At 61.9% G+C, this 56,644-nt stretch carries 55 protein-coding genes, 1 pseudogene and 1 riboswitch (2 of these 57 only partly in view); of the genes and pseudogenes, 28 read left to right on the forward strand and 28 right to left on the reverse strand.

The features are described from left to right. The 4 genes from SOP95_RS06620 to SOP95_RS06635 form a co-directional block, all read left to right on the forward strand. On the forward strand, positions 1-984 hold the 3' portion of the coding sequence (locus SOP95_RS06620) for an ArsR/SmtB family transcription factor (RefSeq protein ID WP_274075607.1). It extends 12 nt beyond the left edge of the window; 984 of the gene's 996 nt are visible here — the last part of the coding sequence; its start codon lies off the left edge, out of view; its stop codon occupies positions 982-984. Positions 985-1,002: 18 nt separating this feature from the next. Continuing rightward, a complete protein-coding gene (gene metK, locus SOP95_RS06625) occupies positions 1,003-2,193 on the forward strand; it encodes a methionine adenosyltransferase (protein WP_274075608.1) in 1,191 nt (396 codons plus the stop codon). Positions 2,194-2,327: 134 nt separating this feature from the next. Then, positions 2,328-4,001, forward strand: a complete 1,674-nt coding sequence (gene ligB, locus SOP95_RS06630; RefSeq protein ID WP_323606597.1) for an NAD-dependent DNA ligase LigB — start codon at positions 2,328-2,330, stop codon at positions 3,999-4,001. 103 nt (positions 4,002-4,104) lie between these two features. Further along, on the forward strand, positions 4,105-4,500 hold the full coding sequence (locus SOP95_RS06635; RefSeq protein WP_274075610.1) for a DUF1090 domain-containing protein: 396 nt from the start codon (positions 4,105-4,107) through the stop codon (positions 4,498-4,500). A 49-nt stretch (positions 4,501-4,549) separates the two neighbouring features. Here SOP95_RS06635 and SOP95_RS06640 read toward each other — a convergent pair whose 3' ends face one another. Beyond that, a complete protein-coding gene (locus SOP95_RS06640) occupies positions 4,550-4,999 on the reverse strand; it encodes a c-type cytochrome (RefSeq protein ID WP_274075611.1) in 450 nt (149 codons plus the stop codon). Between the two features lie 128 nt (positions 5,000-5,127). Between SOP95_RS06640 and mltA the strand changes: the two genes are divergently transcribed. Then, entirely contained in the window at positions 5,128-6,312 is a 1,185-nt protein-coding gene (mltA, locus tag SOP95_RS06645; protein WP_274075612.1) for a murein transglycosylase A, read from the forward strand. Positions 6,313-6,453: 141 nt separating this feature from the next. On the opposite strand, the gene SOP95_RS06650 is transcribed toward mltA, so the two are convergent. After that, positions 6,454-6,837 (reverse strand): MAPEG family protein, encoded by a 384-nt coding sequence (locus SOP95_RS06650; protein WP_274075613.1) that lies wholly within the window; start codon positions 6,835-6,837, stop codon positions 6,454-6,456. Positions 6,838-6,868: 31 nt separating this feature from the next. After that, the gene (locus SOP95_RS06655; protein WP_274075614.1) at positions 6,869-7,702 is read right to left on the reverse strand and encodes an EamA family transporter; all 834 of its coding nucleotides are present in this window, start codon (positions 7,700-7,702) and stop codon (positions 6,869-6,871) included. A gap of 268 nt (positions 7,703-7,970) precedes the next feature. Here SOP95_RS06655 and SOP95_RS06660 point away from each other — a divergent pair, with 268 nt between their 5' ends. After that, a complete protein-coding gene (locus SOP95_RS06660) occupies positions 7,971-9,140 on the forward strand; it encodes an MFS transporter (protein WP_274075615.1) in 1,170 nt (389 codons plus the stop codon). On the opposite strand, the gene SOP95_RS06665 is transcribed toward SOP95_RS06660, so the two are convergent. Next, a complete protein-coding gene (locus SOP95_RS06665; RefSeq protein WP_274075616.1) occupies positions 9,141-10,028 on the reverse strand; it encodes a formate/nitrite transporter family protein in 888 nt (295 codons plus the stop codon). A 71-nt stretch (positions 10,029-10,099) separates the two neighbouring features. After that, positions 10,100-10,504 (reverse strand): acyl-CoA thioesterase, encoded by a 405-nt coding sequence (locus SOP95_RS06670; RefSeq protein ID WP_008057039.1) that lies wholly within the window; start codon positions 10,502-10,504, stop codon positions 10,100-10,102. Positions 10,505-10,702: 198 nt separating this feature from the next. Then, positions 10,703-10,805: riboswitch (S-adenosyl-L-homocysteine riboswitch) on the forward strand. A gap of 23 nt (positions 10,806-10,828) precedes the next feature. On the opposite strand from SOP95_RS06670, the gene ahcY reads away from it, so the two are divergent. The 4 genes from ahcY (at position 10,829) to SOP95_RS06690 (ending at position 16,352) form a co-directional block, all read left to right on the forward strand. Then, positions 10,829-12,238 (forward strand): adenosylhomocysteinase, encoded by a 1,410-nt coding sequence (ahcY, locus tag SOP95_RS06675; protein WP_274075617.1) that lies wholly within the window; start codon positions 10,829-10,831, stop codon positions 12,236-12,238. Positions 12,239-12,400: 162 nt separating this feature from the next. Continuing rightward, positions 12,401-13,246, forward strand: a complete 846-nt coding sequence (gene metF / locus SOP95_RS06680) for a methylenetetrahydrofolate reductase [NAD(P)H] (RefSeq protein ID WP_274075618.1) — start codon at positions 12,401-12,403, stop codon at positions 13,244-13,246. A gap of 190 nt (positions 13,247-13,436) precedes the next feature. After that, positions 13,437-14,252, forward strand: coding sequence for a substrate-binding periplasmic protein (locus SOP95_RS06685; protein WP_323606598.1), 816 nt, complete (start codon positions 13,437-13,439; stop codon positions 14,250-14,252). 225 nt (positions 14,253-14,477) lie between these two features. Further along, positions 14,478-16,352 carry a DEAD/DEAH box helicase gene (locus SOP95_RS06690; protein WP_274075620.1) on the forward strand — a complete coding sequence of 625 codons (1,875 nt, stop codon included), beginning with the start codon at positions 14,478-14,480 and terminating at the stop codon, positions 16,350-16,352. A gap of 228 nt (positions 16,353-16,580) precedes the next feature. Here SOP95_RS06690 and SOP95_RS06695 read toward each other — a convergent pair whose 3' ends face one another. The 3 genes from SOP95_RS06695 to SOP95_RS06705 all read right to left on the reverse strand — a co-directional run bounded on the left by SOP95_RS06695 (position 16,581) and on the right by SOP95_RS06705 (position 20,125). Next, positions 16,581-17,168: a YceI family protein gene (locus tag SOP95_RS06695; protein ID WP_154947410.1), complete on the reverse strand. Its 588-nt coding sequence runs from the start codon at positions 17,166-17,168 to the stop codon at positions 16,581-16,583. Between the two features lie 32 nt (positions 17,169-17,200). Beyond that, positions 17,201-17,752, reverse strand: a complete 552-nt coding sequence (locus SOP95_RS06700) for a cytochrome b (RefSeq protein WP_274075621.1) — start codon at positions 17,750-17,752, stop codon at positions 17,201-17,203. Positions 17,753-18,391: 639 nt separating this feature from the next. Then, a complete protein-coding gene (locus SOP95_RS06705) occupies positions 18,392-20,125 on the reverse strand; it encodes a flavin monoamine oxidase family protein (RefSeq protein WP_274075622.1) in 1,734 nt (577 codons plus the stop codon). A gap of 221 nt (positions 20,126-20,346) precedes the next feature. Between SOP95_RS06705 and SOP95_RS06710 the strand changes: the two genes are divergently transcribed. Together SOP95_RS06710 and SOP95_RS06715 are read left to right on the forward strand one after the other, a co-directional pair. Continuing rightward, positions 20,347-21,753 carry an adenosylmethionine--8-amino-7-oxononanoate transaminase gene (locus SOP95_RS06710; protein WP_323606599.1) on the forward strand — a complete coding sequence of 469 codons (1,407 nt, stop codon included), beginning with the start codon at positions 20,347-20,349 and terminating at the stop codon, positions 21,751-21,753. Between the two features lie 179 nt (positions 21,754-21,932). After that, positions 21,933-22,652, forward strand: coding sequence for a 16S rRNA (uracil(1498)-N(3))-methyltransferase (locus SOP95_RS06715; protein WP_323606600.1), 720 nt, complete (start codon positions 21,933-21,935; stop codon positions 22,650-22,652). Between the two features lie 112 nt (positions 22,653-22,764). Here SOP95_RS06715 and trhA read toward each other — a convergent pair whose 3' ends face one another. Beyond that, entirely contained in the window at positions 22,765-23,382 is a 618-nt protein-coding gene (trhA, locus tag SOP95_RS06720) for a PAQR family membrane homeostasis protein TrhA (RefSeq protein ID WP_274075625.1), read from the reverse strand. A 92-nt stretch (positions 23,383-23,474) separates the two neighbouring features. On the opposite strand from trhA, the gene SOP95_RS06725 reads away from it, so the two are divergent. Beyond that, the gene (locus SOP95_RS06725; protein WP_323606601.1) at positions 23,475-24,389 is read left to right on the forward strand and encodes a LysR family transcriptional regulator; all 915 of its coding nucleotides are present in this window, start codon (positions 23,475-23,477) and stop codon (positions 24,387-24,389) included. A gap of 119 nt (positions 24,390-24,508) precedes the next feature. Here the strand turns inward: SOP95_RS06725 and madM are convergent, their stop codons facing one another. The 17 genes from madM to pilG all read right to left on the reverse strand — a co-directional run bounded on the left by madM (position 24,509) and on the right by pilG (position 43,531). Beyond that, complete coding sequence (gene madM, locus SOP95_RS06730; RefSeq protein WP_020797401.1) at positions 24,509-25,273, reverse strand: malonate transporter subunit MadM; 765 nt, start codon at positions 25,271-25,273, stop codon at positions 24,509-24,511. A 1-nt stretch (position 25,274) separates the two neighbouring features. Then, positions 25,275-25,691, reverse strand: coding sequence for a malonate transporter subunit MadL (madL, locus tag SOP95_RS06735; protein WP_323606602.1), 417 nt, complete (start codon positions 25,689-25,691; stop codon positions 25,275-25,277). A gap of 61 nt (positions 25,692-25,752) precedes the next feature. Next, positions 25,753-26,664: a malonate decarboxylase subunit epsilon gene (mdcH, locus tag SOP95_RS06740; protein WP_323606603.1), complete on the reverse strand. Its 912-nt coding sequence runs from the start codon at positions 26,662-26,664 to the stop codon at positions 25,753-25,755. Continuing rightward, positions 26,661-27,281 (reverse strand): malonate decarboxylase holo-ACP synthase, encoded by a 621-nt coding sequence (locus tag SOP95_RS06745; protein WP_323606604.1) that lies wholly within the window; start codon positions 27,279-27,281, stop codon positions 26,661-26,663. Before SOP95_RS06745 ends, mdcH begins: the two co-directional genes overlap by 4 nt. After that, complete coding sequence (gene mdcE / locus SOP95_RS06750) at positions 27,275-28,078, reverse strand: biotin-independent malonate decarboxylase subunit gamma (RefSeq protein WP_323606605.1); 804 nt, start codon at positions 28,076-28,078, stop codon at positions 27,275-27,277. Before mdcE ends, SOP95_RS06745 begins: the two co-directional genes overlap by 7 nt. Further along, positions 28,075-28,926, reverse strand: a complete 852-nt coding sequence (locus SOP95_RS06755; protein ID WP_323606606.1) for a biotin-independent malonate decarboxylase subunit beta — start codon at positions 28,924-28,926, stop codon at positions 28,075-28,077. Before SOP95_RS06755 ends, mdcE begins: the two co-directional genes overlap by 4 nt. Next, complete coding sequence (locus SOP95_RS06760; protein WP_323606607.1) at positions 28,919-29,218, reverse strand: malonate decarboxylase subunit delta; 300 nt, start codon at positions 29,216-29,218, stop codon at positions 28,919-28,921. Before SOP95_RS06760 ends, SOP95_RS06755 begins: the two co-directional genes overlap by 8 nt. A 14-nt stretch (positions 29,219-29,232) precedes the next feature. Then, the gene (locus SOP95_RS06765; protein ID WP_323606608.1) at positions 29,233-30,108 is read right to left on the reverse strand and encodes a triphosphoribosyl-dephospho-CoA synthase; all 876 of its coding nucleotides are present in this window, start codon (positions 30,106-30,108) and stop codon (positions 29,233-29,235) included. Next, entirely contained in the window at positions 30,108-31,778 is a 1,671-nt protein-coding gene (mdcA, locus tag SOP95_RS06770; RefSeq protein ID WP_323606609.1) for a malonate decarboxylase subunit alpha, read from the reverse strand. Before mdcA ends, SOP95_RS06765 begins: the two co-directional genes overlap by 1 nt. A gap of 273 nt (positions 31,779-32,051) precedes the next feature. Beyond that, positions 32,052-32,255: a hypothetical protein gene (locus SOP95_RS06775; protein ID WP_323606610.1), complete on the reverse strand. Its 204-nt coding sequence runs from the start codon at positions 32,253-32,255 to the stop codon at positions 32,052-32,054. Next, positions 32,218-32,847, reverse strand: a complete 630-nt coding sequence (locus SOP95_RS06780; protein ID WP_323606611.1) for a transcriptional regulator — start codon at positions 32,845-32,847, stop codon at positions 32,218-32,220. Before SOP95_RS06780 ends, SOP95_RS06775 begins: the two co-directional genes overlap by 38 nt. Positions 32,848-33,429: 582 nt before the next feature. Then, positions 33,430-33,897 carry a chemotaxis protein CheW gene (locus SOP95_RS06785; RefSeq protein ID WP_274075637.1) on the reverse strand — a complete coding sequence of 156 codons (468 nt, stop codon included), beginning with the start codon at positions 33,895-33,897 and terminating at the stop codon, positions 33,430-33,432. Beyond that, complete coding sequence (locus SOP95_RS06790) at positions 33,890-39,895, reverse strand: Hpt domain-containing protein (protein ID WP_323606612.1); 6,006 nt, start codon at positions 39,893-39,895, stop codon at positions 33,890-33,892. Before SOP95_RS06790 ends, SOP95_RS06785 begins: the two co-directional genes overlap by 8 nt. A 49-nt stretch (positions 39,896-39,944) precedes the next feature. Next, a complete protein-coding gene (locus tag SOP95_RS06795) occupies positions 39,945-42,005 on the reverse strand; it encodes a methyl-accepting chemotaxis protein (RefSeq protein ID WP_406591758.1) in 2,061 nt (686 codons plus the stop codon). Between the two features lie 154 nt (positions 42,006-42,159). Beyond that, a complete protein-coding gene (locus SOP95_RS06800) occupies positions 42,160-42,693 on the reverse strand; it encodes a chemotaxis protein CheW (RefSeq protein WP_323606613.1) in 534 nt (177 codons plus the stop codon). A 10-nt stretch (positions 42,694-42,703) separates the two neighbouring features. Further along, positions 42,704-43,069, reverse strand: coding sequence for a twitching motility response regulator PilH (gene pilH / locus SOP95_RS06805; protein WP_085716385.1), 366 nt, complete (start codon positions 43,067-43,069; stop codon positions 42,704-42,706). 57 nt (positions 43,070-43,126) lie between these two features. Beyond that, positions 43,127-43,531, reverse strand: a complete 405-nt coding sequence (pilG, locus tag SOP95_RS06810) for a twitching motility response regulator PilG (RefSeq protein WP_046818327.1) — start codon at positions 43,529-43,531, stop codon at positions 43,127-43,129. 232 nt (positions 43,532-43,763) lie between these two features. Here pilG and SOP95_RS06815 point away from each other — a divergent pair. The 8 genes and pseudogenes from SOP95_RS06815 to SOP95_RS06850 form a co-directional block, all read left to right on the forward strand. After that, positions 43,764-43,841 (forward strand): annotated as a pseudogene (locus SOP95_RS06815) (outer membrane lipoprotein carrier protein LolA); the annotation flags it as partial. 37 nt (positions 43,842-43,878) lie between these two features. Then, complete coding sequence (gene gshB, locus SOP95_RS06820; protein WP_323606614.1) at positions 43,879-44,832, forward strand: glutathione synthase; 954 nt, start codon at positions 43,879-43,881, stop codon at positions 44,830-44,832. 64 nt (positions 44,833-44,896) lie between these two features. Further along, positions 44,897-45,796: an energy transducer TonB gene (locus SOP95_RS06825; RefSeq protein ID WP_274075641.1), complete on the forward strand. Its 900-nt coding sequence runs from the start codon at positions 44,897-44,899 to the stop codon at positions 45,794-45,796. Positions 45,797-45,931: 135 nt separating this feature from the next. After that, the gene (locus SOP95_RS06830; protein WP_274075642.1) at positions 45,932-46,504 is read left to right on the forward strand and encodes a YqgE/AlgH family protein; all 573 of its coding nucleotides are present in this window, start codon (positions 45,932-45,934) and stop codon (positions 46,502-46,504) included. Next, positions 46,504-46,941, forward strand: coding sequence for a Holliday junction resolvase RuvX (gene ruvX / locus SOP95_RS06835; RefSeq protein ID WP_323606615.1), 438 nt, complete (start codon positions 46,504-46,506; stop codon positions 46,939-46,941). Before SOP95_RS06830 ends, ruvX begins: the two co-directional genes overlap by 1 nt. Before the next feature lie 86 nt (positions 46,942-47,027). After that, a complete protein-coding gene (gene pyrR, locus SOP95_RS06840; protein WP_274075643.1) occupies positions 47,028-47,531 on the forward strand; it encodes a bifunctional pyr operon transcriptional regulator/uracil phosphoribosyltransferase PyrR in 504 nt (167 codons plus the stop codon). A gap of 27 nt (positions 47,532-47,558) precedes the next feature. Next, positions 47,559-48,563 carry an aspartate carbamoyltransferase catalytic subunit gene (locus SOP95_RS06845; RefSeq protein ID WP_046818333.1) on the forward strand — a complete coding sequence of 335 codons (1,005 nt, stop codon included), beginning with the start codon at positions 47,559-47,561 and terminating at the stop codon, positions 48,561-48,563. Further along, positions 48,560-49,831 carry a dihydroorotase gene (locus tag SOP95_RS06850; protein WP_323606616.1) on the forward strand — a complete coding sequence of 424 codons (1,272 nt, stop codon included), beginning with the start codon at positions 48,560-48,562 and terminating at the stop codon, positions 49,829-49,831. The genes SOP95_RS06845 and SOP95_RS06850 overlap by 4 nt, the downstream gene beginning before the upstream one ends. Positions 49,832-49,925: 94 nt before the next feature. Here SOP95_RS06850 and SOP95_RS06855 read toward each other — a convergent pair whose 3' ends face one another. Continuing rightward, positions 49,926-50,357 carry an NINE protein gene (locus tag SOP95_RS06855; RefSeq protein WP_274075645.1) on the reverse strand — a complete coding sequence of 144 codons (432 nt, stop codon included), beginning with the start codon at positions 50,355-50,357 and terminating at the stop codon, positions 49,926-49,928. Between the two features lie 249 nt (positions 50,358-50,606). On the opposite strand from SOP95_RS06855, the gene SOP95_RS06860 reads away from it, so the two are divergent. Beyond that, positions 50,607-51,224 carry a C40 family peptidase gene (locus SOP95_RS06860; protein WP_274075646.1) on the forward strand — a complete coding sequence of 206 codons (618 nt, stop codon included), beginning with the start codon at positions 50,607-50,609 and terminating at the stop codon, positions 51,222-51,224. Between the two features lie 105 nt (positions 51,225-51,329). On the opposite strand, the gene SOP95_RS06865 is transcribed toward SOP95_RS06860, so the two are convergent. Continuing rightward, complete coding sequence (locus tag SOP95_RS06865; protein ID WP_323606617.1) at positions 51,330-52,364, reverse strand: type IV pilus twitching motility protein PilT; 1,035 nt, start codon at positions 52,362-52,364, stop codon at positions 51,330-51,332. Between the two features lie 56 nt (positions 52,365-52,420). On the opposite strand from SOP95_RS06865, the gene SOP95_RS06870 reads away from it, so the two are divergent. The 6 genes from SOP95_RS06870 to SOP95_RS06895 all read left to right on the forward strand — a co-directional run. After that, positions 52,421-53,107, forward strand: a complete 687-nt coding sequence (locus SOP95_RS06870) for a YggS family pyridoxal phosphate-dependent enzyme (RefSeq protein WP_323606618.1) — start codon at positions 52,421-52,423, stop codon at positions 53,105-53,107. 22 nt (positions 53,108-53,129) lie between these two features. Continuing rightward, positions 53,130-53,948: a pyrroline-5-carboxylate reductase gene (gene proC, locus SOP95_RS06875; RefSeq protein ID WP_323606619.1), complete on the forward strand. Its 819-nt coding sequence runs from the start codon at positions 53,130-53,132 to the stop codon at positions 53,946-53,948. A 24-nt stretch (positions 53,949-53,972) separates the two neighbouring features. Beyond that, complete coding sequence (locus SOP95_RS06880) at positions 53,973-54,560, forward strand: YggT family protein (protein ID WP_274075651.1); 588 nt, start codon at positions 53,973-53,975, stop codon at positions 54,558-54,560. Positions 54,561-54,743: 183 nt separating this feature from the next. Next, positions 54,744-55,883, forward strand: a complete 1,140-nt coding sequence (gene metX / locus SOP95_RS06885; protein ID WP_323606620.1) for a homoserine O-succinyltransferase MetX — start codon at positions 54,744-54,746, stop codon at positions 55,881-55,883. Between the two features lie 7 nt (positions 55,884-55,890). Next, positions 55,891-56,511, forward strand: coding sequence for a methionine biosynthesis protein MetW (metW, locus tag SOP95_RS06890; RefSeq protein WP_274075653.1), 621 nt, complete (start codon positions 55,891-55,893; stop codon positions 56,509-56,511). Positions 56,512-56,537: 26 nt separating this feature from the next. Next, a protein-coding gene (locus SOP95_RS06895) for a DUF4426 domain-containing protein (protein ID WP_274075654.1) crosses the window boundary here: on the forward strand, positions 56,538-56,644 show its beginning. Its footprint extends 328 nt past the window's final position; only the first 107 of its 435 coding nucleotides appear in the window; it begins with the start codon at positions 56,538-56,540; the stop codon falls past the right edge of the window.

Below are 56,644 nucleotides of genomic sequence, written 5' to 3' on the forward strand. Positions count from 1 at the left end.
GCGCCCTCCATTCGCCAGGACGATTGTGATGAGCTGGCGGCCTTGTGCAAGGCCGGCGGTGATCCCCTGCGCCTGAATGTCTTGCGCGCGCTGACCAACGATTCGTTCGGCGTACTGGAACTGGCGCAGATCTTCGGCATCGGCCAATCGGGCATGAGTCATCACCTCAAGGTGCTGGCCCAGGCTGACCTGGTCGCCACCCGCCGTGAAGGCAATGCGATTTTCTACCGTCGCGCCCTGCCCCACACCGAGTTGCCGGGGGGCAAGCTGCATGCGGCCCTGCTCGAAGAAGTGGACAACCTGACCTTGCCTGCCGACGTGCAGATGCGCATCACTCAAGTGCACAAGCAACGCGAGGCGGCCAGCCAGGACTTTTTCTCACGGGTCGCCGAGAAATTTCGCGCCCAGCAAGACCTGATCGCCGGCCTGGCGCAGTACCGCGAAAGCGTGGTGGCCCTGCTCGACAAACTGAGCTTTGGCAGCGCGGCCACGGCAATCGAAGTCGGCCCCGGCGACGGCGCCTTCCTGCCGGAACTGGCACGTCGTTTCACCCAGGTCACGGCACTGGACAATAGCCAGGCCATGCTCGAACTGGCGCGCCAGGTGTGCGAACGCGATTCGCTGACTAACGTTAGCCTGCAACTGGCCGATGCCTTGAACGGCGTCAGCCTCAAGGCCGATTGCGTGGTACTGAACATGGTGCTGCATCACTTTGCCGCGCCGGCCGATGCGCTCAAGCACATGGCCAATTTGCTGCAACCAGGCGGCAGCCTGCTGGTGACAGATTTATGCAGCCACAACCAGAGTTGGGCCAAGGAGGCCTGCGGTGATCTCTGGCTGGGGTTTGAACAGGACGATCTGGCCCGTTGGGCCACCGCTGCGGGACTCGTCCCCGGAGAAAGCCTCTATGTAGGCTTACGTAATGGTTTCCAGATCCAGGTCCGCCATTTTCAGCGGTCGGCTGGCGACACTCACCATCGGTAATTTCAGGAAAACATCGAGATGAGCGAATACTCCCTTTTCACCTCCGAGTCCGTGTCTGAAGGGCATCCGGACAAAATCGCCGACCAGATTTCTGATGCGGTGCTGGACGCCATCATCGCTGAAGACAAGTTCGCCCGCGTGGCGTGCGAGACTCTGGTGAAAACCGGCGTGGCGATCATCGCCGGCGAAGTCACCACCTCGGCCTGGGTTGACCTGGAGCAGATCGTTCGTGACGTCATCACCGACATCGGCTACACCAGCTCCGACGTCGGCTTCGACGGCGCGACCTGCGGCGTGATGAACATCATCGGCAAGCAGTCCCCTGACATCAACCAGGGTGTCGACCGCGCCAAGCCCGAAGATCAGGGCGCTGGCGACCAGGGCCTGATGTTCGGCTACGCCAGCAACGAAACCGACGTGCTGATGCCAGCCCCGATCACGTTCTCGCACCAGCTTGTACAAAGGCAAGCCGAAGCCCGCAAGTCCGGCCTGCTGCCGTGGCTGCGTCCGGACGCCAAGTCCCAGGTCACCTGCCGTTACGAAGGCGGCAAGGTCGTGGGTATCGACGCCGTTGTGCTGTCGACCCAGCACAACCCGGACGTGTCGTACAAAGACCTGCGCGAAGGCGTGATGGAGCTGATCGTCAAGCACGTCCTGCCTGCCGAACTGCTGAGCAAAGACACGCAGTTCCACATCAACCCGACCGGCCAGTTCATCATCGGTGGCCCGGTGGGCGACTGCGGCCTGACCGGCCGCAAGATCATCGTCGACAGCTACGGCGGCATGGCCCGCCACGGCGGTGGCGCGTTCTCCGGCAAGGATCCATCCAAGGTTGACCGCTCGGCCGCCTATGCCGGTCGTTACGTGGCCAAGAACATCGTCGCTGCCGGCCTGGCCGAGCGTTGCGAAATCCAGGTGTCCTACGCCATCGGTGTCGCCCAGCCGACCTCGATCTCGCTGAACACCTTCGGCACTGGCAAGATCAGCGATGACAAGATCGTCAAACTGGTCCGCGAAGTGTTCGACCTGCGTCCTTACGCAATCACCACCATGCTCGACCTGCTGCACCCGATGTACCAGGAAACCGCAGCGTACGGCCACTTCGGTCGCACCCCGGCAACCAAGACGGTTGGCGAAGACACCTTCACCACCTTCACCTGGGAAAAAACCGACCGCGCCGAGCACCTGCGCACCGCAGCCGGCCTGTAAGTCTTCCGGGTGGTACCCGAAACCCCGCACGGTTCGCCGTGCGGGGTTTTTTCATGCCTGGAAACAATCCCGCATTACCACCCGCCCACTGCTGACTAACCTTCAGGCACCTCCATCGAGCAAGGACGCTCACGATGCTGCCCCGCCTGCTGACCGCTTTACTCCTGACTTTCGTTTGCCTGGACACTACTGCTGACGAATGCCCCGCCTGGCCCCCCGCACGTGCCGCGCAGGAAATCGCCGCGCTGCAAAAACAGATCGAGCGTTGGGATGACAGCTATCACCGTGAAGGTCGTTCGTTGATCGCCGACGAACTTTACGATCAGTCCCTGACACGCCTGGCCGAATGGCGCCAATGCTTCAGCCTCGGTGTGGCCACCGATCCATTGCGCACCGCGACCGGACCGCTGGTCCACCCGGTGCCTCATACCGGCCTGGAAAAACTGCGTGACGGTCGCGCCGTCGAACACTGGCTGCGTGATCGCGCGGATGTCTGGGCGCAGCCCAAGGTCGACGGCGTGGCGGTGACGCTGGTGTACCGCCAAGGCCTGCTGGCACAGGCGATCAGTCGCGGCGACGGTGTGCAGGGCCAGGACTGGACCGCGTCGGCGCGCCAGATCGCCGACATTCCGCAACGCCTGTCAGAGCCACGGGACCTGGTGGTGCAAGGTGAGCTCTACTGGCGCCTGACGGACCACGTGCAAGCCACCGACGGCAGCCTCAACGCCCGCGGCACAGTAGCCGGCTTGATGGCGCGCAAGACGTTGAGCGTCGGGCAGGCCGAGGGGATCGGCCTGTTTGCCTGGGAATGGCCCCACGGCCCGACGAACTTGCCGGCCCGTATCGCGGAGCTGGAAAAACTGGGTTTCGCCGGTACCGCGCAGTACACCCAGGCCATCACTTCAGTGGACGATGTCGAACGCTGGCGTGATCACTGGTATCGCTCGCCCCTGCCGTTCGCCAGCGACGGGATTGTCCTGCGCCAGGCGCAGCGCCCACCTGCCAATCGCTGGCAGGCAAAGGCGCCGTACTGGATCGCTGCCTGGAAGTATCCCTTCGCCCAGACACTGGCCGAGGTGCGCAAGGTTCACTTCCAGATTGGCCGCACGGGGCGGATCACCCCCGTGCTGGAGTTGACCCCGGTAACCCTCGATGACCAGCAGATCAAGCGCGTCAGCGTCAGCTCCCTGCAACGTTGGCAAACCCTGGATATTCGACCGGGCGACCAGGTGGCCATCAGCCTCGCCGGGCTGACCATTCCCAGGCTCGATGGCGTGGTGCTGCGCAGTACCGAACGCGTGGAAATGAACGTGCCGCTGGCAGCCGACTTCCATCCCTTGAGCTGTTGGCAGCCAACCCCGGGATGCGAAAGCCAGTTCCTCGCGCGCCTGACCTGGCTCAGCGGCAAGCACGGACTGGCCCTGCCCCATGTCGGCCCCGGCACTTGGGAAAAACTTCTTGAAACAGGTCGCCTGAACAGCCTGTTGGATTGGTTGACCCTCGATGCTCAAGAGCTTGCTAACATTGACGGTTTCGGCGAGCGCAGCGCTGCCCGGTTGGCCACCAGTTTCGAGAGTGCCCGGCAACGCCCGTTCGCCCGCTGGCTCAAGGCCCTGGGCATGCCTCCGACCGGCCGGGCGTACCTCGGCGATTCATGGCATGAGCTGGCGCAACGAGACATCGAGCAATGGCAGGCCCAGCCCGACATCGGACCAGGACGCGCGACACAGTTGAGCGCATTTTTCCGCGATCCGCAGGTCCTGGCCCTGAGTGAAACGCTGCGCCGGGCCGGCATGGACGGTTTTTAGTCTTGACCCGGTGACGTCCGTGCGCCCGGGAACCCAATAGTCCCGATGGGCTCAAACATGCCATCGCTGCATCGACACGAATGCCTTTTCACCTGGAGCTTTTATGAAATTTCTTCCACCGCTGGTCCTTTTGACCCTTTGCAGCGTAATGGCCACGCCCCTGATGGCTGTCGAAGACGCCCCGGGCCTGACCGGTTGCGCGGCCAAGAAACAAGGCATCATCAATCAGATCGAATTGGCCAAATCCCGCGGCAATACCGACCAGCAGGCCGGTCTGGAGAAGGCTTTGAGCGAAATCAGCGCCAATTGCACCGATGCCTCGCTGAAGAAAGAACGGGAAAACAAGGTGCTGGACGCCAAGCACGAAGTCAGCAAGCGCCAGGCCGACCTCGACAAAGCCATGAAACAAGGCGACGCCGAGAAGATCAACAAGCGCAAGGACAAACTCGCCGAGTCCCGCAAGGAATTGCAGGAAGCGGTGGACGAACTGGACAGGTAGGAGCTGGCTTGCCAGCGATCCTCTTGGCGGCCTCAAGCCCTCCTAAAGGTCAATGATCCCGAAACTCCTTATGGCACGCACTGCAGGCATCTTCGACCTTCTGTACCGCCGGCCCCAGGTTACTGGCCTTGTAGGGTTGAACCTGACTGGCGATCACCAGTTCGCCGGTGGCAGTTTCCAGGCTGCGAGCCATCTGCTCAAAGCGTGCCTGCTTCTCCCAGACATCACTCTTGGCGCTGGTGTGATCTTCTTCACGCACCTGCGGAAAATGTTTCCACGGCTCATGGGACAGCGCATCGAGTTTCACCGCGCCCTCAGCGAATCTGGGGCCATCGAATGCAATACGGCCACGCAGCATCCCGCCCAGGTCTTCACCGGTCTTGAGCATCTGTTTGAAAATGGCCTTGCGCTGGCCGAGGGGCGAATTGGGGTCGACGCCGCCACAAGCGGACAGCGTGAGGCAGGCCAGCAATACAACAGAAAGTCTTTTAAGAGTCATGGTGGCTTCAGGTCGCGGAAAACGTCGGCCAGTATCCTCGCGTCACCGGTAAACACCAATACCCCTATTATCAATACGGGTTGCATGAGCGCACTCGACACTCAGGCAACCGGCAAAGGAATTATCCAATGAACAGCCGTTTCAAGGCCTGGTGTCACCCCCTGGCCTGGACGCTTCCGATCGTAGCCGTGCTCGCAGGCTGCACCGGCGGTGAAGACAAACAACCGAAGACCCACGCCCTGGCCACCTACTCGAGTGCCACCTGGGAAGCATTGCCGGCAGTCTCCGACAGCGACCTCGTCGCCGGTTTCGGTTCCTGGCGCAGCGCCTGCACCCGACTCAAGGCCGACCCGGTCTGGGGCGGCACCTGCGCAGCGGCGGCCAACGTGCCGCAGAGCGCCAATGACATTCGCGGCTTCCTCAAGCAGAACCTGGATGTCTACGGCCTGCGCGCCGCCAACGACAACCCCAACGGCCTGATCACTGGCTACTACGAACCGGTCTACCCGGGCAGCCTTACCCAGACCACAACGGCGAACATCCCGGTGTACGGCGTGCCCGAAGACATGATCATCGTCTCGCTGGACAGCATCTACCCGGAACTCAAAGGCAAACGCCTGCGCGGTCGACTTGAGGGCCGCGTGCTCAAGCCGTACGACGATGCCGCAACCATCGAGAGCAAAGGAGTCAAGGCGCCAGTGGTGGCCTGGTTGACCGACCCGATGAACCTGCAATTCCTGCAGATCCAGGGTTCAGGCCGTATCCAGCTCGACAGCGGCCGGCAACTGCGCATCGCCTACGCCGACCAGAATGGCCACCCGTACCGGCCCATCGGGCGCTGGCTGGTGGAGCAAGGCGAGCTGAAAAAAGAAGACGTGACCATGGGCGCCATCAGCAACTGGGCCAAGGCCAATCCTTCGCGCATTCCGGAACTGCTCGGCAGCAACCCGAGCTATGTGTTTTTCACTCGTAACCCGGATAGCAACGAAGGGCCGCGCGGTTCGCTGAACGTGCCATTGACGGCCGGTTACAGCGCAGCGGTGGATCGCAAGGTGATTCCGCTGGGCAGCCTGTTGTGGTTGTCCACCACCAAACCGGACGGCACTGCCCTGGTACGCCCGGTGGCGGCCCAGGACACCGGCGGCGCGATTGCCGGCGAGGTTCGTGCGGATCTGTTCTGGGGCACCGGCGAGGCGGCCGGGCAACTGGCGGGAGACATGAAGCAGCAAGGACAGATCTGGATGCTTTGGCCCAAAGGCGCGGCGCTGCCACAAGTGCCGCAGGTGGCGGATGCGGCTAAACCAAATCCCTGAGATTTGCGCTGCCTGGTCAATCGCCTTCGCGAGCAAGCCCGCTCCGACATCGGATCTTCAGTGGACACAGACTTTGTGTTGAAGGTTATCCAGTGTGGGAGCGGGCTTGCTCGCGAAGAGGCCCTTTATGGCGGTGAAAATTCAGACCGACACAACGAAAAACGCAGCAATCAACCCCATCCCCACAAACCACGCCAACGACCGCAAAATCGCCAAGTCGGCCAGATAGAAAATGATGTACAGCAGCCGACTGGTGATGAACAACACCGACAGCACATTGATCGTCACCAGCTCCGCATTGCCCACCAGATGCGCCACGATCACTGCCGCCGCGAACGCCGGGGTCACTTCGAAGCTGTTCAGTTGCGCCGCATGCGCGCGCCTGGCCAAACCATTGAGCGACTCGAGAAAGTCACGGGGATCATGGTTGTCACTCAGACGAAACCCGCCACTGGCCTTGGCGATGCCTGTACAGACATAAGGCAGAAAAATCGCGATCAAAATGCACCACAGAGCAACCGTCATAAAGCAGTCCCTTCTTCACGTTTCAGAACAGTCAGAATTTCATCACCAGCATGCCGACCAACACCAGCCCACAGGCTAAGAGCCTTGGGCCGCCGAAAGGTTCTTTCAGGTAACGCATGCCGAACAGCACCACCAGAATCACACTGATCTCGCGCAAGGCAGCCGCTTCGGCAATCGAGCCCAGCTGCATGGCCCACAGCACCAGAGCGTAGCTGAACAACACGCAGAATCCGACCGCCAGACCCAGGCGCCACTGCTCGCGCCAAAACAACTTGAACGCCGGCCGTTTGCGTACCCAGGCCAGCAATGGAAACGGCCAGGCACTGAGCAACGTCACCCAGACCAGGTAATCCAGAGGATGCGACCAGCGCCGCAGCGCCTGGCCGTCGATGAAGGTGTAGCAACCGATGCACAAGCCGATCAGCGCCACCACCGGCAGCATCGACCACGGCAAGCGTGCACCGCCTCCCCCCTGCCAGAGCAGGCAAAGCATGCCGAGCGGGATCAGCAGGATTCCGAAAATCTGCTGGTTAGTCAGCACCTCCCCGGCAAAAATCAGCGTCAGCGCCAACACCACCAGCGGCGATAAACCGCGCATCAACGGATAGACCAACCCGAGGTCGCCGACCCGATAGGCCTGGATCAGCAAATAGCGGTAGAGCAACTCGAACGCAGCCGAGGCAAGAATCCATGGCCAGATTTCCAGCGGCGGCAGCTGCACGAACGGCAGCATCAGCGCGACGAATAGCAACGCCACGCTGTCCATGCAGGCCACCACCAGCAAACGCTCGGCACTGAATTTGATCAGGGTATTCCACGCCGCATGCAGCAGCGCCGCCACCAACACCAACGCCGTCGCAAGCACGGCCTACTCCTTTTCTTGTGGATCGCCCCCTTGTAGGAGCCGGCTTGCTGGCGATGGCGATTTCAGGGACGCCATCGCCAGCAAGCCGGCTCCTACAAGAACTGATTCGCCATATGTCAGCAGCTGTTTATACTGCAACCGACCACGCCGCACTCAGTTGCGCACACCTAATTCCAATAAAAATGCCTCCGACCGCTCTCATCGAGACCGGTCCTTGGCATGCGTATGCCTGATCAAAGCGTCAAGACTACCGACAGAGACCTTGCGCATGCCACTCGCCTTGCTTGCCCTTGCTGTTGCCGCGTTCGGCATCGGCACCACTGAATTCGTCATCATGGGCTTGTTGCCCGATGTTGCCCGCGACCTCGCGGTGAGCATTCCCGACGCCGGACTGCTGATCACCGGCTACGCCCTGGGCGTGGTGTTCGGCGCACCGATCCTCGCGGTCGGCACCGCCAACATGCCGCGCAAGGCGACACTGCTGGGCATGACGCTGATGTTCATCCTCGGCAACATGCTCTGCGCCATGGCCCCCAATTACGCCACGCTGATGGCCGCGCGGGTGATCACCGCGCTGTGTCATGGCGCGTTCTTCGGTATCGGCTCGGTGGTCGCCGCCGGCCTGGTGGCGCCGAACAAACGGGCCCAGGCCATTGCCATGATGTTCACCGGCCTGACCCTGGCCAACGTGCTTGGGGTGCCACTGGGCACCGCGCTTGGGCAGTACGCCGGCTGGCGTTCGACGTTCTGGGCGGTATCGGTGATCGGTGTGATCGCGGCCATTGCGCAATGGGTCTGGTTGCCAAAGCACATCGCGATGGACAAAGCCAACCTGGCCAGCGAGTTCAAAGTGCTGGGCAAGGCCAACGTGCTGCTGGCGTTGGGCATGAGCGTGCTGGCCTCGACCAGTTTGTTCAGCGTATTCACCTACATCGCGCCGATCCTGCAGGACATCACCGGCGTCAGCCCCCATGGCGTGACCATCATGCTGTTGCTGTTCGGCGTGGGTCTGACGGCGGGCAGCATGCTCGGCGGACGATTGGCCGACAGCCGCCTGCTGCCTTCACTGGTCGGCATGGCGCTGGCCGTGGTGGTGGTATTGGCCGCGTTCAGCCAGACCAGCCACTCGCTGATTCCGGCCGCGATCACCCTGGTGCTGTGGGGCATTTTTGCCTTCGCCCTGTGCCCGATCCTGCAACTGCTGATCATCGACCAGGCCCATGAAGCGCCCAATCTGGGCTCAACGCTCAACCAGAGCGCATTCAACCTCGGCAACGCGGCAGGTGCCTGGATAGGCGGGCTGGTGGTCGCCAGCGGTGCCGACCTCGCGGACCTGCCGTGGACCGGTGCAGCGGTCAGTGGCCTGACCGTGCTGGCCGCGCTGTATTTCATCTACCTGCAACGGCGCGCTGGCGCTGCGGTGAATGTGCCGGGCTGATCATTTCCTGATCTCCTGCGGATCGGGTTTTCCAGCCTGATCCGCTGGTTCTTTTGGCGGCCCACTCTCGCTGCGAATCTGCGCATGGCTGATCAAGGCGAAGATGAAGCTGCCTCCCACGATGTTGCCCACCAGCGTCGGCCCGGCGAACACCAGCCAGAAATCCTTCCACGGCAGCTCGCCGGCAAACACCAGATAACCGACCTCCAGCGAACCGACCACGATGTGGGTGAAATCCCCCAGCGCCATGAGGTAGGTGATGAGGATGATGATCCACATCTTGGCGCTCTCCATGGACGGAATCATCCAGACCATGGTGGCGATCATCCAGCCCGAGATGATGCCCTTGGCGAACATCTGGTCGACGTCGTTTTCCATGACCTTGCGGCCGATGTCGAGGAAGGCCACGTCGGTCTTGCTGTCGAAAATCGGCAGCTCCAGCATGACGTAGGCTACCAGCAAGGTGCCGCAGAGGTTGCCCACCAGCACCACCGACCACAGCCGCAACAACCGGCCGAAGTTGCCGAGCGTGGGTTTGCTCATGATCGGCAGCACGGCGGTCAGGGTGTTTTCGGTGAACAGTTGCTGGCGGGCGAGGATCACCGCGAGGAAACCGGCGCAGTAGCCGAAACTGGCGATGACCTTGAATCCTTCGCCGTCCGGTAGCCGGGAATTGAGCAAGCCCATGCCCATCAGCGACAGGCCCATGGTCAGGCCTGCGGCCAGCGCCGACCACCACAGGGCGGCAACGCTGCGTTCCAGCTCCTGATTGCCCTGGGTGCGGATGATTTCGTGCAGAACCGCCGCGCGTGGCGGCTGGTTTTTTTCGACTTCGTGCTGTTCTTTTGCCGAGAGGTCGGGGGTCTTGCCGTCTTTTCGAGTGTCCATGGAACTCCTGAACCGCTGGCTGCGATGTAGTTACGACCCGCGCGGTTCAGATTCCGTTCGTCATCCTCAAATTATTCGACGGCGCCTTCATCCTTGAACTGGTCTTTGACGTATTTGATCTCGGTGCGGCCGTGTGGCGCCGGCAACCCGTCTTCGCCCAGGTTGACGAAAACGATCTTCTCCACCGTCAGGATGCTTTTGCGGGTGATCTTGTTGCGCACTTCGCACTTGAGGGTGATCGAGGTGCGACCGAACTCGGTAGCGGTGATACCCAGCTCGATGATGTCGCCCTGGCGCGAGGCGCTGACGAAGTTGATTTCGGAAATGTACTTGGTGACCACGCGCTGGTTGCCCAGCTGGACGATCGCGTAGATCGCCGCTTCTTCGTCGAGCCAACGCAGCAGGCTGCCGCCGAACAGCGTGCCGTTGGGGTTGAGGTCTTCGGGTTTAACCCATTTGCGGGTGTGGAAATTCATGTTCACTCCTGAGCGTCTTGCCGAATGATGGGCACTATCTTGGCAGACCCCGAGCCAGAGCTCTATTGAGCATCGACTATGGTCTCGATTACCGTTCGGACATTGACCAACAGAAACCCTTTGGAAGATCAGCATAGCCCGCTATAATCGCCCCCGTTTCAAAACGGTAATCTTCACTTGCTACCGTTTTCCCGCCACCTGTCCGAGGGGCGCTGCAGCAGGTTCAACCTGTCAGGCTCGGATGGGGCGTTGCTTGGCTGTCATCAGCCAGACACTAAACGCACAACGGCGCCCATTCGCATACATTACGAATGGAGGCTCTTCATGAGCGCTGTTATCACGCCTGCAGATTTTAACGATTACAAAGTCGCCGACATGTCCCTGGCTGCCTGGGGCCGTCGCGAAACCATCATCGCCGAATCGGAAATGCCGGCCTTGATGGGTCTGCGTCGCAAGTACTCCGAAGAGCAACCGCTCAAGGGCGCGAAGATCCTCGGCTGCATCCACATGACCATTCAGACCGCCGTGCTGATCGAAACCCTGGTTGCCCTGGGTGCCGAAGTACGCTGGTCGTCCTGCAACATTTTCTCGACTCAGGACCAGGCTGCTGCGTCCATCGCCGCTGCCGGCATCCCGGTTTTCGCCTGGAAAGGTGAAACCGAGCAAGAGTACGAGTGGTGCCTGGAGCAGACCATCCTCAAGGATGGCCAGCCATGGGACGCCAACATGATCCTCGACGACGGCGGCGACCTGACCGAGCTGCTGCACAAGAAGTACCCACAGGTACTGGACCGCGTTCACGGCGTGACCGAAGAAACCACCACCGGCGTGCACCGCCTGCTGGACATGCTGGCCAAGGGCGAGCTGAAGATCCCGGCCATCAACGTCAACGACTCGGTGACCAAGAGCAAGAACGACAACAAGTACGGCTGCCGTCACAGCCTGAACGATGCCATCAAGCGTGGTACCGACCACCTGCTGTCCGGCAAGCAAGCGCTGGTCATCGGCTACGGTGACGTGGGCAAGGGCTCGGCCCAGTCCCTGCGTCAGGAAGGCATGATCGTTAAAGTCTCCGAAGTCGACCCGATCTGCGCCATGCAAGCCTGCATGGACGGTTTCGAGCTGGTTTCGCCGTTCATCGACGGTATCAACACCGGTACCGAAGACAGCATCGACAAAGCGCTGCTGGGCAAGATCGACCTGATCGTGACCACCACCGGTAACGTCAATGTTTGCGACGCGAACATGCTCAAAGCCCTGAAGAAGCGTGCTGTTGTCTGCAACATCGGCCACTTCGACAACGAAATCGACACCGCTTTCATGCGCAAGAACTGGGCATGGGAAGAAGTGAAGCCGCAGGTTCACAAGATCCACCGTACCGGCGCTGGCGATTTCGACCCGCAGAACGACGACTACCTGATCCTGCTGGCTGAAGGCCGTCTGGTTAACCTGGGCAACGCCACTGGCCACCCAAGCCGCATCATGGACGGTTCGTTCGCCAACCAGGTACTGGCGCAGATCTTTCTGTTCGGCCAGAAGTACGCCGACCTGTCGCCAGCCCAGAAAGCCGAGCGCCTGACCGTTGAAGTACTGCCGAAGAAACTCGACGAAGAAGTGGCCCTGGAAATGGTCCGCGGTTTCGGCGGCGTCGTGACTCAACTGACCAAGACCCAGGCCGACTACATCGGCGTGACCGTCGAAGGTCCATTCAAGCCGCACGCTTACCGCTACTGATCGGATCTGCAGCCTGCTCTCCCTTGTGGGAGCGGGCTTGCTCGCGAAGGCGGATCATCATTCAACATAAATGTTGTCTGACCCACCGCTTTCGCGAGCAAGCCCGCTCCCACATGGGGATGTGCACGTCTTCCAGGCTTACGTGTTTCCAAGGATATGACCATGTCCCAAGATCGTCGCTACAGCTTCGAGTTCTTCCCTACCAAGACCGACGCTGGGCATGAAAAGCTGCTCGCCACTGCCCGTCAGCTGGCCACGTACAACCCCGATTTCTTCTCCTGCACCTACGGCGCCGGCGGTTCGACCCGTGATCGTACGCTCAACACCGTGTTGCAGCTCGAAAGCGAAGTCAAAGTCCCGGCCGCACCGCACCTGTCCTGCGTCGGCGACAGCAAGGCCGACCTGCGCGGCTTGCTGAGCCAGTACAAGGCCGCCGGCATCCAGCGCATCGTCGCGTTGCGCGGTGACCTGCCTTCGGGCATGGGCATGGCCAGCGGCGAAATGCGCCACGCCAACGACCTGGTTGAATTCATTCGTGAAGAAACCGGCGATCATTTCCACATCGAAGTCGCCGCCTACCCGGAAATGCATCCGCAGGCACGCAACTTCGAAGACGATATCGACAACTTCGTGCGCAAGGCCAACGCTGGCGCCGACAGTGCGATCACCCAGTATTTCTTCAACGCCGACAGCTACTTCTACTTTGTCGAGCGTGTGCGGGCCAAGGGTGTGAACATTCCGATCGTGCCGGGGATCATGCCGATCACCAACTACAGCAAGCTGGCCCGCTTCTCCGATGCCTGCGGTGCGGAAATCCCGCGCTGGATCCGCAAGCAACTGGAAGCCTACGGCGACGATACCCAGAGCATTCAGCGTTTCGGCGAGCAAGTCATCACCGAAATGTGCGAACGCCTGCTCCAGGGCGGCGCGCCAGGGCTGCACTTCTACACGCTGAACCAGGCTGAAGCGAGCCTTGCGGTGTGGAACAACCTGAAGTTGCCGCGTTAAGCATCAAGGCAAGATCAAAAGATCGCAGCCTTCGACAGCGCCTACAGGGGAAATGTGTAATCCCTGTAGGCGCTGCCGAAGGCTGCGATCTTTTGCTTTCACGCACTTTTATTGTGCGGCAATCCACGGAGTTAGAGCATCTGCTGCCAGTTTCTGGCTCTTTCGCGTTTCTCGTCGTAATCTCAAGCCCATGCCTTTGATCACGCAGTTAATCGCCCTGCTCGTTATCACTTGCCTTAGCTTTGCCGCTAGGGGCGAGAAATTGCGCATTGTCACCGAACCCTGGGCACCTTACGTGTACGAGGAAAACGGCAAGGCCCTGGGGCTGGACTACGAAACCACCGCCATCGTCTTCAAGCGCCTGGGCATCGAAGTGGAATGGCAATTCCTGCCCTGGAAACGCTGCCTGTCGATGCTCGAAACCGGCCAGGCGGACGGTGCACTGGACATTTTCCACAGCGAAGAGCGCGATGCGACCCTGCTCTACCCCAGCGAACCGCTCTCGGAAGTCCAGTTCGTGATGTTCTACGCCAATGCCCGGCCCCACCCGTTTCGCACTCTGGAAGAACTGCGCGGCCTGACCATCGGCATCTCTCCCGGCTACCTGTACAGCCAGGACTTTCGGGACTCGACGCTGTTCACCCGGGAACCGGCCCCCAGCCATGAAGCGAACTTCGGCAAGCTGGTGCGCGGGCGGATCGACCTGCTGATCACCGACCGCCGGGTCGGCCAGCACCTGCTCGACGAACTGAACATCCGTAACAAGATCACCGAAAACCCCACGATCATCAGTCAGCAGAGCCAGTTTCTGGCAGTGCGCCGCAATGCCGGCATGGACCTGCTGGTGCAGCGCTTCGGCGCCGAACTCAAACGCTTCAAGCGCGAACCGGCCTACGCCGAACTCAGCGCGCGCTATGGCGCCGCCCCGGCCATTATCGTCAACCCCGCACGAACCACGGCCAACACGGAAAAAACCGTTGAGCAGCAGGAAAGCGGCGCGCAGTGATTGCTCTGTTATACTCCGGCCTTCCCGCCAGGCTCACGCCCGGACGCTCGGAACCGTTCAAGGCATCTCGACCCCGCTACAGCGCAGCTTTTCAGCCCGCGCGAGCGCTCCAGACGAGCCTTCGTGACCGAAGCAGGACCGGACGGGATTGCGTTCCCCATAAACGCCATTCGCGCCAGGCAAGACTCCCATTGGGCCAAGCCCTAACTTAGAACAGGATTACTCATGTCCTTTGCTTCCCTCGGTCTCTCCGAGGCTTTAGTCCGCGCCATCGAGGCAGCGGGCTATACCGAGCCTACTCCGGTGCAACAGCGGGCCATTCCCGCCGTGTTGCAAGGTCGCGACCTGATGGTCGCGGCACAGACAGGTACTGGTAAAACCGGCGGTTTCGCCCTTCCGATCCTGGAGCGGTTGTTCCCCAACGGTCACCCGGACAAATCCCAGCGTCACGGCCCGCGCCAACCGCGCGTACTGGTCCTGACCCCTACTCGCGAACTCGCCGCGCAAGTGCACGAAAGCTTCAAGGTCTATGCCCGTGACCTGAAGTTCGTCAGCGCCTGCATCTTCGGTGGCGTCGGCATGAACCCGCAGGTCCAGGCCATGTCCCGTGGCGTCGACGTGCTGGTGGCCTGCCCTGGCCGCCTGCTCGACCTCGCCGGCCAAGGCAGCGTCGACCTGTCCCACGTGGAAATCCTCGTGCTGGACGAAGCTGACCGCATGCTCGACATGGGTTTTGTCCATGACGTGAAGAAAGTCCTGGCCCGTCTGCCAGCCAAACGCCAGAACCTGCTGTTCTCGGCGACCTTCTCCAAGGACATCACCGACCTCGCCGGCAAGTTGCTGCACAACCCGGAACGCATCGAAGTCACGCCGCCGAACACCACGGTCGAGCGCATCGAACAGCGCGTATTCCGCCTGCCGGCCAACCACAAGCGTTCGCTGCTGGCGCACCTGATCACCGCCGGTGCCTGGGAACAGGTCCTGGTGTTCACCCGCACCAAGCACGGCGCCAACCGCCTGGCCGAGTACCTGGACAAACACGGCCTGAGCGCCGTCGCGATCCACGGCAACAAGAGCCAGAACGCGCGCACCAAAGCCCTGGCCGACTTCAAGGCCGGTACCGTGCGCATCCTGGTTGCCACCGATATCGCGGCTCGCGGCCTGGACATCGACCAGTTGCCACACGTGGTCAACTTCGAACTGCCTAACGTCGATGAAGACTACGTGCACCGCATCGGCCGTACCGGCCGTGCCGGTCGTTCGGGCGAGGCGATCTCGCTGGTGGCCCCGGACGAAGAAAAACTGCTGAAAAGCATCGAGCGCATGACCAAGCAGAAAATCGCCGACGGCGACCTGATGGGCTTCGATATCAGCGCTGTGGAAGCCGAGAAACCCGAAGCACGCGAGCGTCCGGACGTGCGCAACCCGCGCAATCCACGTGGCCCGCGCGGTGATGGTCCGAATGGCGGCGGCGGTGGTGGCGGTCGCAAGGACAAGGGCAAGGACAAGGGCAAGGAAAAACCGGCGGCCGAGCGCGGTGAGCGTCCGGCCCGTCAGCAAAAGCCGCGCGAAGGCACCCCGGCCCGCGAACAGCGCCAGCCAAGCCAGGCGCCGCGTGCCGCGGCTGATCGTGCTCCGGACGAGTTCCTGGACGACGATATCGATAACTTCGGTAACCGCGTCGACTACGTGCCACAGCAGAAACCTGCCCAGGGCCGTGGTCGTCGTCCAGGTGCACCGGCACAAGGCACCGCCGCCGGTTCGGGCGCTCCTCGTGGCGGCAAGCCACAGGGTGGCCGCCAGAACGGTCCGCGCAACAGCGATGGCGCCAGTACCGGCACCCCGCCAGCCAAGCGCAGCGGTCCACGCAGCGGCGCACCACGTGATGGCCAGGCCCGTCGCGAAGACTCGCGCAACCGCCGCCCGGCCCGTGACGATCAACCGCGTTCGGAACCGGCCGTGCAGAACCCGCGCGGTCCTGCGCCGAAGATCATGCACAAGGAGTCGAAGGCCGATCGCTTCCCGACACCTGAGCAGCTGGATCAACTGCCAAGCCGTCCTCGCGGTGAAAAACCGGCATTGCTGACCCGCAATCGCTGATTTGTCGCTGCAATAAAAAAATGCCCCGCGCTGAAAAGCCCGGGGCATTTTTTATGCCTGAACACAAAACCTGTAGGAGCCGGCTTGCCGGCGAAGGCGTCCGAAAGACCGACGCAACGTTCAAAGACGCCTTCGCTGGCAAGCCAGCTCCCACAAGGGGATTGTGTAGCGAAATAAAAAACGCCCGCGCTCAAGAGAGCAGCGGGCGTTTTTTGTCAGGCGCGAAAATTATTTCGCTTTGACACCTTCAAAGGTCACGTACATTTCAACTGCATCGGACGATGGGCCCAAGTCTTTCTGCTTGCCGAAATCGGAACGCTTCAGGCTGAAAGTACCCTCGAAGCCTGCACGGTAGCCGCCCCATGGATCCTTGCCTTCACCCAGGAAAGTGGCCTTGACCACGATTGGCTTGGTCACGCCGAGGATAGTCAGGTCGCCAGCCACGTCAGCAGTGTCCTTGCCAGCGGCATTCTTGCCGGTAGGTTTGACGCTGGTGGAAACGAACGTGGCTTTGCTGCCGTTCAGGAAGTCTTTGCTGGAGATGTGCTTGTCACGTTCTGCGTTGTTGGTGAACACACTGGCGGTGTTCACGTTGAATTCGATCTTGCTGTCTTCAGGCTTGGCAGCGTCAAAGCTGAACTTGCCGTCGATGTCCTTGAAGGTACCGGTGATGAAGCTGTAGCCCAGGTGGCTGATCTTGAAGTCAACGAAGGCGTGCTGGCCTTCCTTGTCGACCACGTAGTCAGCGGCCATTGCGTTACCGGCAGACAACAGGGCGGAGCCGATTGCCAGAGCGGCCAGAGTCTTTTTCAACATACTTTGTTTTCCTTTGGAGTCGAGGTTGAACTTCAGGCTTTGCGACCCAGCATGCGCTTGAGGGTCACATCACGGTCGATAAAGTGGTGCTTCAATGCTGCCAACGCATGGAGGCCGGAAAAAATTACCAGCACCCACGCCAGGTACAGGTGAATCACACCGGCGGTATCTGCCTGGTCCGGTAGCCCGGACACCAGCGCAGGCACTTCAAACAAGCCAAACACCGGGATACCGACACCTTCTGCGGTGGAAATCAGGTAACCGGCAATCATCACAGCGAACAGACTGAGATACAGAAAGCCATGGCCGAACCTGGCGCCCAGGCGCGTCATGCGGCTGTAGCTGGACAAGGTTGGTGGCGGCGGACTGACGAAGCGCCACAACACCCGTAGCACCATCACACCCAGCAACACCAGGCCGATGCTTTTGTGCAGGTCCGGCGCGTCTTTGCGCCAGGTGCTGTAGTAGTCGAGCCCGACCATCCACAGCCCTAACGCGAACAATCCGACGACCGCCAGCGCCACACCCCAGTGCATGAAAATGCTGACCCAGCCGTAGCGGGAAGTAGAGTTTCGTAGCTGCATTTGCCTAGATCCCTGTAAGTGCTGGCCCAAGACTATCGATTTATCTATCGAATTAAAGCGGAAAATTTCGCTTTGAAATATCGAAAAATGCGATCAAGAGTCTGTAACACACGGGTTAAGGAAAGATTAAAGTCGAGATTGTGAAAAAAAGTGAATACAAACCTGAGAACACCTGTATCAAAAGGTTTATTCGATTTCGGCTCCCGGTTTTTTTCAGGCGAAAAAAACGCAGCCCTGAGCCGCGTTTGTTTTTACACCTGAACGTTACGAAACCTTGGTCTCAGAAGTCTGCGCCCTGCCTAATTGTGGTACACGGGAGGCGGCTGTAAACAGTCAGGATCGTACGGATTCATATCGCATTTATAGGCCAGTTCATGGCCGAATCTCCGGCTGTACTCCTCAGTAAACAGCTCGGCATTTGCACATCCGAAAAGGGCTATCAATAGGATGATTACTATCACTTCTTTCATGTGCTCTCCCGTTTTTGAAGAGCATAGAACTCAAGGTCAAGCGCTACCCATCATTCCCTTCTGATTCGCTTGTGGGAAGTCTCTGATGTATCGCTGAGGCGTGTAGGACTGACCGGAAGGCAAAAAAAAAGCGCGACCCTCGGGCCGCGCTTTTTTTTACGCCTGAACGTTACTGCGCCTTGGTGACCGTGGTCGCCGCTGGCTTCTTCGCTTGCTCAGTCTTTTTCACGGGTGCCTTGGCCGAGGTTTTTTTCGTTTCGGTTTTCTTCGCCGGCGCTTTGGCCGGGGCCTTCTTCGCAGGCTCCGCTTTCACCGGTGCCGCAGGCTTCGGCGCTTCGACCGGAGCAGGAGCAGGGGTCGGTGCCGGCGCTGGTGCAGGCGCCGGTGCGACAGGTTCTGGTGCCTTGACCGGTTCTGGCTTCTTCGCGTCATCCGAGCCGCCGAACAGGTTGGTGAAGAAGTTGCCCTTCTTCGCCGCCACCGCGCCGGCTGCAGCTGCAGCGGCTACTGGAGCGGCCTTCGGTTCAAACGATTTGCCCGCCGCCAGGTCTTCAACCTGACTGGCTGCACGCTGACCGGTGCGCAATGCGCCTTCCAGGGTGCCCGGGTACAAGGTGTCGGTGTGCTCGCCAGCAAAGGCTACGCGCTGGATCGGGCGTTCCCACAGGCGCCAGAACTTGCTGATCTGGCCTGGGCCGAAGGCCAGGTAAGCGCCGCCCATCGAAGGGTCGGTGCTGTAGCGGCGGATTTCATAACCGGTGAACGAACCGCGCGCCTGTGGATAAAACGCGTGCAGGCGGATCAGCACCTGATCGACCATCTGCTTGTCGCCGAACGCCTGCATGACCCGTGCGTTATCGCCGGACAGGTTGATCACCACGTTGGCGCCGCCCTTCAAGGCCGGTTCGATCCACAACATGCCGAGGCCGGTGTTGCTATAGATCTCACCGGACATGCGCGCCTTGGGTTCCCACACCGGCGTCTTGAACTTCAGCATGATCTGGTCGCGCCAGCCGTAGTTGGTGCCCTTGATCGCCGCCAGGTGCTGGGCGTCCAGCGCCGGGGTCATCTGGATCTTGTTCAGCGCGCGCAGAGGCACGGCCAGTACGACGTAGTCAGCCTGATAGCCGACGCTGCCGACCTTGACGGTGACGCCGTCCTTGTCCTGGATGATGGCCGAGACCGGGGAGCTGGTCTTGATGGTTTTCAGCTGCTTGACGAAGGCCTGGGCCAGCACCGGGCTGCCGCCGACCAGGCGCGAAGCGCGCAGGTCACGGTCGGAAACGCCACGGTAAACGCTGCTCTGCTGGGCGAAGTACAGCAGCGAGATACGCGAAGGCTCGTCATAACGGGTACGAATCTGCTGGTTTACCAACTGACGGGCAGTGGCCGGCAGGGTCAGGCGATCGAGCCAGTTGGACACGTTGATCTGGTCCAGGGCGTGCAGCGTGTTGTTCGCCGACGGGTTTTGCGGGTCTTCGATCGAGCGCGCCAGGTCGTCCACGGTCTTTTCGTAGCGCTTGAGCGCTTCAGCCGTGGTTGGATCCTTGGTGGCCAGGTCGGCGGCGGTGTAATACACGCCGTCGATCAGGTAGCTCGGGGTGCGCACGAATTCAGGGGCTGGCGTGGTACTCAGCTTGAATTCCGAGACATACTTGTTCAGGACCGGCTGGGTCTTGTTGTTGCCGATCCACTCGCTGGTGGCCATGCCGGAGCGACCGCCCAGGCTCGGCTTGGCTTCCAGCAGCGTGACCTGCCAGCCCTTGTTCTGCAGCTCATAAGCAGCCGTGAGGCCCGAGACCCCACCGCCGATCACGATCGCGGTCTTATCCTTTGCCAGCGCAGACACGCTGAACAGCCCCAACATCACCAGCGCACAGGCGCGCAGCCAACCGACAGACATTCTGCGAACTCCGGAAATTCAGGAAAAAATAGCGGTTTTGCGAGCCAGGCGGCTCTAGAACCGCGAAGGATACGTCAGCCGTCAGACGCCCGCCAGCAACGTCTACCGCCCTATACAAAGTAGCTCAATCGACACAATGGGTTGTTCCCGAGGCACGCATTGCATAGGCTTGCGCGATTGTATGTCCGCGCATGTCACGGAACGCCTCGAGGAGACTGAACATGGGCCTGAATAATCAGTGGATGCAACGCGATCTCGCGGTGTTGTGGCATCCCTGCACCCAGATGAAAGATCACGAACAACTTCCGCTGATCCCGATCAAGCGCGGTGAAGGCGTGTGGCTGGAAGATTTCGAAGGCAAACGCTACCTCGATGCGGTCAGCTCCTGGTGGGTGAACGTGTTCGGTCATGCCAATCCGCGCATCAACCAGCGCATCAAGGATCAGGTCGATCAACTTGAGCACGTGATCCTCGCCGGCTTCAGCCATCAGCCGGTGATCGAGCTGTCCGAGCGCCTGGTGAAGATGACCCCCGAAGGCCTGACCCGGTGTTTCTACGCCGATAACGGTTCGTCGTGCATCGAAGTCGCGCTGAAAATGAGCTTTCACTACTGGCTCAACCGCGGCCAACCGAACAAGAAGCGCTTCGTCACCCTGACCAACAGCTACCACGGCGAAACCATGGCGGCGATGTCGGTGGGCGACGTGCCGCTGTTTACCGAGACCTACAAGGCGCTGCTGCTCGACACCATCAAGGTGCCAAGCCCCGATTGCTACCTGCGCCCGGAAGGCATGAGCTGGGAAGAACACTCGCGCAACATGTTCGCCGCCATGGAACAGACCCTGGCCGAAAACCATGACACGGTCGCGGCCGTGATCGTCGAGCCGCTGATCCAGGGCGCCGGCGGCATGCGCATGTACCACCCGGTGTACCTCAAGCTGCTGCGCGAAGCCTGCGATCGTTATGGCGTGCACCTGATCCACGACGAAATCGCCGTCGGCTTCGGCCGCACCGGGACGATGTTCGCCTGTGAGCAGGCCGGCATCCGTCCAGACTTCCTCTGCCTGTCCAAGGCCCTGACCGGCGGCTACCTGCCGCTGGCGGCGTGCCTGACCACCGACGACGTCTACAGCGCCTTCTACGACGACTACCCGACCCTGCGCGCCTTCCTGCATTCCCACAGTTACACCGGCAACCCGCTGGCGTGCGCGGCAGCCCTGGCGACGCTGGATATCTTCGAAGAAGATAACGTCATCGAGAACAACAAGGCCCTGGCCCAGCGCATGGCCTCGTCCACCGCGCACCTGGCCGATCACCCGAACGTCAGCGAAGTGCGCCAGACCGGCATGGTGCTGGCCATCGAGATGGTCAAGGACAAGGCGAGCAAAGAGGCTTATCCGTGGCAGGAACGCCGCGGCCTGAAGGTGTTCCAGCATGCGCTGGAGCGCGGTGCGCTGCTGCGGCCGTTGGGCAGCGTGGTGTATTTCCTGCCGCCTTACGTAATCACCCCGGAGCAGATCGACTTCCTTGCCGAAGTGGCCAGTGAAGGGATCGACATCGCCACCCGCGAGAGCGTCAGCGTGGCGGTGCCGAAGGACTTTCATCCGGGGTTCCGTGATCCGGGTTGATTGATTTCACCGGATCTTCTGTGGTGTCTGGTCTGCCGCTTTCGCTGGCAAGCCAGCTCCTACAGGTCGGATGTCGCCCCACATTTTTGCCGCAACCACATATTCTGTAGGAGCTGGCTTGCCAGCGATAAGGTCGGCACGACCTTCAGACGCTACACACCCTTTTTCAGAGATCCCGCATGAGACTGTCCCGCTTCTTCATCGACGCCCCCCTGAGCACCGGCGAGCACGAGCTGCCCGAGGCCCAGGCCCATTACATCGGTCGCGTGCTGCGCATGGCCGAGGGCGATGCGTTGCAACTGTTCGACGGTTCCGGCCATGAATTTCGCGGCACACTCGTGGAGGTCGGGAAAAAACGCGTGGTCGTCCAGATCAACGAGCAGTTCGCCGGGCAGGTGGAATCGCCCTTGCAGATCCACCTCGGCCAAGGCTTGTCCCGTGGCGAGCGCATGGACTGGGCAATCCAGAAAGCCACCGAATTGGGCGTGACTGAAATCACCCCGATCTTCAGTGAACGCTGCGAAGTACGCCTCAAGGACGAACGCGCCGACAAACGCCTGCTGCACTGGCGCCAGGTGGCGATCAGCGCCTGCGAGCAATGCGGCCGCTCACGGGTGCCGGTGATTCATCCGCCGGTGCTGTTGGCGGACTGGATCAAGCAGACTGAGGCCGAGTTGAAATTGGTGCTGCATCCGGTGGCCGAGCCGTTGGTGAGCCACGCCAAGCCCGGGACGCTGGCGTTCTTGATTGGGCCGGAGGGTGGTTTGTCCGATGCCGAGGTCGATCAGGCCAAGGCCAGCGGCTTCCATGCCGCCCGCCTCGGCCCGCGAGTGTTGCGCACCGAAACCGCGCCGGTTGTGGCACTGGCAGTGGCCCAGCAGCTCTGGGGTGACTTCTAGTCCGCCTTCGCGAGCAGGCTGGCTCCCACATTGAATTTTGGGTGTTCACCGTTTCGAGTTCACTGGAAATCTCCTGTGGGAGCCAGCCTGCTGGCGATGGCCGCGACGCGGTCTAAAGGACGTAAAAGAAAATCGCCACAAAGTGCAGCAGGCTCCCGGCGATGACAAACAGGTGCCAGATCCCGTGGGCGTGGCGCAGTCGACTGTCCAAGGCAAAAAAGACGATGCCCACCGTATAAAAAATTCCCCCCGACGCCAGCCAGGCAAACCCGGTAGTACCGAGTGCCGCCAGCAACGGCTTGACCGCCACCAGTACGATCCAGCCCATCACCGCATAGATCACGATCGACAGGACCCGCGCTTCCGACCTCGGCTTGATTTCCTGCAGGATGCCGATCAGCGCCAGCCCCCAGACAATCCCGAACAAGGTCCAGCCCCAGGGCCCGCGCAGGGTCACCAGGCAGAACGGCGTGTAGCTGCCGGCGATCAACAGGTAGATCGAGAAGTGATCGACCTTCTGCATGATCGCTTTCTTGCGTCCGCGCACGCTGTGGTACACGGTCGATGCGCTGTACAGCACCAGCAAGGTGAAGGCGTAGATCGCCATGCTGACGATCTTCCACGGACTGCCGTCGAGGCTGGCGACCACGATCAGCCACACACCACCGACAAACGCCGCCACTGCCCCGACCAGATGCGTCCAGGCGTTCAATCTTTCCCCGTGATACATCGTTTACCCCACCTCGAAAATCGATAAAGCGCGATTGCGCGATTCAACCCGCATGCGTGCACAATCGGGTTATTCCAAAAAGAGTCCACCCCATGCTGATCGATGAAGAGTTGACCCTGAAAAAACTCGAGGTGTTCCTGGCCTTCATGCGCACAGGCAACCTGGCCCGCGCCGCTGCCGAATTGCAGACCAGTAACGTTAGCGTACATCGGGCCATCCACTCCCTTGAAAGCGCCCTGCGCTGCCCCTTGTTCAAGCACGAGGGGCGTAACCTGACGCCGCTGGAAAGCGCCTACGTGCTCGAAGAACGGGCGCAGAAGCTGATTCAGGATGTGGTGGAAACCGTGCGCCTGACCCGCGAAGCCGCCGGCTTTTCCGCGGAACGTTTCAAGCTGGGCTCGCTGTACTCACTGACGGTGAAGACCGTGCCGCAGCTGATCATGGGCCTGAAGATCCGCCGCAGCGAACTCAACATCGACCTGATCCTGGGCTCCAATATCGACCTGCTGTACAAGCTCAAGAACATGGAAGTCGACGCGATCCTGGTGTCCCTGGACGAGAGCATCAACGACCCGGATTGCGAGCAGATCCCGCTGTTTTCCGACGACATCTTCCTCGCCACGCCCGCCGACTCCAGGTTCGCCCAGCGCAGCGAAGTCGACCTGGCCGAGGTCCGCGACGAAACCTTCATCACCCTGACCCAGGGCTTCGCCACGCATCAGGACGGTAAGCGGGTATTCGAGCAGGCGGGGTTCGAGCCGAAGGTAGCGATGCAGGTCAACGACATCTTCACCCTGCTGAGCATGGTCAGCTCGGGCGTCGGGTATGCGTTGCTGCCGGGGCGGATTGCGGCGGTGTATGAGAACCGGGTGAAGCTGATTGCGCTGCAGGAGAAGTATCGGTTGCAACAGCACATTGGCGTGGTGTTCCTGAAGGCCAAGGAGCGCGATCCGAATTTGCTGGCGTTGCTGGCGGAGTGCCGGATGTATGCCAATCGCCAGGCTTGAAACCGAGTCGCCCCCATCGCCAGCAGGCTGGCTCCCACAGTGGGTGTGCAAACCCTATTCCCCGTGTGGGAGCCAGCCTGCTGGCGATGGCGTCAGCCCAGACAACTCAAAATCTGAAATCAGCCAACAATCCCCCGAACAATGAAGTACAACAACGAAGGCCCCAGCAAGCACCCAAGCCCGGTGTGGAATGTCGCTGTCAACGCACCATAAGGTACCAACCGCCGATCCGTCGCCGCCAGCCCCGCCGTCACACCGCTCACCGTGCCGGCCAGCCCACCAAACACCATCGCCGAACGCGGGTTATCCAGGCCCATCCAGCGCGCCGCCATCGGCGTGCCGACCATCACCAGGATCGCCTTGATCAACCCGGTGGCAATCGACAGCGCCATCACATCCGAGGTGGCACCAATCGCCGCACCGGTCACCGGCCCGACGATGTAGGTCACCGCCCCCGCGCCAATCGTGGTCATGCTCACCGCATCGCGATAACCGAATACCCAGGCCATGCAGGCGCCGACAATGAACGGCAGTACCGTGCCCAGCAGCAGCGCGATCACGCCGATCAAGCCGGCCTTTTTCGCTTCGGTGGCCTGCACTTCGAACGCCGTGGCGACAATCGCGAAGTCCCGCAGCATGGCGCCGCCCATCAGGCCGATGCCGGAGAACAGCGTCAGGTCCGCCAGGCCTTTTTGCCCGCCGGTCATGGTGCCGCCGACCCAGGCCAGGACCAGGCCGATGACGATCGCGATCGCCGAGCCATGGATGCGCCCGAAGGTCAGGCGTTTGGAGAGGATGACCGACACCCACATGATCACGCCGACGAAGGCGAATGCCGTGACCAGGCCGTTGTGCTCCAGGCCTTTCTCGATGAGATCCCACATATCAGCGACCTCCTGCTGGCGTGCCGACGGGGGAAATTTCCGCCGGTTCATCGGGCAAGGGTTCGCCTTTGTGGGTCCGGCTGATCAGGGCAATGGTGCAGCCGCACACCACCACCGAGCCGATCGCCGCCAGCACCGCCACCGGCCCGCCGTGCAAGGCCGTGACTACGTTCTGTTGCGCGGCCATCGCCACCACCACCGGAATGTACATGGCACCCCAGAAGCCGACGCCCATTTCGCAATCCTTGGTCATGCCGCCGCGTTTTTGCATCCACAACCGCGCGCAGATCAACAGGATCATCGCGATCCCGACCCCGCCGACGTTGGATTTGACCCCCAGCAGGACGCCGAGCATGTCACCCATGATCACACCTGCCAGCGTACAGATCGCCAGCAGCGCCACACCGTAAATAATCATTGTTGTCGTCCTCAAAGTGCATCGTCGAATGTTGTTCTTGTTGTTCGAAGCCTCAGGGTGTCTAGGGGTGGCGCAGTCCCTCCTCACGCAACAGCGCCTGCAGGGTATCGAGCCGGGCACCGTCGAACGCGATCACGGTGCCCTGTTCGAATACCCGGCGCGCCAGCCCGGTCAACACCGCACCGGGCGGCAGTTCGATCTGCAGACGTACGCCGCGCTCGTAAGCGCTTTGCACCGTGCCGCGCCAATCCACCACGCGGCACATGTTGAAGGCCAGGTCGTCGCGCAAGGCGTCGACCTTGATCACCGGGCGCGCGCGACTGCCGCTCAGGTAACCGATCTTCGGCGTTTGCAGCTTCACATTGGCGAAGGCTGCGGCGAGGGTTTGCGCCGGCGCATCCAGCAGCGGGCAGTGCGACGGCACACTCACCGCCAGACGCTTGGCCATCCCTGCCCCACGCGCTTTTGCCAGCTCGGCCAGCGCTTTCATCGCCGCGTCACTGCCGGCAATCACCACCTGGTTATCGGCGTTGATATTGGCCAGGTACACCGGCGTTTCAACGCTGTGAACCTGGGCCAGCAAGCCCTCCACCACCGCCAGGTCCAGGCCGATGATCGCGGTCATTCCGTAGCCCTGTGGATACGCCTGCTGCATCAACTCACCGCGCAGGCTGACCAGATGCAGCGCATCGCTGAACGCCAGGGCACCGGCGACCACCGCGGCCGGGTAGGCACCGATGGAAAGCCCGGCGACGTAATCGGTCGGCAATGACAACTGCCGTGCAGCCGCCACACCGACGATCAACAGGCAGAGCTGCACCGCCCTTGTCGATTGCAGCGCTTGGGCAGAGTCCAGCAGCCGTACGTCTTCGCCCAACACATCGCTGGCTTCGCTCAGGGTTTCCCGAGGCAAACCCTTGAGCATGCCCGGCCGCTGCGCCCCCTGGCCCGGGAACACCAGCAAGCTGCTCACGCTGCCTGCTCCTGCGGGTTCCATGGGTCGATCACCAAGCGGGCTCCCGTTGCATTCTTGAGCAGAACCCGAGTGGAAGAACCCGCCCATTCACGCAAGGCGACCGCACCAAACGAGGTCTGCAACTGCATGTCCACCACACACGGAGTCGCATCGAGCAATGCCACCAGCTCCCGAGCCTGATCACGCGCCAGAGGGTGTGGCGTGCGCAGAATAAGATCCAGATCGCTGGCCTCATGGAGGGCCGCAAAGCCGCTGGCCAACTCGAACCCGGCACTGCCGCTGACGCCCCAGACCCAACCACAGGCATCGAGTACGGGGCGCAATTGAGCCAAGGCCTCAAGCGCCGGCAGGTCACGGTGGCTATCGACATGACACAGCTCTTCCGGGCTGACACGACGGCTGATCGCCGACATCGCCATCGACGTCCCATAACGCTGCTCACGCAAACGACCCCGCACGCCAACCGCAATCCGATCCGCCGTCGACAGCGCACGGCGCACCACCACGGGCTGACCGGCGCAGATGGACTCAACCACCCAGGCAGGCGCATCCACCGGCAGCGGCTGCGGGGTCATGCCCCACAGCAGGTCGTGGGCCAGGAACCCGCTCACCACTGCTCCCTCAGCAATTGGCGGACCTTGCTCGAGGCCGCACGATGGGCCGCGCCGAGGCGACCGCTGAGATCCGTGCCATTGCGCGCAACATCATCAATCGCCTGGGCCAGGCACTCGCTCACCCGCGCCAGATCCGCCGCGGTGGGCTGTTCGATCTGCTGCACCGCCAGGGTTTCCCAGAGCAGGCCGAGGCTGGCATAGCTGTCGATGTCGTAGGCCATCGGCGGCACGCTGGCGGCCAGGGTTTCCAGCTCTTCGACACTGCGCAAGGTCACCCGCGCCGCCGAGGCCTTGCCCATGGCGTGCACCATCACGCCCGGATCGCGCAGGGCAATCAGCCGGTTGGCCTGATAGCCATGGGCGAGAAAGGCACCAGACATGGCCTTGCCCACCAGCAGACCGATGACGGCATGCCCGGCCAAACGGGCGCGGGCATAACTGTCCGCCGCACCGGCCAAGGCCTGATGAATGCCGAGTGCCTCTTCACGGCGACCATAGGCCTGGCTCGGCACGTCGACGATGGCGATCAAGGCGCGCTTTTGCGGTTTGTCCTGATCGGCGGCGATGACTTCGTCCACCGCCTTGGCCAGGCCCCAGCCTTCGAGCAGACCGACTTCACCGTTGCGGGCGCGAACGAATCGGTTGTCCGGATCGGCCACCACGGCGATAAACCGCACGGGTTGATCACCTAGAAGTCCATCCGCCACTTTCAGCGAGGCCGGCAAACCAACCACTGGCCGGGCATCGGCAGCCAAGGCGTTGAACCAGTTCAAGCCTCTGAGGGAATAGACACTCATGGGCGCTCTCCTTGATACAGGTCGCGAACCGTGGCCGGCTCGATTTGCGGTTCGGCATCCAGACGCGCCAGCCGTTGCAGAAACAGCTCGGCCTGGGTGCTGCGTTGTTGAGCGGGCAAACCCTGCTTTAGCAGTTCGCCGACCTGCTGGCGAATCTGCGCCACGTCGTCATCGGCGTAGCGATCCACCAGCCCCGTGGCAAAACGTTGCTCGCCGCCGGTGAGGCTCCAGATGAAGGGGCGATCCCGCGAGTCGTATTCCTCGAGCCCCGCCTCCTGTTCGATCACCTGTGGGCCGTTCAGCCCGAGTCGCGCTTCCTGGGTCACCAGCAGATAGCTGCACAGCCCGGCGGCAATCGACATGCCGCCGAAGCAACCCACGCTGCCGGCTACTACACCAACCACTGGCTGGTACTGGCGCAAATCGACAATCGCCGCATGAATATCGGCAATCGCAGCCAATCCGAGGTTGGCTTCCTGTAAACGCACGCCACCGGTTTCCAGCAGCAACACGGCGCGGGTCGGGATGCCCTTGCGGTTATCCTCGGCGGCCAGCTCCAGAGCGCCGGCGATTTTTGCCCCGCCGACTTCGCCGAGGCTGCCGCCCTGGAAGGCCCCTTCGATGGCCGCGATCACCACCGGCAAACCTTCCAGAGTACCTTTGGCGATGACCACGCCGTCATCGGCCTGTGGCACCACGCCCTGGCGCGACAGCCATGGCGACATGACCCGCTGGAACGGGTCGAGCAATTCGCGAAAGGTGCCGGCATCGAGCAAGGCTTTGGCCCGTTGCCGCGCGCCCAGCTCAACAAAACTGTGCTTGTGCAGAAGTGCTGTGCTGTCAGTCATGGCCGATCTCCTCGAAGCCCTGCTCCAGGCGCAGGCGGACCACGCCTGGGGTGGCACCGAAATCGTGGATATCGATGTCCATCGCAGGCATGGTCTGACCGTCGAACATCCGTGCGAACAGGTGCTGCCAGCGTTGTTCGCTGCCATTGACCGAGGTCTGCACGGTGATGGTCAGCTTGCCGGCCTGACCCGGTTCGATCAGCACTTCCAGATCGCCCGAGCCGACACACCCCACCAGGGTGCGACCGCGTGGCGGCTGCCCGGCGGGAAATTCAAAGGATAAGGTTTCCATCAAAAAGCTTCCCTTTATGAATGGCAGTGGATGATGCCGTCGCCGGACTCGATACGATCGATGAACAGGCAGGCTGCGAGCAGGTCGGCAGCACCACCGGGCGAGGCATTCAATGCGATTAATTGTTGGTCCAGCTCATGCAGCCGACGACGCCCGGCGAGGCTGGCACTGCCACCCGCATCGAGCACGGCCTGGGCGCCCAGCTGCATGGCGTGCAGGCCCTCTTCCCCGGCGCGGTACAGCACGCAGGTGTCAGCCAGGTTGGTCATGATTGCCAGCAGCGCATCGAGCCGGGCGTTCTGTTCGCCATGGCCGGCCGCGCGGCTGCACTTGAGTTGCGGCAGTGCGCGTTGAGTTATCGCCGGGAAACCGAGCTGCGCTTCTTCACGGGCACCACGCGCTCCGTAACGTTGAGCGACTTGGGCACCGTGGCTAAGCGGACGCGGTGCGTAACGATCATCGAGCAGGGCCAGGCGTGCGGCTCGCAAGGCGACAGAGCCGGCGGCAGTGGATAGCGGCTCAAGCGCAACCGCGGCAACCAGCAGGCCCAATGCCCAGATCGCCCCACGATGGGTATTCACGCCGTGGGTGGTGGCGAGCATCGCCTGTTCGCCTTCCCGCCCGATCAGGCCAATGGCTTCGCGCAGCGGCAAGCCGACCTCGCCAATTTCAATAGCGGCTTCAGCCATTTCCTTGAACGCCGGCCACAAGGCCAGCGCCGAGGCGTGCATCAGCCCCAGGTGCAGATCGGTATGGGCACCGTTGCCGCGACGGTCGACCAGCGCTGGTTTGGGCGACAGGTCCGCCTCGTCGATCAGCGCGTCCACCGCAAGGTCCGCCAGGCGCTCGGCCAGACTCAGGGTTTTCGCTTGCAGGTTGAGTGCGTGCATTACCAGCTCCTGAACTTGGCGGGCGGGTTGTAGAGGCCACCGGACCACTCCACCAGGTCCGCCACGCTTTTCGCGGCAAGCAACTCGCGGGTGGCGTCGGTGCGGCGGATGCCGAGGTCTTCGGGCAAGGCGATCAAGCCTTCGCGGCGCATGCGCACGGTATCTTTTGGGTTGTGGCGCAGGCCGATGGCGGTCACCCCGGCAACCGCAGCGATCATGGCCCGGCGCTCTTCCAGCGAACGGGCCTTGTACAGGTAGGCGATGCCTTCCTCGGTCAGCAGGTGGGTGACGTCGTCGCCGTAGATCATGATCGGCGCCAGCGGCATGCCGCTTTTCTTCGCCACCTCCACCGCGTCAAGGGTTTCGACGAAGGTCGGTTTGCCGCCCTCCTGGAAGGTCTCGACCATTTGCACCACCAGTTTCTTGCCGCGTTCGAGCATCGGCTCGGCCGCGTCGGCGTGGCGCATGTCGAGCCAGGCTGGCGTGCCGTGGCGGCGACCGCGCGGGTCGTGGCCCATGTTCGGCGCGCCACCAAAACCGGCCAGGCGACCGCGGGTCACGGTTGAAGAATGGCCATCGCCGTCGACTTGCAGGGTCGCGCCGATGAACAGGTCCACCGCGTATTGCCCGGCCAGTTGGCTGAACATCCGGTTGGAGCGCAGGGAGCCATCGCGCCCGGTGAAGAACACGTCCGGCCGGGCGGCGATGTAGTTTTCCATGCCCAGTTCGGTGCCGAAGCAATGCACGCTTTCGACCCAGCCGCTTTCAATTGCCGGGATCAAAGTCGGGTGCGGATTGAGCGTCCAGTTGCGGCAGATCTTGCCCTTGAGGCCGAGGGATTCACCGTAGGTTGGCAGGATCAGCTCGATGGCGGCGGTGTTGAAACCGATGCCGTGGTTGAGCGACTGCACGTTGTGTTTTTCATAGATCCCGCGAATCGCCATCATCGCCATCAGCACATGCACCGGATTGATGTGCCGGGGGTCACGAGTGAACAGCGGCTCGATGTAGAACGGCTTGTCCGCCACCACCACGAAGTCGACCCAGGAAGCGGGAATGTCGACCCGCGGCAAGTCGCTGACATCGTCCACCAACTGGTTGACCTGGACGATGACGATGCCGTCGCTGAAGGCGGCCGGCTCGATCAGCGCCGGGGTGTCTTCGGTGCTGGGCCCGGTATAGATGTTGCCGGCGCGGTCGGCCATGAAACCGGCGCTGAGCACCACGTTGGGAATCAGGTCGACCACCAGTCGCGCATAGAGCTCGATGTAAGTGTGGATCGCGCCGATTTCCAGCAGGCCGTCTTCCAGCAACTGGCTGATGCGCAGGCTCTGAGTGCCGGCGAAGGAGAAATCGAGCTTGCGGGCGATGCCGCGTTCGAACAGGTCCAGGTGCTCGGAGCGACCGACGCTGGGCATGATCATGTGCAGGTCATGCAGCTTCGCGGGGTCGGCCTTGGCCAGGGAACGGGAAAGAAAATCCGCCTGCTTCTGGTTGTTGCCCTCCAGCACCACACGATCACCGGGCACTATCAACGCCTCCAGCGCCGCCACGATCTTGTCGGTGGGCAACACCACACCGTCAGCCAGGTCTCGCACCTGCGCAAGACGCCGCTGCTTCTCGCTGCGCCGCCGCGTCCATCGCGAGTCGGGGGAAATTGTTGTTGTCATGACCACTCCACGGGTTCGCTGTCGTGGGGGTCACAGTAGGAGCGTTGGGTGGGGGCATCAATCAAGCAGAGTGGTGGATTGTTACGCTCAGGTTAATGAACCGGAAAAGTTGCGTTGTCAGGGCTGACGCCTTCGCGGGCAAGTCGAATCGTCGCACCGCCGCTCCTCAGTGTCCGTGTATTGCCCATCATCTGCGGCAACCACAATACCTGTGGGAGCGGGCTTGCCCGCGGTGGGGTCAGGAAAGTTTCCAAAGCGTTGAGCCATGGGTCATCACGGTTCGCCCATCTGCTCCTGCACCCGAATCAAAAGCTGCGCAGTACTTTCCAGCAACTGCGCCAGCAAAGAAGTAGTTTGTGCATCTTTCAGTCGAGCGATTGCCGAACGCATCAAGCCGTCGCATTCCTTGCGTTCCGGCGGCTCGACCTTCAACCCACCGCTACGTACCAGATTCTCCAGATTCTCGCTGCTGCCCATCCTTGGACTCCACAGGGTTCTCACCCATCAGATTGATCTTGTCCTGCTGCGCTACCCGCACGACGAAGCTGTTTTCAGCCTTTATTTTTGCGGCCCAGTCTTCGGGGGTGTAGAGCGTCGGATTGAGGGTGCGGCCCAGTTGCTCTTCCAGAGGCAAGAGCCGTTCCATCACTTCACTGTAGTGCAGCCCCTCCCCGATCAGCATCAGATCAATGTCACTGGATGCGTTGGCCTGATCCTTGGCGATCGACCCGTAGATAAACGCCCAGACGAGTTGATCAGCGAAGGGCTGTAGTGCGTCGCGCAGGGGCTGTGCGATACCGAAGGTTTTGCGCGTGATGCCCAGAAGTTCGGCATAGATCGGGCATTCGGGATTGGCTTGATAGTGAGTCTGGTTGCCCTGGCGGGACATCGTCAGTATGCCCGCCCGTTGCAGGCGATCCAGTTCGCGCATGAGGCTGCCTTTGCCCACTTGAGCCCAGCGCGCGATCTCGTTGGCGTAGAAGCTTCGGTCGGGTTTGCCGAACAGCAGGCCCAGCACTTTTTGCTGGGTGGTCGTGAACAAGGCTTCGCAGAGGGAAAGGTTTTGCACAGTGACAACCAATAAGTCCCAAAAAGGGAACGATAGGTCCCTTTTTGGGAATCTTCAACTTGTGAACGTCTTCGCCAGCCGATCGGGTTTTGTGTTTAAACATTTGTCCGCGGATGGGGTGGAAGGCTACAACGCCAGACATCGCTGCCTACAGCAATGCCGGAACCCGCTGACTGGTGCGCTTTTGCGTTGATCTTTATTGTTTGAGTGTCGCTGCCAATTCAGCGGCCGGGTTTGGAACCCCGAGGTGTAGACGACGCAAAAGCGCCTTTCATAACGTATGCTTGCGCACCTTGAATGTGTGCACTCCGTTATGGCGGCTGTGCGCGGGAGACCTTCGGGTCTGCCGGGTTTTGTCCGTTTACCCCGGGTTCCAACCTGCGTACAGCTGCCACCCTTCGATTGGAACCCAAGGGAGCAGCTAAAACTCGTAAGACGGAGATTCACTATGTTCAAAGTTACTCCCAATCCCCCAGACACAGATCCCCAAGCGAGGCCGCCTTCGCGAGCAAGCCCGCTCCCACATTGGTTTGCGGCGAACACAAAACCCTGTGGGAGCGGGCTTGCTCGCGAAGGGGCCCTTCAGACGAGCCCGGCACTCACCAACAACTCTTCCAGCGCCAGCAGATCCGGCACCTTGGCCACTTGATCCGCTACCTGTACCGCCGCTTGCTCCAGCGAACACAGCGGCACATCCACATAGCTCAGCTGACTATCGAGCTTGTACGAGCGCGGAATCCCCTGCACCAGCAGCGCGATGAATTTCAGTTCGGGGCGACCGCCGAGCGCATTGAGAATGACGATTCGCGCGCGTTCGCCGATGACGATTTTCTGCCCGCATGCGGACTCGAAGCTGAGCAGCGGAATCTGCCGGTCCCGCCAGGCGACCCGTCCCAGGTACCAGGGCGGTGAGTCCAGGTTGAAGGCCGCGGGCTGGTAGTCGATCAGCTCCGCCACCGCGACGTTGGGCAGGATCAGGTTGCGGTCGGCCAGGGGCAGCAGCAGGCCGGTGAGCTGGCTTTCGCGCGAGTCGTGGCGACGCTCATGCATGGGTCTTGCTCCACAGGGCGATGCTTTCGAGCAGTACCGATTCCTGGTACGGCTTGCCAAGGTAGTCGTTGACGCCGATGGCCATGGCCCGGTCGCGGTGTTTCTGGCCGGTGCGGGAGGTGATCATAATGATCGGCAGGTGCCGCAGGCGCTCATCGTTGCGCACTTGGGTCGCAACTTCGAAGCCATCCATGCGCGGCATTTCGATGTCCAGCAGCATCAGGTCCGGGCTGTGCTCTTCGAGCAGCAGCATGGCGTCGACCCCGTCCTTGGCGGTCAGCACGTTCATGCCGTGACGTTCGAGCAAACGGCTGGTGACCTTGCGCACGGTGACCGAGTCATCGACCACCATCACCAGCAACGGCCGCTGCGGCTCGACCTCGACTTCGTGGCTCGCCGGACGCTGCGGCGCACGCGCTTGCATGGCGCGAACCGGCGCCAGCAGGTCCAGGATCAGCACCACCCGACCATCCCCCAGAATCGTCGCTCCGGATACCCCTTGCACCGCCGCAAACTGCGGGCCGAGGCTTTTCACCACGATCTCGCGCGTGCCCGCCATGGCATCCACCTGCACCGCAATGTGCCGCTCGTTGCACTGCACCAGCAACACCGGCAGCGGCAGGCTCTGGCCCGACAGCCGTGGGCGTGGGCTGGTTTTCAGCAACTCGCCCAGGTAACACAATTCATAGCGCTGCCCGGCGTATTCATAGGTCGGCGGATCCAGTCGAAAATGCCCTTCGAGTTCGTTGGGCAACACGCGCACGATGCCGTCGATGGTGTTCAGCGGAATCGCGTATTGATCCTCCGCGCATTGCACCATCAAGGCCCGGTTGACCGACACGGTGAACGGCAGGCGAATGCGAAAATGCACGCCCTGCCCCGGCACGGAGTCGATGCTCATGGTGCCGCCCAGTTGCCGCACTTCTTCGTGCACCACGTCCATGCCGACCCCTCGCCCGGAGATCTGGGTGATTTTCTCGGCCGTGGAAAACCCCGGCTGGAGGATGAATTGCAGCACGTCGTGGTCGCTGATGACGCTGTCCGGGGCGAGCAGGCCGCGCTTGATCGCCTTGCGCCGTACCGCCTCCAGGGGCACGCCGGCGCCGTCGTCGCGAATATCGAAAATGATGTCGCCACCCTCGCGCAACAGATCCAAAGTGATCCGCCCTTGCGCCGGTTTGCCCGCCGCAACCCGCACGTCGGCGGGCTCCAGGCCATGGTCGACGGCGTTGCGCAGCATATGCTCCAGCGGCGCCGCCATGCGTTCGAGCACATTGCGATCCATTTCGCCTTCGGCGTTGCCGACGATGAACTCGACGTCCTTGCCCAGCTCACCGGCCACCTGGCGGACAATGCGCTTGAGGCGCGGCAGCATGCGCTCGAACGGCACCATGCGCGTGCGCATCAGGCCTTCCTGCAATTCGGTGTTGATGCGCCCCTGCTGCTGCAACAGGTTTTCCGCGTCCTGGTTGCGCCGGTCGAGGGTTTCCTTGAGGTCGAGCAAATCGGAGGCGGATTCGAACAGGGCGCGCGACAGTTGCTGCAATTGCGAGTGGCGGTCCATTTCCAGCGGATCGAACTCTTCATAACCCAGGCGCTCGGCCTCGACCTGCTGACGGCTGAGGATCCGGCCCTGGGTTTCGGTATCGAGCCGGCGCAACTGGTCGCGCATGCGCTCGATGGTGGTTTCCATCTCGTTGAGCGCCACCTGCGCGTCGTTCACCTGTTGTTCGATGCGACCACGAAAGATCGAGGTTTCAGCAGCCAGGTTGACCAGGTCATCGAGCAGCTCCGCCGAGACCTTGACCATGTCCGCCCCGGCATCGGGTTGCAGCTGTGGTGGCTCGGCTTTCGCCGCCACGGTGAGCGGTGCCGGGGTTTCAGCCAGTACCGGGTGACTGAAGTTCTGGATCGCGTCGATCAACCGGTCGGCCGGCGGCAAAGACTCGCCGGCGCACGCCGCGTCGAGCATCTGGGCCAGGCGGTCATGGCTGCGCTGCAGCAGCTCGAACAACGCCGGCGTGGGTTGCAGCACGCCAGTGGACAGGCCTTCGTAGAGATACTCCAGCTCATGGGCCAGGTCGCCGATCGGGGCGATTTCCACCATGCGCGCACCACCCTTGAGGGTGTGCAGGTCGCGCAGCAGGGTTTCCATTTCCTGGCGGTTCGACGGCTCGGCCTGCCAGCGCAGCAGCGCCGCGCCGGAGCTTTCGATGATGTCGAAGCCTTCTTCAAGGAAGATGTCCAGCAACTCGCCGTCATGGTGGGTCGAGTCGTTGCCGGTCGCCGCTTCGAGCACCTCGGCGTTGCTCGCGTGACCTTGCCTGAAGGCGCGAATCGCTTCGATCAGGTCCTCGGGATCGCCCAGGGCTTGATGGTCTTGCAGTTGCTCAAGCAACTGGGCCAGGCGGTCATGGCTCTGTTGCAGCAGCTGCGCCAGCGCTTCGCTGTGGCTGTAACGGCGATCCACCAGTCCCTCATAGAGGCTTTCCAGTTCATGGGCCAGGTCGCCGACCGGCTCGACCTCAGCCATACGCGCGCCACCCTTGAGGGTGTGCAGATCGCGCTGCAACGACGACAGGGGCGCGGCGTTATGCGGGTCATTGAGCCAGCGCTGCAGGGAATGGTTGGCGCTTTCGAGGATATCCTCGGCTTCCTCGAGGAAGATCGAGACGATGTCGTTGTCCAGTTCGGCGGCGCGCCCCCCTGTAGGAGCTGGCTTGCCAGCGATGGACGTCAACAATGACGCGTTGTCATTGGATGACCGCGGCGCCTGTGAGTCCATCGCGAGCACGCTCGTTCCCACAGGGGGGGGTAGCGTGCGCTCAAGTTCAGCGGTGGCGTCGCCCAGCTCGCGGATGCTCAAGGTGCGACTGCCGTCACTGCGAATCAGGCCCATGGCGGATGGATCGAGGCTCTGGTCGAGCAAGCCGTGCAAGGCCCGAACCCGCTCCGGACGCGGGCTGACTTCCTGGCCGGCCGCCAACTCATCGAGCATGTTGATCAGCGCTTCGTGGGCACCCTGTGCCTCATGGAAAAACGCTTCGCTGACTGCCAGGCTGCTCTCTTCCACCGCGCCGTAGAGATCGAGCAAGGCTTCGCAGAGTTCATCCACCGGGTGCAGGTCGGCCAGGTGCGCACCTTCGCCGAGGGTGGTTAATTCGTCCAGCAGTGCACTGAGTTCCTGGCGCTCGCCCGGGTGCTGCTGCCAACGCCGCAACAGGCTTTCGGCGTCCAGCAGGATGTCCATGCCCTGGGCCAGGAAGTTGTTGATCAGCTGCGGGTCGCGCTTTATCCGCAGGCCACTGCTGGGCGTGTTCGAGAGGGTTTGCAGGCGCTCGGCGAGCAGCGCCCTGGCACGCTCGATCAAGGCCCGCGCACCGGGAATTTCTGCCACCGGATCGCTCTTGAGCTGGCGCAAGCCAAGCCGGAACAAACCTTCGGCCTCCAGCAGCACTTCGACTTCGTCCAGATCGAGCGCGATCAGGTGAGCCTTGTACTCCCGGGCCAGTTGGTCCAGCGGCGTCGCCAGCTCGGCAATCGGCAGGACCCCGGCCACCGACGCACTGCCCTTGAGCGTGTGCAAGGCGCGCTGCAGTTCATCGCTGGCCTGCAGCGGGAGGTGTTCGGCGGCCTGGTCGAGAAAGCGGTTGAGGCTACCCAGATGGGTCTCGGCTTCCTTGCGGAAGATTTCCAGCAACAGCGGGTCGAGGGCCGCGACGTCCTGGGTGTCCTCGTCCACTGCCGTGGCTGCGCCCTTGGCCAGGGCATGGGCACGGGCCGCCAGCTGGTCGACATCGTCACGCTGGCGCTGGGCATCGGCGGCATATTCGGCCATCAGTTGCGGGAGCAGATCGAGCACTTCGCCGAGCAACTGCTGCACGCTGGCGCCAGGCGTCACGCTCTGTTCGAGGATGCGGTTGAGCAGGTTTTCCATGGCCCAGGCCAGTTCGCCCAGTACCAGGGCGCGCACCATCCGGCCGCTGCCCTTGAGGGTATGGAAAGCGCGGCGCAGTTCACTCAGGGCCGAGCGGTTGGCGGGATTGCCCGACCAGCGTGGCAAATACTCACGAAGGATCTCCAGTACTTCCTCGGTTTCTTCGATGAACACTTCGCGCAATTCCTCGTCCACCGGCGCTTCGCCTGACGGCGGCGGCAGCAGGCTGCCCGGCGTGTCGAGGGCGGGCGGGTTCAGGGCCGAGACCGGGTTGGCCAGCACATCGGCCAGGCTCTGGGCGATGGCCGGGGCATCCCGTTCCTGCTGTTGCTGTGCTTCGCCGGAGCTCAAGACATCCGCCAGCACCGGCACCTGTTGTTCGCTGGGGAAAACCCCGAGTGCAGCCAGGCTTCGCTGCGCCACGTCGAGCAATTGTTCACCGGGCGCCAGGGGGTCGTCGCTGAGGCGCTCAAGGTAATACTCGATGCTGGTGATAGCGTCGGCCAGGCTGTCCAGCGCCTGCCAGCCGGGCTGGCCCGGTTCGAGCAGCAGGTGCTCGCGGATAAAATGATTGCAGGTTTCGATCAGGCTCGCCGCCCGGCTCAACGGAATCATCGCCAGGGCACCGCGCACTTGGGTGAGCAAGGCCGGCAGTGCCTGCAGGTGCTGTCGGTCCCAATCGGCATCGATGTAGTCGACGATCATGTCCTTGGCCTGCTGCAGGCAGATGCGCGCTTCCTTGATGACGATCTGGTGGATCTGCGTCAGGTCGGTGGTGGGCAGGCGGCTGTCTTCCTGGCTTTCCGGCTCCACGGTGCCGACCATGCCGGCCAGGGTCGCTTCGACGTAAAGCAAGGCCCCGGCCACGTCCATGAGGATCGCGTCATCGGGTGCGCGCTGTCCCTGGGTCAGGCTCAGCACCACGGCCAGTTGATCGATGATGACCTTGCGTGGCTGGCCAAAACCCAGCACCGCCAGGGTGTCGGCGATCTGCCGCAGGGGCGCCAGCAGGCTGTCGAGGTCCGAGGCGTGTTGGCGGTCGCTGCGCACGAACAGGTCGAGGTGCTCCTTGACCCGCACCAGCTCTTCGCACAAGGCCGCCAATACCGAGCGCATGGCGTCACGGTCGGGCCCGGCCAGCCGTGCGCGTTCTTCGTCGACCATCGCGCTGTCAGGCAATGCATCATCCAGTGCGTAGCGATCTTTCATGGTCAGCATCTGCCCGGTGGGATGTTCGGCCTTGGCAATATAGAACAGCAAACTCTTGAGCAACTCGGTTGGCGGCGGCTGATTGATGCCCTGCATGCCCTGTTCGAGCAGACGCTTGAGCTCCTTGTCAGCCTCCTTGAACAGGCTGCGCAAGGCCGGGCTGTTGCCGATGGCACCGGCGCGCATGCCTTCGACCAGCGCCGAAGCGACCTGCCACAGCGGGCTCAGGGGCGCTGAACCGCACACGTTTTCCAGACGGCTGAAGACCTTGGCCAGGTACTCAAGGTGAGTGTCGTCGTCCTGTTCACGCAGCAAACCGACCAGGGCCATCTGCAACATCTGCCGCAACTTGCGCAGCACATTCGGCAATTCCGCCGGCTCCAGCCGCGCCAGGGACGCTTCGTCCAGGGGCGCCAGGCCGAGCAACTGCGGGCTGAACAGGCTGGTTTCCGACAACAGGCTTTCGCCCCGGGCGCTGCGCAGGTCGTTGATCAGCGGCAAGACCACCAAGGGCAAATCGCGGCGGGCGCCTTGCACGCGATCGAGGTAGATCGGCAATTGCCCCAGCGCTTGCAGCATGAGGTGCAACGCTTCGTCGCGATGATGAACGCGATTGTGTTGCAAGGCGGTGACCAGTTGCTCCATTTCTTCGGCAAGCAAGGCCGCGCCGTAGAACTCGACCATCTGCAGGCTGCCGTGAACCTGATGGATGCACGCCAGGCATTCGCTCAGGGCGTGCGTCGCCTGCGGGTCATCAAGCTGGGTTTCGATCGCGTGATGAGCCTGCTTCAGCGTTTCGGCAATTTCGCCTTTGACCCATTCGAGGGCCACATAGTCGTGCCGATCACCCATAACCACTCCAATCCCCACTTCAATCAAGATAGCCATGCCCGGGGGCGGTTCAAGCTTTGTCCGTTACCTGCGCCTTGGTGGCCGGCAAGGTGAACCCGGACACCGACCGCCGCAACTGGCTGGCCATTTTTGCCAGGTTGCCAATGCTCTCGGCGGTGGCGGTAGAGCCGGACGAGGTCTGCGTGGTGATCTGTTGGATCACGTTCATGGTCAGGGAAATCTGACCGGCCGACGACGTCTGTTGTTGCGCGGCGTTGGAAATGCTCTGGATCAGCGCCGCCAGGGTCTTGGACACCCCTTCGATTTCTTCCAGGGCCACACCGGCATCCTGCGCCAGACGCGCGCCGCGCACCACTTCGGTGGTGGTCTGCTCCATGGAAATGACCGCTTCGTTGGTGTCGGCCTGGATCGCCCGCACCAGGGTCTCGATCTGCCGTGTTGCGGCGGACGAACGTTCCGCCAGGCGCTGCACCTCGTCGGCGACCACCGCAAAACCACGTCCGGCATCACCGGCCATGGACGCCTGGATTGCCGCGTTGAGGGCCAGAATGTTGGTCTGGTCGGCAATGTCGTCGATCAGGCTGACAATATCGCCAATTTCCTGGGAAGACTCGCCAAGGCGTTTGATTCGCTTGGCGGTGTCCTGGATCTGTTCGCGGATGTTGTCCATGCCGTGGATGGTGTTGTGCACCACCTCGTTGCCCTTGTTGGCGATTTCCACCGAACGCTCGGCCACCGCCGAAGACTCGGCGGCGTTGGCCGACACCTGGTCGATGGACTCGGCCATGTCGTTGATCGCGGTGGAGGCTTCGGAAATCTGTTGGGCCTGGTGTTCCGAGGCCTGTGCCAGGTGCATCGCGGTGGCCTGGGTTTCCTGCACGGCGGCGGCGACCTGCCCGGCTGTGAGGTTGATCGTGGCCACCAGGTCGCGCAGTTGGTCCACGGAATAGTTGATCGAGTCGGCAATGGTCCCGGTGAAGTCCTCGGTGACCGTGGCGGTCACGGTCAGGTCGCCGTCGGCCAGGTCTTCGATTTCATCGAGCAGACGCAGGATCGCGTTCTGGTTGCGTTCGTTCTTCTCGGCGGTTTCGCGCAGTTGGCGATTGGTTTCACGCACCATCACCAGGCCGATGAGGATGATCGACATCAACGCTGCCAGGCCCAGGACATAACCGCCGATGGTGTCGGTGTCACGTCCCCCGGCGAGGTTTTCGAAACCGCTGGCCAGGTGGGACGCTTCGTCGAGCAGGGTTTGCGAGAGACTGAAGATATTGGTCGCCGATTCACGGACCTTGAACAGCTCCGGTGAGGTTTCGAGGATTTCGTCCACGGAGCCCGATACGAATTCGAACAGCTCGGAAATCTCGATCAGCCGCGCACGCGCGTCTCGGTCCTCGACCTGGCTGACCCGCAGCGCTGCGTTGCCCTGGAGCATGCCGTTGAGCACCTGGCCGAAACGCGCCGCATCACGGCCGAACGCATCGGCGGCCTGCTGGGAGTTTTCGTCGCCGGACAAGACGGTATTAACCGCGCCTAAAATACGTTCGGCCAACAGGGATTGACGCTGGGCCATCGCCACCTGGGCCGCCGGGGCGCCCCGTTGCAGCAGGGTTTCGACGACTTTTTCGTATTCAACCTGCAACTGCGGCACGGTTTCGGCGAGGGTCGCGGCGACCTGATGCAGCGACAACACCGTCTGCTCGCTGGACAGGATGGCGTCGGTGTTTTTCAGCAGGCGTTCCCAGTCCAGCTGCACGGCGCGCATTTCCGGGCGCACGCTGGCCGGTGCCGGTGGCAAGCCGGTAGCGGGGTCGCCTTTCTTCAGATAACTCCAGCGCCGGGCAAAATCGTTGCGCGCATCGCTGAGCAACTTGAACGCCGCGGCCTTGCCGGCAGCGGCTTCGGTGGCATTCTTGGCAATCCGTTGGGACAGCACGCGCAGCTCACCGGCGTGGCCGATGTACTGTTTGTCGTAAGTAGCCTGGGTGTTGAGGTACGCGAAGTTGGCGAACAACAACATGATGAAGATGATCAGGGCGATGAACAGCGCGATGATCTGCGATCGACTGCGCGACCCTTCCATTGGCTTGCCTGCTTTTGCTTTTGTCATCGGTCTTCGCCTGTTAACCCACTTCTGGGCCTACCAGAATCCCCTGTGGGCGCGGGCTTGCTCGCGAAAGCGGTGTGTCATCCAGGATTAAATTCGACTGGTATGATGCCTTCGCGAGCAAGCCCGCTCCCACATTAGATCGGTGTCGTTCCTGTTAAACGGCTACGTTCATGAATCCCTGCGACCGCGCCAGCGCAAACAGGCTGAACACTTGCCAGGTCTGTTCACGCTGAAACCGGCCCGTGATGAACGGTGAAATCGGGCTGTTCAACGTGTCTGCCGGCTCCAGGCTGTCCCGGGCAAAGTGCTGCAAGCCAAAGACCTCATCGACCAACAACCCGGCAAACACTTCGTCATGTTCCACCACCAACACGCGCCGCTGCTTGCGCGCCGCCGAAACCTCGTGGCCGAAGAAACCTGCCAGGTCCATGATCGGCAACAGGCGCCCGCGCAGATTGGCCACGCCCTTCACCCACGGCTTGACCCCCGGCACCAGGGTAAACCGCGGCTCGTGCAACACTTCACCGACCTCGCCCATGGGCGCGACGTACCAGCGTTCGCCCAGGCGAAAACCGATGCCGCTCCAGCTGTCCTGCCGGGTCGGCTGGGACGGCAGGTCCGCCGCCAGCAAGCGACAGCGCCGGTCGATCTGCAGCAGCAGCTCGAAGGCGGTCAATGATTCGTTCATGGCCGCAGGATCAACCGGCCAGCACGTTGTTCAGGGTCTTGATCAGGGTGTCTTCGTCGACCGGCTTGGTCAGGTAGTCCCTGGCGCCCTGGCGAGTGCCCCAGACCTTGTCGGTTTCCTGATCCTTGGTGGTGATGATGATCACCGGGATGTGCCCGGTGTCCGGGTCTTTGGTCAACTGGCGGGTCGCCTGGAAACCGTTGAGGCCGGGCATGACGATGTCCATCAGCACCGCGTCGGGTTTTTCCTGGCGGGCCAGGGCCACGCCGTCTGCGCCGTTTTCGGCTTTCAATACTTCATGACCGTGCTTTTCCAGCATGCCGGTCAGTTTGTACATTTCAGTCGGCGAATCATCGACGATCAGGATACGTGCCATGGTCTTCCCCATTCTTGTCGGCGCAGGGCCCAATGGCCGAGCGTCTCTGTAGGTGTCTTACTGCGGCAAAACAGCGGCAAAGCCCGGGACATGGGCCTGGATCGCGTTCAGCAGTTCTTCCTTGCTGAAAGGTTTGGTCAGGAACTGGTCGGAGCCGACGATGCGCCCCTTGGCCTTGTCGAACAGCCCGTCCTTGGACGACAGCATAATCACTGGCGTGGACTTGAAGGCACTGTTGTTCTTGATTAAAGCGCAGGTCTGATAGCCATCCAGGCGCGGCATCATGATGTCGACGAAGATGATCCCGGGGTGGTGATCGGCGATCTTGGCCAGGGCATCGAACCCGTCGATGGCCGTGATGACCTCACAACCCACGTTCTTGAGCAGTGTTTCGGCGGTGCGGCGAATCGTCTTCGAATCGTCGATCACCATGACCTTCAAGGCGCTGGGTTGCTGTTCCATAGTGGCTCCACCGTCGCCTTTACGAATCTATTTGTCCCTATGCGGGCCGTCGAGCCCTCGAAACCCTTGATGTTCAAGGCCCGGCACGACATGGCAGCCTTTTTAGCACAGTCTCCAAATCCAATCTATCGGCCGGCCCTGGCAGTGGTTTTTCCTTGACCGGGAACACACTCAGCGCCACTCTGACGCCACTTTTATACGCTGATCCTCTGTAGGAGCGAGCTCGCTCGCGATGGTCGTCAACGATAATGCTGACCGCCTGACACCCCGAGGCGCTCTCAGGTTTTTCGCGAGCAAGCTCGCTCCTACAGAGATCGACATCAGCCCCACATCTTGAGGAAACACCCATGAGCGTTCGTGTCGGGATTGTCATGGATCCTATCGCCAGCATCTCCTATAAAAAGGATAGCTCGCTGGCCATGCTGCTGGCCGCACAGAAGCGCGGCTGGGAACTGTTCTACATGGAGCAGCGCGACCTGTACCAGGCCGAAGGTCAGGCGCGGGCGCGGATGCGTCCGCTGAAAGTGTTCGCCAACCCGGAAAAATGGTTCGAGCTGGAAGCCGAGCAGGACGCCCTGCTGAGCGACCTGGACGTGATCCTGATGCGCAAGGATCCGCCCTTCGACATGGAATTCGTCTATTCCACCTATCTGCTGGAACAGGCCGAAAGCGCTGGCGTGCTGGTGGTCAACAAGCCGCAGAGCCTGCGCGACTGTAACGAAAAGCTGTTCGCCACGCTGTTCCCGCAGTGCACGCCACCGACCATCGTCAGCCGTCGCCCGGACGTACTGCGCGAATTCGCCGACCATCATGGCGATGTGATCCTCAAGCCGCTGGACGGCATGGGCGGGTCCTCGATCTTCCGTCACACCGCCGGCCACCCGAACCTCTCGGTGATCCTCGAAACCCTGACCCTGCACGGCCAGCAGCAAATCATGATCCAGGGCTACCTGCCGGCCATCGTCGATGGCGACAAACGCATCCTGATGATCGACGGCGAGCCGGTGGACTACTGCCTGGCGCGCATCCCCGCTGCCGGCGAAACCCGAGGCAACCTCGCTGCCGGTGGCCGCGGCGAAGCCCGTCCATTGACCGAGAAGGATCGCTGGATCGCGGCGCAAGTCGGCCCGACCCTGCGCGAGAAAGGCCTGTTGTTCGTTGGCCTCGATGTGATTGGCGAGCACCTGACCGAAATCAACGTCACCAGCCCGACGTGCATCCGCGAAATCGACAATGCCTTCGGCACCGATATTGGCGGCATGCTGATGGATGCCATCGATCAGAAGCTCAAGGCCCGTTGAAAAGCCAAACCAACATTGCGTTATCATGCGCGGCCTGTGAAAACGCGATGTTGGTTTCCTTGTCATGACCCTCCCGTCCGATCTGCCTCCCGAACTCGCCCGTTACGGCGTGCGCCCGGCCGATCGCCTCGGTTTTACCCTGTTCCTGGCGGCGCTGATCCACCTGGCATTGCTACTGGGTGTCGGCTTCACCATGGTCGAGCCCAAGCAGATCAGCAAAACCCTGGAAATCACCCTCGCCACCTTCAAGAGCGAAAAGAAGCCGGACAAGGCCGATTTCCTCGCCCAGGAAAACCAGCAAGGCAGCGGCACCCTGGACAAGAAGGCGATCCCCAAGACCACCGAGATCGCGCCGTTCCAGGACAACAAGGTACAGAAAGTCACACCGCCACCCGCCGCCAAGCCTGAAGTCCAGGAAGCCGCGCCCAAGGCTGCCGTGACCACCGTCGCACCGAAGCCGAAAAAAGCTGCCGCGAAAACCGAAGAACCCAAACCCGTCACCAAACCTGCGGTGGCCGCACCGACGTTCGACAGTGAACAGCTGTCCAGCGACATCGCCAGCCTCGAAGCCGAGCTGGCCCAGGAACAGCAGTTGTACGCCAAGCGCCCGCGCATCCACCGCCTGAGCGCCGCGTCGACCATGCGCGACAAGGGCGCCTGGTATAAGGACGAATGGCGCAAGAAGGTCGAGCGCATCGGCAACCTCAATTATCCCGACGAAGCCCGGCGCAAGCAGATCTACGGCAATTTGCGCCTGATGGTCTCGATCAACCGCGATGGCTCGTTGTATGAGGTGCTGGTGCTGGAGTCGTCCGGGCAACCGCTGCTGGATCAGGCGGCCCAGCGCATCGTGCGGCTGGCGGCGCCGTTTGCGCCGTTTACCGGGGACCTGTCGGATATCGACCGCCTGGAAATCATCCGCACCTGGAAATTCGCCCGCGGCGATCGCCTTTCCAGTAATTGATCGAAGATCAAAAGATCGCAGCCTGCGGCAGCTCCTACATTTGGAATGCATTTCCCTGTAGGAGCTGCCGCAGGCTGCGATCTTTTGACGTGCTTCGGCTTGTCAGTTCGCCCCTCCAACGCCACACTAGCGCTCATGAAAAACGTCAGCCCCAGCTACCTCAAGCATCACTTCCTGATCGCCATGCCGCACATGGTCGACCCGAACTTTGCGCACACCTTGACCTACATCGTCGAGCACACGGCCAATGGTGCCATGGGGCTGGTGGTCAACCGTCCGCAGGACCTGAACCTGGCCGATATCCTCGAGCAATTGCGCCCGGACATCGAACCGCCAGCGCTCTGCCAGCACGTGCCGATCTTCATCGGCGGGCCGGTGCAGACCGACCGCGGTTTTGTCCTGCACCCCACGGGCCAGGGTTTTCAAGCGACCGTTGATCTGGAAGGCGAACTGTCGCTGTCGACCTCCCAGGACGTTCTGTTCGCCATCGCCGATGGCGTTGGCCCGGCGAAAAGCGTGATCACCCTGGGTTATGCCGGCTGGGAAGCCGGGCAACTGGAGGCCGAACTGGCGCAGAACGCCTGGCTGACCTGCCCGTACGATGCCGACATCCTGTTCAACACCAGCAGCGAGCAGCGCCTGGAAGCGGCGGCCAAACACCTGGGCGTCAACCTCAGCCTGCTGACCAGCCAGGCGGGGCACGCCTGATGGCCCTGCGGTTGATTCTGGGGTTCGACTACGGCACCAAACAGATCGGCGTTGCGGTTGGCCAGGTGATTACCGGCCAGGCCCGCGAGCTGTGCACCTTGAAGGCGCAAAACGGCATTCCCGACTGGGATCAGGTCGAAGCGCTGATCAAGGAGTGGAAACCCGACGCCGTGGTGGTCGGCCTGCCGCTGAACATGGACGGCACGCCCAGCGACATGTGCGCCCGCGCGGAAAAATTCGCCCGGCGCCTGAACGGTCGCTTCAACCTGCCCTTCTACACCCACGATGAACGCCTGACCACCTTCGAGGCCAAGGGCGAACGCCTGGCCCGGGGCGGACAGAAAGGCAGTTACCGTGACAACCCGGTCGACGCCATCGCCGCCGCCCTGCTGCTGCAAGGCTGGCTCGACGAGAATGGCGCATTGTTCCAATCCTAATCCAGAAGAGCCGTCACCCGTCTCTTTTAGCTACACCCCGAGCCACCTCCGGCAACGACCCGGCTCGGGCCCAAGAAGGAGCAACCATGAGCCTGCCCAATCCCGCCGAACTGATCAGCCAGATGGCGACTGATCTCAAGGCACACCTGGAACACCGTGGCATCAGCGAACCGCGCTACATCGGCATTCGTACCGGTGGCGTGTGGGTTGCCCAGGCCCTGCTCAAGGAGCTGGGCAGCGCTGAACCTCTTGGCACACTCGACGTTTCCTTCTACCGCGACGACTTCAGCCAGAACGGCCTGCACCCGCAAGTGCGCCCGTCGGCCCTGCCGTTCGAGATCGAAGGCCAGCACCTGGTGCTGATCGACGACGTGCTGATGAGCGGCCGGACCATCCGCGCCGCCCTGAACGAACTGTTCGACTACGGTCGCCCGGCCAGCGTGACGCTGGTGTGCCTGCTGGACCTGGATGCCGGTGAACTGCCGATCCGCCCGAACGTACTGGGCGCGACCCTGTCCCTGGCAGCCCACGAGCGGGTAAAACTTTCGGGCCCGGAGCTCGAGCTCGAACTGCAAGACCTCGCCCTTTAATTCGCCCTATTGAGAGTCCCCCTCGCGATGACGCCTTTAGATACCAAGCGCCCGCTGCAGCTCAATGATCAGGGCCAGCTGCGCCACTTCCTCTCGCTCGACGGCTTGCGCCGCGAGCTGCTGACGGAAATCCTCGACACCGCCGACTCGTTCCTGGAAGTCGGCGCCCGGGCGGTGAAGAAAGTCCCGTTGCTGCGCGGCAAGACCGTGTGCAACGTATTCTTCGAGAACTCCACCCGCACCCGCACCACTTTCGAACTGGCGGCCCAGCGCCTGTCGGCGGACGTGATCACCCTGAACGTGTCGACATCGTCGGCGAGCAAGGGGGAAACCCTGCTCGACACCTTGCGCAACCTGGAAGCCATGGCCGCCGACATGTTCGTCGTGCGCCACGGTGATTCCGGCGCCGCCCACTTCATCGCCGAGCATGTTTGCCCGCAAGTGGCGATCATCAATGGCGGCGACGGCCGTCACGCGCACCCGACCCAGGGCATGCTCGACATGCTCACCATCCGCCGGCACAAGGGCGGCTTCGAAAACCTGTCGGTGGCCATCGTCGGCGACATCCTGCACTCGCGGGTCGCGCGCTCGAACATGCTGGCCCTGAAAACCCTGGGCTGCCCGGACATCCGCGTGATCGCGCCGAAGACCCTGCTGCCGATCGGCATCGAACAATACGGCGTGAAGGTCTACACCGACATGACCGAAGGCCTGAAAGACGTCGACGTGGTGATCATGCTGCGCCTGCAGCGTGAACGCATGACCGGCGGCCTGCTGCCGAGCGAAGGCGAGTTCTACCGCCTGTTCGGCCTGACCACCGCGCGCCTGGCCGGCGCCAAGCCCGATGCCATCGTCATGCACCCGGGGCCGATCAACCGTGGTGTGGAAATCGAGTCGGCGGTGGCCGACGGCCCGCACTCGGTGATCCTCAACCAGGTGACCTACGGCATTGCGATTCGTATGGCGGTGCTGTCCATGGCCATGAGCGGACAGACTGCGCAGCGCCAATTCGAGCAGGAGAACGCCCAGTGAAGCTCAGCATTCTTGGCGCACGCGTTATCGATCCGGCCAGCGGCCTGGATCAAGTGACTGATATCCACGTTGAAGCCTGCAAGATCGTCGCCCTCGGCGCCGCTCCAGCGGGTTTCGTTGCAGTAGACTCCATCGACGCCAAGGGCCTGGTGGCGGCCCCTGGCCTGGTCGACCTCAACGTCGCCCTGCGCGAGCCGGGTTACAGCCGTAAAGGCTCGATCACCAGCGAAACCCGTGCGGCGGCTGCTGGCGGCGTCACCAGCCTGTGCTGCCCGCCGAAAACCAAACCGGTGCTGGACACCTCGGCCGTCGCCGAACTGATCCTCGACCGCGCCCGCGAGGCCGGCAACACCAAAGTCTTCCCGATCGGCGCCCTGAGCAAAGGCCTGGACGGCGAACAGCTGGCCGAACTGGTTGCCTTGCGCGATGCCGGCTGCGTGGCCTTCGGCAACGGCCTGGAGAGCTTCCGCAACACCCGCACCCTGTGCCGGGCGCTGGATTACGCGGCCACCTTCGACCTCACGGTGATCTTCAACTCCCAGGATCACGACTTGGCGGAAGGCGGCCTGGCCCATGAAGGCCCGACCGCGAGCTTCCTCGGCCTGCCGGGCATTCCGGAAACCGCCGAAACCGTGGCCCTGGCCAGGGATCTGCTGTTGGTTGAACAGACCGGCGTGCGTGCGCACTTCAGCCAGCTCACCAGCGCCCGTGGTGTCGCCCTGATCGCCCAGGCCCAACAGCGCGGCCTCAAGGTCACGGCGGATGTCGCCCTGTACCAGTTGATCCTGACCGACGAAGCGCTGATCGATTTCAGCAGCCTCTATCACGTACAGCCACCTCTACGCACCCGCGCCGACCGCGATGGCCTGCGTGCCGCCGTGAAATCAGGCGTGGTCTCGGCCATTTCCAGCCATCACCAACCTCACGAACGAGACGCCAAGCTGGCACCGTTCGGGGCCACCGAGCCAGGCATCAGCAGCGTTGAACTGCTGCTGCCGCTGGCAATGACTCTGGTGGAAGACGGCTTGCTGGACCTGCCGACGCTGCTGGCGCGCCTCAGCACCGGCCCTGCCGAGGCCCTGCGCCTGCCGGCGGGCAAGCTGGCGGTGGGTGGCGCGGCGGATATCGTGCTGTTCGACCCCGCGGCCTCGACCGTGGCCGGTGAGACCTGGCTGTCCAAGGGCGAGAATTGCCCGTTCATTGGGCACAGTTTGCCGGGTGTGGTGCGTTATACCCTGGTGGATGGGCGGATCAGCCACCAGGCCTAAGACCGCGTCGCCTCAATCGCCAGCAGGGCTAGCTCCCACACAGGATATGTGAACGACACAAATCCCCTGTGGGAGCCAGCCTGCTGGCGATGACTTACTTGAAGGCACCTCTGTTTTGCGCGTTACGTACCGACACTTGGTCATTCAGTGTCCAGAAGTCATACAGCACCCCCAGAAAGAACAACCCACCCGTCACCAGGTACAGCAACCCGCTGATCCACTTCCCCTGATACATCCGGTGCACCCCGAAAACCCCCAGAAACGTCAGCAGGATCCACGCCACGTTGTATTCGATCGGCCCGGCGGTAAACCGCAGGTCCGCTTCACGGTCCATGGCCGGAATCAGGAACAGGTCAATCAACCAGCCGATCCCCAGCAAACCGAAGGTGAAAAACCAGATCGTCCCGGTCACCGGCTTGCCGTAATAAAAGCGATGAGCCCCGGTAAAGCCAAAAATCCACAGCAGGTAACCGATCACTTTACTGTGGGTATCCTGGTGCGGGACGGGCGCTTGATAGGTGTTCATGGATGACCTCGATTCACACGATAGATAAATATTCTTTAAATCTTTGTGACTTTTTTACGAGCAGCCGACGTATGGCACATGTTAGCGTCTCTCTCGCCAAACCCTTATAGCACTTGGCTTCTGTCCGACAATTGCGTCCATTCGCCGCTTATTTGGTTCCGTTGACCCCAAGGTTAATCGACCAACGGCCCCGGAAGGCACAAAAAAGCTGTTATAAAGTTGCGCGCCAACACATACGAGCCCTGCCTAATGCGTCCATTTTTCAAGACATGGCTAACCATTTGCCTATTATTGCCACTGGCCGCCCACGCCACCAATCGTGAGCAACGTCTTCCGAACGTTAATGGTTACACCCAGAAATCCCATGCCGCTGCTCCTTCGAGCAAAAGCAAGAAATCGGTCAAATCAGCTCCGCAGCTGGTCAGCAAAAGCAGCCTGGTGCCGCCAATGGGGACCAAGGAAAGCAGCAACGTGCTCAGCCGCGCCGTCAACGTCCTCGGTACGCCGTACCGCTGGGGCGGCAGCAGCCCGAGCAAAGGCTTCGACTGCAGCGGCCTGGTCAAATATGCGTTCAACGACGCCACGTTTGACCTGCCACGGACCTCCAATGCCATGGCCAGCGGTCACGGCGAGAAAGTCGATCGCAACGATTTGAAACCGGGCGACCTGATTTTCTTCAACATCAAGAGCCGTCGAGTCAATCACGTTGCCATCTACCTGGGCAACGACCGCTTCATCCACGCACCACGCCGTGGCAAGTCGGTGAGCATCGACACCTTGAAGAAACCGTATTGGGAAAAGCACTACGTAGTGGCCAAGCGGGTTCTGCCGAAAGAACAGAATGCGATGCGGGTTGTGCAGCGCTGATTTGAAACAAGATCAAAAGATCGCAGCCTGCGGCAGCTCCTACACAGGGATTCGCGTTTACCTGTAGGAGCTGCCGCAGGCTGCGATCTTTTGCTTTTCCCCCCATCAAAAACTATCCGGCGACCGCGCCTTCTCCCGCGCCTGATCGCGACTGACCAAACCCCTGGTTACCAGATCCTTCAAACTCATATCCAGCGTCTGCATCCCCAGCGATCCACCCGCCTGAATCGACGAATACATCTGCGCCACCTTGTCTTCACGGATCAGGTTACGGATCGCCGACGTCCCGAGCATGATCTCGTGAGCCGCCACCCGACCACCCCCGATCTTCTTGACCAGGGTCTGGGACACCACCGCCAGCAACGATTCGGACAGCATTGAACGCACCATCGCCTTCTCGTCCCCCGGAAACACGTCGATGATCCGGTCGATGGTTTTCGCCGCCGAGGTCGTGTGCAGCGTGCCGAACACCAAGTGACCCGTCTCGGCAGCGGTCAATGCCAGGCGAATGGTCTCCAGGTCCCGCAGCTCCCCCACCAGGATCACGTCCGGGTCTTCGCGAAGGGCCGAACGCAAGGCTGTGGCGAAACTGCGGGTATCGCGGTGGACTTCACGCTGATTGATCAGGCATTTGCGCGATTCGTGGACGAACTCGATAGGGTCTTCAATCGTCAGGATGTGGTGATGGCGATGGCTGTTCAGGTAATCGATCATCGCTGCCAGAGTGGTGGACTTGCCGGACCCCGTCGGGCCTGTCACCAGCACCAGCCCGCGGGGTGCATCGGTCATCTTGTGAAACACTTCGCCCATGCCCAGCTCTTCCATGCTCCGGACCCTGGACGGGATCGTACGAAACACCGCACCAGCGCCTCGGCTCTGATTGAAGGCATTGACCCGGAAGCGCGCGATGCCGGGCACCTCAAAGGAAAAGTCGGTTTCCAGATGCTGTTCGAACGCCACCCGCTGGGTATCGTTCATGATGTCGTAGATCAGCGCCTGCACCTCCTTGTGCTCCAGGGCCGGCAAGTTGATGCGCCGCACGTCGCCATCGACGCGGATCATCGGCGGCAGGCCGGCCGACAAATGCAGGTCGGACGCGCCTTGTTTGGCGCTGAACGCCAGCAACTCAGTGATATCCATAGCGCCCCTCAATTCCAGTAGAATGCCGCCAACCTCAGACCGCTGGCGCCTCTTGAATGTCCACGATAGCAGACAACATTGAACAGGTTGGTTCACGCATTCGTGCCGCCGCCCTCGCTGCCCACCGCGATGAAAACAGCGTGCAGTTGCTGGCCGTGAGCAAGACCAAACCCGCCCAGGCGCTGCGTGAAGCCCATGCCGCGGGCCTGCGCGACTTTGGTGAAAACTACCTGCAGGAAGCCCTGGGCAAGCAGCTTGAATTGACCGACCTGCCCTTGATCTGGCACTTCATCGGCCCCATTCAATCGAACAAGACTCGTGCAATCGCCGAGCACTTCGCCTGGGTGCATTCCGTGGATCGCCTGAAAATTGCACAACGCTTGTCCGAACAACGTCCCGCCGATCTGCCCCCCTTGAACATCTGCATCCAGGTCAACGTCAGTGGTGAAGCCAGCAAATCCGGCTGCACCCCGGCGGACCTGCCGGCCCTGGCCAACGCCATCAGCGCCTTGCCGCGCCTGAAGTTGCGCGGGCTGATGGCGATTCCCGAGCCGACCGAAGATCGCGCCGCCCAGGATGCCGCTTTCGCTGCCGTGCAAAACCTGCAGGCCAGCCTGAATTTGCCACTCGACACACTTTCCATGGGCATGAGCCACGACCTCGAGTCGGCCATTGCCCAGGGCGCTACCTGGGTCCGTATCGGTACGGCCCTGTTTGGCGCCAGAGATTACGGTCAACCTTGACCCCATTTTATAAGGACCTGACATGAGCAAGACACGTATTGCCTTTATCGGTGCCGGCAACATGGCCGCCAGCCTGATCGGCGGCCTGCGGGCCAAAGGTCTGGAAGCGGCGCAGATCCGCGCCAGCGATCCGGGCGAAGAAACCCGTGCCCGCGTGAGCGCCGAACACGGCATCGAAGTGTTCGCCGACAACGCCGACGCCATCCAGGGCGCGGACGTGATCGTGCTCGCGGTGAAGCCCCAGGCGATGAAGGCTGTCTGCGAAGCCATTCGCCCAAGCCTGAAACCCGAGCAACTGGTAGTGTCGATCGCCGCCGGCATCACCTGCGCCAGCATGAACAACTGGCTCGGCGCCCAGCCGATCGTGCGCTGCATGCCCAACACCCCGGCGCTGTTGCGTCAGGGCGTGAGCGGTCTGTTCGCCACCGCCCAGGTGAGCGCCGAGCAGCGCCAGCAAGCCCAGGAACTGCTGTCGGCCGTTGGCGTTGCCCTGTGGCTGGACGAGGAACAGCAGCTGGATGCGGTCACTGCCGTGTCGGGCTCGGGCCCTGCGTACTTCTTCCTGCTGATCGAAGCCATGACCGCCGCTGGCGTCAAACTCGGCCTGCCGGCAGACATCGCCGCTCAACTGACGCTGCAGACCGCCCTGGGCGCCGCCCACATGGCAGTGTCCAGCGACGTCGACGCCGCCGAGCTGCGTCGCCGCGTGACTTCGCCTGCGGGCACCACGGAAGCCGCGATCAAATCGTTCCAGGCCAACGGCTTCGAAGCACTGGTGGAAAAAGCCCTGGGCGCCGCCGCGCACCGCTCGGCCGAGATGGCTGAGCAACTCGGTCGCTAATCAGCACTTAATAAGGAATCAACAATGCTCGGACTCAATGACGCTGCCATTTTTGTGATCCAGACCTTGGGCAGCCTGTATCTCTTGATCGTGTTGCTGCGTTTCATCCTGCAACTGGTGCGGGCGAACTTCTACAACCCGCTCTGCCAATTCGCCGTAAAAGCTACTCAACCGCTGCTCAAGCCACTGCGCCGGGTGATCCCGAGCATGTTCGGCCTGGACATGTCCTCGCTGGTGCTGGCCCTGATCGTGCAAATGGCGCTGTTCGCGGTCATCCTGCTGCTCAGTGGCTACTCGGTCGACGTGCTGTTCCTGGCACCCTGGGCGCTGATCGGCATCTTCGCGCTGTTCTTGAAGATCCTGTTCTGGGCGATGATCATCAGCGTGATCCTGTCCTGGGTCGCTCCGGGCAGCCACAACCCGGGCGCCGAACTGGTCCAGCAGATCACCGAGCCGGTACTGGCTCCGTTCCGCCGGATCATCCCGAACCTGGGCGGTCTCGACATCTCGCCGATCTTCGCCTTCATCGCGCTGCAATTGCTGCAGAGCTGGCTGATTCCGCGCCTGGCGTACTACGCGCTGATGCCGAAGGAATTGTTTGGCCTGATCTAATACCGCGTTATCGTTCTTCGCGAGCAAGCCCGCTCCCACATTGGAATGCGTTCCCCTGTGGGAGCGGGCTTGCTCGGGAATGGCGCACCTCGGTCCAATTGAAATAAATCAGGCCCGGCCTTTGCTTGCCGCTAACCCCACCGGTCTTTAGACTTACGCCTCATTTCAACGAGAGCAGGGTCGATGCCAGCTGCCTTTCCCCCCGATTCTGTTGGTCTGGTGACGCCGCAAGTGGCGCACTTCAGCGAAGCCCTGGCGTTGGCCTGCGGCCGCTCGCTCCCGGCCTATGACCTGGTTTACGAAACCTACGGCACCCTGAACGCCACGGCGAGCAATGCCGTGCTGATCTGCCACGCCTTGTCCGGCCACCACCATGCGGCGGGCTATCACAGCCCCGACGACCGTAAACCCGGTTGGTGGGACAGCTGCATCGGACCCGGCAAGCCCATCGACACCAGCAAGTTCTTCGTGGTCAGCCTGAACAACCTTGGCGGCTGCAATGGCTCTACCGGCCCGAGCAGCATCAACCCGGAGACCGGCAAGCCGTTCGGCGCGGACTTCCCGGTATTGACCGTGGAAGACTGGGTGCACAGCCAGGCGCGCCTGGCCGATCGCCTCGGCATTGCCCAATTTGCCGCGGTGATCGGCGGCAGCCTCGGCGGCATGCAGGCGATGCAATGGAGCATCACTTACCCCGAGCGCATCCGCCATTGCGTGGCGATCGCCTCGGCCCCCAAGCTGTCCGCGCAGAACATCGCCTTCAACGAAGTGGCACGCCAGGCGATCCTCACCGACCCCGAATTCCACGGCGGTTCGTTCCAGGAACACAGCGTGATCCCCAAGCGCGGGCTGATGCTGGCGCGCATGGTCGGGCACATCACCTACCTTTCCGACGACTCCATGGGCGAGAAATTCGGTCGCGGCCTGAAAAGCGAGAAGCTCAACTACGACTTCCACAGCGTCGAGTTCCAGGTCGAAAGCTACCTGCGTTACCAGGGTGAAGAGTTCTCCGGGCGTTTCGATGCCAACACTTACCTGCTGATGACCAAGGCCCTGGACTACTTCGACCCGGCGGCCAACTTCGACGATGACTTGGCGAAAACCTTCGCCGGCGCCACTGCCAAGTTCTGCGTGATGTCGTTCACCACCGACTGGCGCTTCTCCCCTGCCCGCTCGCGGGAACTGGTGGACGCGCTGATGGCCGCGCGCAAAGACGTCTGCTACCTGGAAATCGACGCGCCGCAGGGCCACGACGCCTTCCTGATTCCGATCCCGCGCTACCTGCAGGCGTTCGGCAATTACATGAACCGCATTACGTTGTGAGATAGCCATGAGAGCTGATCTGGAAATCATCCAGGAATGGATCCCCGCCGGTAGCCGCGTGCTCGACCTCGGTTGCGGCGATGGCGAGCTGCTGACCTGGCTGCGCGACAACAAGCAGGTCACCGGCTACGGCCTGGAAAACGACGCGGACAACATCGCCGAGTGCGTGGCCAAGGGCATCAACGTCATCGAGCAGGACCTGGACAAGGGCCTGGGCAACTTTGCCAGCAACAGCTTCGACATCGTGGTCATGACCCAGGCGCTGCAAGCAGTGCACTACCCGGACAAGATCCTCGAGGAAATGCTGCGGGTCGGCCGCCAGTGCATCATCACCTTCCCCAATTTCGGTCACTGGCGCTGCCGCTGGTACCTGGCGAGCAAGGGCCGGATGCCGGTTTCCGAGTTCCTGCCCTACACCTGGTACAACACGCCGAACATTCACTTCTGCACCTTCGCGGATTTTGAAGCCTTGTGTCGCGAACGTGAGGCCAAGGTCATTGATCGGCTGGCCGTGGATCAACAGCATCGGCACGGGTGGGCCAGTAAGCTATGGCCTAATCTGTTAGGTGAGATCGGTATTTACCGCGTCAGCAGTCCGGGGCTTGCAGACCACAAGGTCGCGGTCTGAATCACCACATTTCGAGGAGAACGAACATGGGTCGTCTAGCGCTGCTTCTACTCACCGCCTGCCTGAGCGTCACGGCCATGGCCGCCGATGCGATCAAAGGTGATCGTCAGGAAAAATTCGGCGACGTGACGGT

Origin of the sequence: Pseudomonas sp. YuFO8 (assembly GCF_035065025.1) — a bacterium.
Taxonomy (GTDB): domain Bacteria; phylum Pseudomonadota; class Gammaproteobacteria; order Pseudomonadales; family Pseudomonadaceae; genus Aquipseudomonas; species Aquipseudomonas putida_AE.

Bases quoted from the DNA above. Each gene is read 5' to 3' on its own strand.
- metK (WP_274075608.1), top strand. From the start codon at position 1,003: ATGAGCGAATACTCCCTTTTCACCTCCGAGTCCGTGTCTGAAGGGCAT.
- ligB (WP_323606597.1), top strand. From the start codon at position 2,328: ATGCTGCCCCGCCTGCTGACCGCTTTACTCCTGACTTTCGTTTGCCTG.
- SOP95_RS06635 (WP_274075610.1), top strand. From the start codon at position 4,105: ATGAAATTTCTTCCACCGCTGGTCCTTTTGACCCTTTGCAGCGTAATG.
- SOP95_RS06640 (WP_274075611.1), bottom strand. From the start codon at position 4,999: ATGACTCTTAAAAGACTTTCTGTTGTATTGCTGGCCTGCCTCACGCTG.
- mltA (WP_274075612.1), top strand. From the start codon at position 5,128: ATGAACAGCCGTTTCAAGGCCTGGTGTCACCCCCTGGCCTGGACGCTT.
- SOP95_RS06650 (WP_274075613.1), bottom strand. From the start codon at position 6,837: ATGACGGTTGCTCTGTGGTGCATTTTGATCGCGATTTTTCTGCCTTAT.
- SOP95_RS06660 (WP_274075615.1), top strand. From the start codon at position 7,971: ATGCCACTCGCCTTGCTTGCCCTTGCTGTTGCCGCGTTCGGCATCGGC.
- SOP95_RS06665 (WP_274075616.1), bottom strand. From the start codon at position 10,028: ATGGACACTCGAAAAGACGGCAAGACCCCCGACCTCTCGGCAAAAGAA.
- SOP95_RS06670 (WP_008057039.1), bottom strand. From the start codon at position 10,504: ATGAATTTCCACACCCGCAAATGGGTTAAACCCGAAGACCTCAACCCC.
- ahcY (WP_274075617.1), top strand. From the start codon at position 10,829: ATGAGCGCTGTTATCACGCCTGCAGATTTTAACGATTACAAAGTCGCC.
- metF (WP_274075618.1), top strand. From the start codon at position 12,401: ATGTCCCAAGATCGTCGCTACAGCTTCGAGTTCTTCCCTACCAAGACC.
- SOP95_RS06685 (WP_323606598.1), top strand. From the start codon at position 13,437: ATGCCTTTGATCACGCAGTTAATCGCCCTGCTCGTTATCACTTGCCTT.
- SOP95_RS06690 (WP_274075620.1), top strand. From the start codon at position 14,478: ATGTCCTTTGCTTCCCTCGGTCTCTCCGAGGCTTTAGTCCGCGCCATC.
- SOP95_RS06695 (WP_154947410.1), bottom strand. From the start codon at position 17,168: ATGTTGAAAAAGACTCTGGCCGCTCTGGCAATCGGCTCCGCCCTGTTG.
- SOP95_RS06700 (WP_274075621.1), bottom strand. From the start codon at position 17,752: ATGCAGCTACGAAACTCTACTTCCCGCTACGGCTGGGTCAGCATTTTC.
- SOP95_RS06705 (WP_274075622.1), bottom strand. From the start codon at position 20,125: ATGTCTGTCGGTTGGCTGCGCGCCTGTGCGCTGGTGATGTTGGGGCTG.
- SOP95_RS06710 (WP_323606599.1), top strand. From the start codon at position 20,347: ATGGGCCTGAATAATCAGTGGATGCAACGCGATCTCGCGGTGTTGTGG.
- SOP95_RS06715 (WP_323606600.1), top strand. From the start codon at position 21,933: ATGAGACTGTCCCGCTTCTTCATCGACGCCCCCCTGAGCACCGGCGAG.
- trhA (WP_274075625.1), bottom strand. From the start codon at position 23,382: ATGTATCACGGGGAAAGATTGAACGCCTGGACGCATCTGGTCGGGGCA.
- SOP95_RS06725 (WP_323606601.1), top strand. From the start codon at position 23,475: ATGCTGATCGATGAAGAGTTGACCCTGAAAAAACTCGAGGTGTTCCTG.
- madM (WP_020797401.1), bottom strand. From the start codon at position 25,273: ATGTGGGATCTCATCGAGAAAGGCCTGGAGCACAACGGCCTGGTCACG.
- madL (WP_323606602.1), bottom strand. From the start codon at position 25,691: ATGATTATTTACGGTGTGGCGCTGCTGGCGATCTGTACGCTGGCAGGT.
- mdcE (WP_323606605.1), bottom strand. From the start codon at position 28,078: ATGAGTGTCTATTCCCTCAGAGGCTTGAACTGGTTCAACGCCTTGGCT.
- SOP95_RS06755 (WP_323606606.1), bottom strand. From the start codon at position 28,926: ATGACTGACAGCACAGCACTTCTGCACAAGCACAGTTTTGTTGAGCTG.
- SOP95_RS06760 (WP_323606607.1), bottom strand. From the start codon at position 29,218: ATGGAAACCTTATCCTTTGAATTTCCCGCCGGGCAGCCGCCACGCGGT.
- SOP95_RS06765 (WP_323606608.1), bottom strand. From the start codon at position 30,108: ATGCACGCACTCAACCTGCAAGCGAAAACCCTGAGTCTGGCCGAGCGC.
- mdcA (WP_323606609.1), bottom strand. From the start codon at position 31,778: ATGACAACAACAATTTCCCCCGACTCGCGATGGACGCGGCGGCGCAGC.
- SOP95_RS06775 (WP_323606610.1), bottom strand. From the start codon at position 32,255: ATGGGCAGCAGCGAGAATCTGGAGAATCTGGTACGTAGCGGTGGGTTG.
- SOP95_RS06785 (WP_274075637.1), bottom strand. From the start codon at position 33,897: ATGCATGAGCGTCGCCACGACTCGCGCGAAAGCCAGCTCACCGGCCTG.
- SOP95_RS06790 (WP_323606612.1), bottom strand. From the start codon at position 39,895: ATGGGTGATCGGCACGACTATGTGGCCCTCGAATGGGTCAAAGGCGAA.
- SOP95_RS06795 (WP_406591758.1), bottom strand. From the start codon at position 42,005: ATGACAAAAGCAAAAGCAGGCAAGCCAATGGAAGGGTCGCGCAGTCGA.
- SOP95_RS06800 (WP_323606613.1), bottom strand. From the start codon at position 42,693: ATGAACGAATCATTGACCGCCTTCGAGCTGCTGCTGCAGATCGACCGG.
- pilH (WP_085716385.1), bottom strand. From the start codon at position 43,069: ATGGCACGTATCCTGATCGTCGATGATTCGCCGACTGAAATGTACAAA.
- pilG (WP_046818327.1), bottom strand. From the start codon at position 43,531: ATGGAACAGCAACCCAGCGCCTTGAAGGTCATGGTGATCGACGATTCG.
- gshB (WP_323606614.1), top strand. From the start codon at position 43,879: ATGAGCGTTCGTGTCGGGATTGTCATGGATCCTATCGCCAGCATCTCC.
- SOP95_RS06825 (WP_274075641.1), top strand. From the start codon at position 44,897: ATGACCCTCCCGTCCGATCTGCCTCCCGAACTCGCCCGTTACGGCGTG.
- SOP95_RS06830 (WP_274075642.1), top strand. From the start codon at position 45,932: ATGAAAAACGTCAGCCCCAGCTACCTCAAGCATCACTTCCTGATCGCC.
- ruvX (WP_323606615.1), top strand. From the start codon at position 46,504: ATGGCCCTGCGGTTGATTCTGGGGTTCGACTACGGCACCAAACAGATC.
- pyrR (WP_274075643.1), top strand. From the start codon at position 47,028: ATGAGCCTGCCCAATCCCGCCGAACTGATCAGCCAGATGGCGACTGAT.
- SOP95_RS06845 (WP_046818333.1), top strand. From the start codon at position 47,559: ATGACGCCTTTAGATACCAAGCGCCCGCTGCAGCTCAATGATCAGGGC.
- SOP95_RS06855 (WP_274075645.1), bottom strand. From the start codon at position 50,357: ATGAACACCTATCAAGCGCCCGTCCCGCACCAGGATACCCACAGTAAA.
- SOP95_RS06860 (WP_274075646.1), top strand. From the start codon at position 50,607: ATGCGTCCATTTTTCAAGACATGGCTAACCATTTGCCTATTATTGCCA.
- SOP95_RS06865 (WP_323606617.1), bottom strand. From the start codon at position 52,364: ATGGATATCACTGAGTTGCTGGCGTTCAGCGCCAAACAAGGCGCGTCC.
- SOP95_RS06870 (WP_323606618.1), top strand. From the start codon at position 52,421: ATGTCCACGATAGCAGACAACATTGAACAGGTTGGTTCACGCATTCGT.
- proC (WP_323606619.1), top strand. From the start codon at position 53,130: ATGAGCAAGACACGTATTGCCTTTATCGGTGCCGGCAACATGGCCGCC.
- SOP95_RS06880 (WP_274075651.1), top strand. From the start codon at position 53,973: ATGCTCGGACTCAATGACGCTGCCATTTTTGTGATCCAGACCTTGGGC.
- metX (WP_323606620.1), top strand. From the start codon at position 54,744: ATGCCAGCTGCCTTTCCCCCCGATTCTGTTGGTCTGGTGACGCCGCAA.
- metW (WP_274075653.1), top strand. From the start codon at position 55,891: ATGAGAGCTGATCTGGAAATCATCCAGGAATGGATCCCCGCCGGTAGC.